Here is a 47,572-nt window from a genome sequence, read left to right on the forward strand (position 1 = left end):
GTTCGGTTTATAAATATTGTATAAATATCTTATAGTCAATAATTTAAGAACTAAAAAAAGCTCCGCAGGATTTAAATGTCGCGAGAAAATCGTACATTTTTAATGTTTTGAGTTCCGTAGGAACGGCTAATTTAGTTACATTGGTCGTTCCTACGTAACTGTTTTATCTCAAAATTTGGGATGACTCATAATGATATGAGATTTTAACATATATTTCTATAAATATTAAGGCTCTCTGAGGCAAATTTGACTCATTTTAATACAGAAATCACCTTAAAAATAGGAAAATGCTTTAAAATATTTTTTCTTGTGGTTTAAAATTTCTATAAACAGACTTTCGACTTATGCAGAAAGTTGGGCTATATTTGTAAAAACAAAACTCAACCAACCTTGAAAAAAATAACTATTTCCATCCTTTTTTTTGCATGCGTTGCCTTTCGTAACGACGACTTTAAACCCTACACCGAGCACATTCCGGGTCTTGAACATGGCTTAGATATGGTACCAATCCCAGCAGGAGAATTTATGATGGGCAGTCCAGAAAGCGAAAAAGACCGCAAACCAGATGAAGGTCCACAACACAAAGTAAAAATTGATGCTTTTTGGATGGCTAAATTCGAAACCTCATGGGAAATGTACGAAACATTTTTCAATAAAGAATTGGAGGTGAAAGATGAGAAAAATACCAACGAAGTAGCTAGTCGTGTAAGTACAGTGGCTCGCCCAACGCAGCCTTACGTAGAGATGTCGTTTGGACAAGGTAAAGAGCATGGTTTTCCAGTGTGTAATGTTACTCAGTTTGCTGCTCGTGCTTTTTGTAAGTGGTTATATGCAAAAACAGGGAATTTTTATCGACTCCCAACCGAAGCAGAGTGGGAGTATGCTGCTCGTGCAGGTTCGAAAACAACTTTCTATTTTGGTGATGATGCCTCTAAATTGAAAGAATATGCATGGTATTTTGAGAACTCAGATGGTGCTTACAAGAAATCAGGACAATTGAAACCGAATGCTTGGGGATTATATGATATGTACGGAAATGTGGCCGAATGGACTTCGGATTTATATGTTGCAGATTTTTATAGTAAACCCGAGGCCGCCAATAATCCTTATGTAAAACCTTCGAATCATTACCCACACGTAATTCGTGGTGGTCACTGGGACGATGACGCCGACCGCCTTCGCAGTGCTTCACGCCGTACTTCAACGCCAGAATTAAAACAACGTGACCCTCAAATCCCTAAATCTGATTGGTGGCTTACTGATGCACCATTTTTAGGTTTTAGAGTAGTTAGGCCAGTAAAACAACCTTCAAAAGAAGAAATTGAAGCTTATTTCGCTCGCCCCCCAAAAGATATTCCTTGATAGAAAATATTTGTCTTTAATTTTAAAGAAATTTCAATCATTGCCGTCAGTTTTAACTGACGGATACCTTTGAATTAGCAGATTTGACTTTAGTCTAAATAGATAGTTTGACTAAAGTCAAATCTGTTTTGTTTTATACTTGATTCTTTATTCTGTCAGTTAAAACAGACGGCAATGAATTAAAACTGATGAGGTCAAGTAAATACTGTCAATAAATTATCCGAAATGGTGCTTAGAAAAATCGGGATGACTCATTTGTATTATTTTGAACGACTAATGAAGTTTTTGAGTAAAGGTAAATCATCAGTTCCGAGTACATCTACACCCAAAGATTGTAGTGTTTCATAGCCTAAAATCGTATTTGGCGTTCCCCAAAGTCTAACCTTTTTGTTTTTGGAGTGCATGTCTTTGACAAATACACTTATTTTATCTGCAACGTCTTGTGGGATAGCTGTTTGCCCCGGCCAATATTTTCCGAAATCTAAAAAGCTGGCACTAACAATATAGAGCCTATTCAGCTCAGAATCTGAATAATTTAAATTCTTTCTACCATCAAAGAAAAACATTGTATCGTAATGCTTGAATTCTGAGGGTGGGGGCATATCTCCACTGATAGAGATAATCACATGAGTAAGTTGTTTTTTATGAGGTTTGAGCGAAGTTTCAAGAGCCTCCATAATAGCTCGACCGTTCTTTTTTAAATCAAGTAGCAGGTGCAAAGATTTTTTATTAGCATAAGGATAACCACCATTTTGTTTGATTTTTGCCAAAAGAGGTTCAATGTAAAGCTTTTCAAGCGTGCGTTCAGTCGATACATCTTTTTCATCATGAGCCACACAGAGCTGTCCATCTTTGAGGTATAAATCTGCTTCAATCGAATCGAAACCTAAATTATATGCAGCAAAAAAAGGTTCTTTTTGTTCATAATCGTTGTGAGAATGAATAAGTTGGGCAAAAACATTGACTTGGAGAATGAGAAATATGCCAAGCATTAAAACATTTTTTTTCATAATCTTAAAGGGTTGAAATAGATGAATCATAAATCCAACAAATGGTTATTTATATTTTTTTAGCCACTCAAATAATCTTTGAGCATCGGCTTGTTTGAATAATTGTGTACCTTCGTTCATGGTTGCTGCCGAACCACATGCAACTCCCCAACGAAGCATTTCGTGCAGACTTTTTCCCGTAGATAAAGCCCAAACCATTCCTCCAACCATACTATCGCCAGCTCCTACCGTACTTTTTTTCTGAACTGATGGAGCTGGAATATGTTCACAAATATCTTTAGTTACTAAAACTGCTCCTTGTGGGCCAAGTGAAACTACTACAATTTCGCAGCCTCCTTTGGCGATGATTTCTCGGGCGGCTTCATCAACTTGGTCGGTTTCGAGGCTTTCCTCTTCAACTAATTTTGCTAATTCACCCACATTGGGTTTTAGCAGAAAAACACCTTCATCAATGGCGTTTTTGAGCGGTTCACCTGAAGTATCAATGACAAGCTTTGAGCCAATTTTTCTAGAAACGGCCGCTACTTTTTCGTAAAAACCATCTCCTAAGCCCACTGATAAACTACCACTTGCAACTAAAAACTCTGGTTTTAATGCTTCTATTTTTTGCAAGATGGCATTGGCTTCTTCTGGTAGGATTTCTGCCCCAGGCATACCGAAACGATATTGGGCATTGGTAAGTACATCTACCGCAATAAAGTTTTCACGAGTCCAATTTTGGGTTTGAATTGTTAGAAAATCAATATTTTCTTTAGTTAATAAATCCTGTAATAAGTTGCCAGTGGGGCCACCAGCGGTAAAAACTGCCGTTGATTTTCCACCTAAACGAGCAATGGCTTTGGATACATTTATTCCGCCGCCACCTGCATCGAAGTGTGGGTTTTCGCAGCGAATTTTCTGTTCGGCAACTAAGCCTGAAAACTTAGTGCTCTTATCGACTGCTGGATTGACTGTTAGTGTGACTATTTTCATAATTCTTGATTTTGATAAACAGAACAAATTATCGTTTGTTCATTGCATATTTGTATTCTCTTGGATGAAAACTTCTCATAGTTTCAGATAAAAATACTCGGTCGAGGTGGGTATAAACCTCCGTAGTGGTTATTGATTCGTGACCAAGCATTTCTTGTACGGCACGAAGGTCTGCTCCGCCCTCAATGAGATGCGTGGCAAAAGAATGCCGAAAAGTATGGGGTGAAATTTTTTTTTGAATACCCGCTTGCTCTGCTAAATTCTTGATAATCAGAAAAATCATTACCCTTGTAAGCTTTTTCCCACGTCGATTAAGAAATACAATATCTTCTGATTCGGGGTCAATATCTTGATGGTTTCTAATATTTTCTAAGTAAATATTCGTGTACTTTACTGCGTCTCTACCAATTGGAATTAACCTAACTTTTCGTCCTTTACCAAATACCCGCACGAAACCAATATCGAAGTAACAATTAGTGATTTTTAATTCAATTAGTTCAGAAACCCGCATTCCACAACTATATAAAACCTCTAAAATAGCACGATTTCGAGGCCCTTCAGGTGATGAAAGGTCAATAACATCAAGCATTCGTTCGATTTCAGGGAATGATAGTGTGTCTGGAAGTTTTCTGCCGATTTTAGGCGACTCGATGAGTTGGGTCGGGTCGTTTTGAATCAAATTTTCGATGGCTAAATATTTATAAAAAGCTTTAATACCCGAAAGCATTCTTGCTTGAGAAGTAGCTGTCAGCCCTATTTCATTGAGGTACTCTAAGAAATCCATCACATCACGTTCGTTGATGTTTTCGGGTGATGGTTGGTGGGCTAAAAGTTCAGAAAATTGGCTTAGTTTTTCAACGTCTCTGATATAGGCTTCGATAGAGTTTTCTGATAAAGCTCGTTCTAAGCGAAGAAAATCTTTGAAATGTTGTATGTAAATCGACCAATTTTGCACAGTTGATGCCTATTTTTTATTAGAATGACACGATATTTAGAAATAATAAAATCCTTAGAGAGAATCTATTATTTTTACAGCAAATTAAGGCGTTTTATCTTATACTTGTTCAATATGTCGAAAAATATCATCATCATTAATGGGCCAAACCTTAATCTTTTAGGGAAGCGTGAGCCGCATATCTATGGAAGCCTTACGTTTGAGGCTTATTTTGAGGAATTACAGGCAATGTTTCTGGAGCATACACTTCATTATTTTCAGTCGAACCACGAAGGTGCTATCATTGATAAAATCCATGAAGTAGGTTATGGTGAAACCGAATACGCAGGAATCGTGATAAATGCAGGTGCATATACGCATACTTCGGTGGCTATTGCCGATGCTCTTTCAGCAGTAAAAACCCCAGCAGTAGAGGTACATATTTCAAATATTCACACCCGTGAGGCTTTTCGTCATCATTCATATCTCACCCGTGTTTGCAAAGGCATGATTACGGGTTTAGGTATGAAAGGGTATGAATTTGGGGTGAGGTATTTTTTATAAATGAACATTATTTTTTTACTAGAAATAGATTAGGCTTCCTTATTCTAAAAATCTATTAGTTAGAGGTTTAATGTATTTACTCATCATGTATAGAAGATGAAAGGAGATATTATAAAGTTCTCTAACTAAAAGGTAAAATAAATCCTTATTGACTTAAACAGTCGTTAAAAACACCCTTTATGTCGATTATTTAATAGGAATAATACAATTTTTTTTATAATCGTAACTGTTAAACATATTTTTGTGTTTATTAACAATTTGTATCCTCTAAAACTATATTTCAAGAACTTATTCTTTAATCAATAATTTAATATGCGTACGATTCTGACTATTGTTGCTGTTGTTGCAGTCTTAGTACTTGGTAAAATATTCTTTTTTAAAAAACCTGAAGAAAAAGGCATGGGAGGTGGTCCTGGTGGAGCTCCTTCGGCTGGAAAAGGTGGCGAAAAAGGGAAAGATGGAAAAGACGGAAAACCCGCAGGCCCACCGGTTTCTGTAAATGTATTTGTAGTAAATTCTGAAACCCTCGATAATGTTGTTACTGCCTCAGGTACAATCTATCCAAACGAAGAAGTTGAACTAAGAGCCGAAGCATCTGGTCGAATCACAGCTTTGAGCATTAAAGAAGGTAGTCGAGTGGCTGCTGGGCAAATCATTGCCAAAATTAAAGATACTGACTTACAAGCTCAGTTAAAAAAACTTAACTATGAAATTGAATTGGCGAAACAAACAGAAGCTCGCCAAAAGAAATTGTTGGATATCAATGCTATCAGCAAAGAAGAGTACGAAATTACGGCCAATAAGATTAATACTTTAAATGCCGATAAAGAACTCATCGAAGCAAACCTTGAGAAAACAGTTCTGAAAGCTCCTTTTGCAGGAAAAATAGGTTTGAAAAACGTGAGTCAAGGTGCTTATGTAACGCCTACTACAAGCCTTGCTACATTGGTACAGACTAATCCTGTGAAAATCGACTTCTCGATTCCAGAAAAATATTCAACACAAATGCGTGTGGGTAGAGGTGTAAAATTTGAAGTAGAAGGACAATCAGAAACCTACACGGCTAATGTAGTGGCGATTGACCCTAAAATCGACCCAAATCTTCGTACGCTTAAATTACGAGCTATTGCTAAAAACCCTGCTGATAGATTATTGCCGGGTATGTTCGTACGTGTCTCGGTTGACCTTGATATTACTCAAGCAATCATGATTCCTACTGAAGCGGTTGTGCCTGTTTTGAAAGGGAAAAAAGTTTATGTAGTTCGTGATGGCAAAGCAAACGAAGTAATGATTGAAACGGGCCTACGCACAGATAAAAAAATACAAGTTACCAGTGGCCTTTCGGCTGGCGATTCACTTATCGTGACAGGTATCATGGCATTGAAAAAAGATTCACCTGTTAAGATTAAGAGTCCACAGAAGTAAAAAGTATCTTTTATTTACTAAGCCCATTGGCACTGAATATATATATTTTATTAGCTGAAATTAGATTTTTTGTAAAAACACAAGCCGTGGAGTAAATTTAAGCTCTTGCTCATCGACTATTGACCATCGACAAGTATGTCTATCTCAACCATTTCAATCAAACGTCCGGTATTAGCCATTGTGATGAACTTGCTCATCATTTTGTTCGGTGCAATTGGCTATACTTTCTTGGGTGTACGCGAGTATCCATCCATAGACCCGCCTGTGGTAACGGTTCGCACCAATTATGTTGGTGCCAATGCCGATATTATTGAGTCGCAGATTACTGAGCCACTCGAAAAATCATTGAATGCCATCGAAGGTATCAAGTCAATCAACTCTTCATCAAACAATGGTTCGAGCCAAATTACAATTGAGTTTGAGATTGGTGTTGATATGGAAACGGCTGCCAACGACGTTCGTGATAAAGTATCGAGCTCTGTTCGTCAGCTCCCACAAGATATTGATGGCCCTCCAACGGTGTTTAAAGCTGATGCCAACTCAGACCCTATCATGAGTATGATGTTGCAATCGGATATCAGAAACCACATGGAGATTAGCGATTATGCAGAGAACGTAATAGCACAACGCCTACAGACCATTCAGGGAATCAGTCAAGTGATGATTTGGGGGCAAAAAAGATTCTCGATGAGGCTTTGGATGGACCCAAATAAATTAGCTTCACAGAATGTTACTACACAAGATGTAAAACAAGCACTTGACCGTGAGAACGTAGAACTTCCAAGTGGTAAGTTGGCTGGAGATAATACAGAACTTACTGTGAAAACAGTGGGTAGATTTAAGAACGAAGAGGATTTTAATAACTTGATTATCAAGACGGTAGGAGAGAAAATTATTCGTTTTAAAGATATTGGTGAGGCAGTTTTAGGTTCGGAAAACGAAGAAACTGTTATGCGTATCAATGGTGCTCCTTCTATTGGTTTAGCCATTGTACCTCAGCCGGGTGCTAATTACTTAGAAATTTCGGCACAAGTAAGAAAACGTTTGGCTGAAATTAAGAAGGAATTACCGAAAGACTATCGTATGGAGTTGATGTCAGATACGACAACATTTATCCAACGCTCGGTAGAAGAAGTAGGGGAAACACTTTTGATTGCTATTGGATTGGTTGTAATCATTATTTTCTTGTTCTTCCGCGATTGGATTATTGCGGTTCGTCCGTTGATTGATATTCCAGTATCTTTGGTTGGTACATTCTTCTTAATGTATTTGTTTGGTTTCTCCGTAAACGTATTAACACTTTTGGCTATCGTTTTAGCTACGGGTCTCGTAGTTGATGATGGTATTGTTGTTACTGAAAATATTTACAAGAAAATAGAGGAGGGCATGAGCCCAATTGAAGCAGCCATTAAAGGTTCAAACGAAATTATGTTTGCCGTACTTTCTACTTCAATTACTCTATCATCAGTATTTTTACCAGTAATTTTCATGGAAGGTTTTGTTGGTCGATTATTCCGTGAATTCGGTATTGTATTAGCCTCTGCCGTTTTAATTTCTGCATTCGTTTCATTGACTTTAACACCAATGTTGAATGCTTACTTAGTACGTAAAAACCAGAAGCATAGTCGTTTCTACGAAATGACCGAGCCATTCTTCGAAAGAGTTATTGGTGGATATAAGGAGCGTTTAACCAGCTTTATGAATATTAGATGGGTAGCAATTCCATTGATTTTATTTACGTTTGCCATGACTTGGTATTTCGGAAAAGATCTTCAACAAGAATTAGCTCCGCTTGATGACCGTAGTGCGATGCGTTTACAGATTACAGCTCCAGAAGGTGCTTCATTCGAATTTACCGACAATTATATCCAAAAATTAGGTAGAACAGTCAGAGATTCTGTTCCAGAGGCTACTTCAATCGTAACCATGACAGCTCCAGGCTTCACAGGTTCTGGTGCAGCAAATACAGGTTTTACTCGTTTGGTATTAACTGACCCTAAAGACAGAAAACGCACACAGATGCAAATAGCAGATCAGATTGGTAGAATTACCAAGAGAATGCCAGATGCAAGAGCCTTTGTATTACAGCAAGAAACTATTTCATTAGATAAAAGAGGTGGTTTACCTGTACAATATGTAATTCAGGCCCCAGATTTCGAAAAACTTCGTCAGTATGTGCCTAAATTCATGGAAGAAGTTGCAAAAGAGCCAACTTTCATGGTTTCTGACCTTAACTTGAAATTTAATAAACCAGAGCTTGAAGTTAGTATCGACCGCGAAAAAGCTAAAAGTATGGGTGTTTCGGTGGCCGATGTTGCTCAATCAATGCAGTTGGCATTTGCTGGTCAACGTTTTGGCTATTTCACAATGAATGGTCGTCAATACCAAGTAATTGGTCAGTTCGACCGTGCTAATCGTGATGAACCACTCGATTTGAAAAATACTTACGTTAAAAATAATCGTGGAGAAATTATTCAGCTTGATAATATTGTGAAGATTAACGAAGAGAGTAGCCCACCGCAATTATATCACTTTAATCGTTACATGAGTGCTACTGTTTCGGCAGGTTTAGCTCCTGGTAAGACGATTGGTGATGGTATCAAGGCGATGGATAAAATCAGAGATAAGTTGAATGATGATGTAATTCGTACGGCCTTGGCAGGTTCTTCAAGAGATTTTGCCGAAAGTTCATCGAATACTCTTTACATGTTCCTTTTAGCTTTAGTTTTGGTTTACTTGATTTTAGCTGCCCAATTCGAAAGTTTCGTTGACCCATTCATTATCATGCTTACGGTACCATTGGCGGTTGCAGGTGCGGTATTCTCATTGTGGTATTTCAACCAAACACTCAATATCTTTAGTCAGATTGGAATGATTATGTTGATTGGTTTGGTTACTAAGAATGGTATCTTGATTGTGGAATTTGCCAACCAGCTACGTGAAAAAGGTATGGAAATCAGAGAAGCTGCAATTGAGGCGGCATCTATGCGTTTCCGTCCGATTTTGATGACCAGTTTGGCTACTGTTCTAGGAGCTGCTCCGATTGCCTTTGCTTTGGGTTCGGCAGGTAAAAGCCGTATGGCAATGGGTATCGTAATTATGGGTGGTCTATTGTTCTCATTGGTACTTACGCTCTATGTAATTCCTGCGATTTATACCTTCTTGTCACGCAACAAGAATTTCGAGCGAATGAAACAAATTGAAGATATTGCCCACGAAGCTGAATTAGCGTAAAGAAATGTAGGGGCGTATCGCATACGCCTGCAAGCATAAATACTTGTTTTGTTGTAGAGACGTATGCGATATGTCTCTACTTATAGATTGAAAATCTGAATCATGAAAAAAATCTTTTTCCTTATATTTTTATTGCCTGCTGTTTTACATGCTCAAGAAATACTTACGCTTGAAAATGCCGTTGGTGCTGCCCTTGAAAAAAGCTATGATATAAAAGTGGCTCAAATGCAACAAGAAGTGGCTAATCTTCAAGTATTTAAAGGAAATGCAGGGATGTTGCCAAGAGTAGATTTGAATGGCAATATTGGTACTGCCTTCAATGAAGTAAACCAGAAACTATCAAACGGAAGTGAAATTAACCGTTTTGGTAGAAGCCTTGCCCCAACCACCAATGTTGCCATGACTTGGACTTTGTATGATGGAAAAAGAATGTATGCCACTTTCGACCGACTGAAAGGTCAAGGACAATTGAGCCAGATACAAACTCGCCAAATGATGGAAAATACAGTAGTAAGTGTAATGCAAGCTTATTACGAAGTGATGCGTCAGAAACAGACAGTGTCGTTCTTACAAACAATCATTAAATATTACGAAGAGCGTTTGGCAATTACTCAGCAACGTTGGGAATTTGGTAAAGGCTCAAAATTAGATTATCTCCAGTCAAAAACTGAACTTAATAATCAAGTCACACAGTTAGTTCAAGCTAAAAACTCCTTGAGAAATGCAAAGGTTGCCCTCAATAATTTGATGGTAAGATCTGCTGACCAAGATTTTGATGTGCAAGAAGTTGTAGGAATTATGTTTGACCCAACAACAGAGCAATTGAAAAATCAAGCCCGTGCAGCCAATAAAAGCTTGCAAGCGATTCGTAAAACGACAGATATTAGCTTGATTACGCAGAAAGAAGTAGCTGCTAATAAACTTCCACGTGTGAGCCTCAACTCATCGTTTGGTTATTCTCTAAGTAAAACTAATGCGGGTTTATTTTTATACAACCAAAACGTTGGTTTGAACGTTGGTTTGGTAGCAAGCTGGAATATCTTCAATGGAGAAATTACTCGTCGCCAAATCCAAACTTCTAAGATAAATACCGAAATATTGCGTAAGCAAGAAGAAGATACTTGGGTACAATTAGAGGGCGATTTAATGCGTGCCTATAATCAATACCAGACAGATAAAGAACTCTTAAAATTAGAAGAAGAAAACAATGAAGTAGCAGAGGAAAACTTGAAGATTTCGTTGGAGAAATTCAAATTAGGAGGTTCGACAATCCTAGAGTTAAATGAAGCACAACGTAGTTTAAATACTTCGTTAAACCGCCTCACCAATGCTCGTTACAATATCAAAATCTCTGAACTCCAAGTAATGCGTCTAAGCGGGGAGTTGGTGAAATAATGAATAATGTAAAATTAAAAATGGATAATGTGGAATGAGTGATTCATTTTACATTATCCATTTTTAATTAATAATTATACTGCTCTCGTCTTACCTGGCATTGGAATTTGGTAATACCCATCTTTATCTGGTAAAGTTTTAGGTAGTGTATCCCAAGTGTAAGTATCAGGCATTATGTTGATATCAGAATTGAGAGCTTCTTCCCACTTCACACGCTTACCCGAATACGTAGCCATACGACCCATAATTGCAGTGAGTGTACTCTTCGCACCATTTTCTGCATCGTTGATTGGCTTGTTATTTACAATACAATCAAATAATACATCGTGTTCTACTTGATATGGGTTGCCATCTCCTTCTCCCTTATGACGCCAAATATTATTTCCTTTTAAATCAAAGATTTTACCTTCAGTTGCACGGCCTTTTGTACCAATCAAATGCTCTGATACATCCGAAACTGTACCTGGTTGATGGCGGCATGAACTCGATAAAATCATACCATCAGCATACTTAAATTCTACGTAGTGGTGGTCAAAGATTTCACCGTATTTTTTGTCAGTTCTTACTTGTCTTCCGCCCATACCAACAGCTTCAACAGGATAACCTTTTTTAAACCAGTTGATTACGTCAATATTATGAATGTGTTGTTCGTTGATGTGGTCGCCACAAAGCCAAACAAAATAGTACCAGTTACGCATTTGGTATTCCATTTCAGTTTGGTTTGGCTGACGCTCATTTACCCAAACACCATCATTATTCCAGTAACAACGAGCCGCAACGATATCACCGATTGCACCTTCGTCAATTACTCTTTTATAGGTCTCTAAATATGATTTTTGGTAGTGACGTTGTAAGCCTACGACTACTTTTAAATTTTTCTTTTTCGATTCTTCAGCAGCAGCCAAAACTCTTCTGATACCCGGAGCATCAGTTGCCACTGGTTTTTCCATGAAAACGTGCTTGCCTTGGCGAACAGCTTCCTCAAAATGAATCGGACGGAAACCCGGAGGAGTTGTCAATAAAACTACATCTGCTAAAGCGATGGCTTGTTTGTATCCATCAAAACCTACAAATTTGTTTTGTTCTGGCACATCTACACGGCTTTTTACGCCTTTGCCATCACCTTTGTCATTGGTTAGGTTTTTGTAGCAAGAGTCGATTCTATCGCGGAATGCGTCAGCCATTGCTACTAATTTAACATTTTGTTTTACCGAAAGAGCTTGCATCGCTGCTCCAGTTCCACGTCCACCGCAGCCAATCAAGGCAACTTTTATGGTATCGTCAACTGAAGAATTGGCAAATGTTTCGATGGGTAATGAAGCCACTGAAAGGCCGCCCACTGCGGCTGCCGAGGTCTTTACGAAATCTCGGCGAGAAAAGTTTGTGTCCATTATTTATTGATTATAGAGTTGAATAATTTCAAAAACAAATTTATTATAATTATTCGGACGATTACTAAGATTTGTTAAAAAAGTATGATAAAAATGCTTCAGCTTTATGTAAATTTGGTTAGATTTAACTGATACTATCTTTTCTCTATTCAACCTTACAAAAATGAAAGCTTTATTTAGTTTTTTCTTGGCCTTTCTATTCTTTTTTGGGCAAGCTCAAACAAAATTTGTGGCTAAACCACAAGCAGTACCCCACCATGAGACTCCAACTTTAGCCATTGGAGCAAAAGCTCCTGATTTTCGTCTTCCAAATTATGACGGAAAGTTTTATTCGCTCAAAGATTTTGCTGCGGCAAAAGTGCTGGTTATCATTTTTACTTGCGTGCACTGCCCGACTGCTCAAGCCTACGAAGACCGCATCAAGAAAATTGTAGTTGATTATAAGAATAAAGGAGTGGCGGTAGTTGCTATTTCACCGAATAGCCCTAATGGATTACTACTTGAAGAATTGGGCTATACTGATCTCAATGACGATTTTGATAATATGAAAATTCGGGCAAAAGATAAGCAATTTAATTTTCCGTTTTTGTACGATGGTGATACAGAATCGGTTTCGATTAAATATGGACCAGTTGCTACACCTCATGCCTTTGTATTTGATAGTCAGCGAGTATTAAAATATAACGGTCGCCTTGATGCAGTAGAAAAACCAAGTAAAGGAGCCAATGCTGAAGATTTAAGAAAAGCAATTGATGAAGTTTTAGCAGGAAAAGAACTAACTACGCCAACTACAAAAACCTTTGGCTGCTCGGTAAAATGGGCATGGAAGACTGAATATAATGAAAAAAACGAGAAAAATTGGCGTTCTCGACCTGTCACACTCGAAGAAATTGATGCTGAAGGCGTAAAGTCATTGGTTAAAAATAATGATTCTGATAAACTCAGATTAATCAATGTTTGGGCTACATGGTGTGGGCCTTGCATAATGGAATATCCTGATTTTATTGACATTCACCGCATGTATGGTGCCCGAGACTTTGAGTTTGTTTCGATTTCGGCCGATAAACTTGAGAAAAAAGATAAAGCCTTGAAGTTTTTGAAAGAAAAATACTCAGGTGTAAAAAATTATATCTTTAAAGAAGACGACATCTATAAACTTATAGAGGCCATCGACCCTAAATGGAATGGTGCTTTACCTTATACGCTGTTGGTCGAGCCTGGTGGAAAAGTAGTTTATGGTGTGCAGGGAAGTATTGATAACCTAAAACTGAAAAAAATGATCGTTGATCACCCAAAAATTGGCCGTTATTTTTAAAATGACAAAAAGTATTTAGTTATTAGAATATGCTTTTAAATTTTCTAAGTAAACACCGAGATACAATTCTCTATGGAGTTTCGCTGGCTTTATTGTTGTTTTTCTTAAAATGGATTGAGCTTCGCTTCATTATTATCAATCATGCCTTAGAAATTTACATTGGTCTGATAGCCTTATTGTTTACGGCTTTAGGAATTTGGTTGGCTATGAAATTAGTGAGGCCTAAAGTGGAGACAAAAATCATTGAAAAATCTATTGTTTTAAATGATTTTCAATTCAATGAGGCGGCTATGATCGAACTTGGTTTGAGCAAACGTGAATTGGAAGTTTTACAATTGATGGCTACTGGACTAAGCAATCAGGAAATTGCCGAAAAACTATTTGTTTCGCTCAATACGATTAAAACTCATTCTTCGAAAGTATTTGAGAAAATGGATGTCAAACGCCGCACGCAGGCCGTAGAAAAAGCAAAAAGATTGAGTTTGATTGAATAAATTATCTCATACTTTGGTGTGAAATTGGGTAATTTGTTGAAAATCACTCAAAAGTATGAGTCTGAATTCCGCTAAAAACCTCAGATTTGTGGCATAAACAAAACAATTCTTATGAAAAAGCTTATTCTAACCAATGGCCTCATTGCAGGCGTTCTGATTTCAGTTTTTACAGTATGTTCTATCGCCTATTGCTATGCTTCGGGCAATTTCGAAGGAAACATGGTGCTGGGTTATGCCGCCATGATTTTATCCTTTTCGTTTGTGTTTGTAGGTGTAAAAAAGTTTCGAGATGAGCAAAACGATGGAACGCTCACTTTCGGTAAAGGTTTCATAACGGGCCTTTATATTTCACTGATTGCTTCTTCAATATATGTGCTTACATGGTTGATTGATTATTATTTTTTCATTCCAGATTTTCTTGAAAAATTTAGTCAACAATCGCTTACGAAGATGAAAGGTAGCGGAGCCAGTACAAGTGAAATTTCGGCCGCCATCGAACAAATGGAAGGTTATAAAAAAATGTATGCCTCGCCTTTGGGAGTTATTTTCTTGACTTACATGGAAATCCTACCCGTAGGTTTGGTAGTTTCACTCATCAGTGCATTGATTTTGAAGCGGAAGTGAGTCTTTATCGAGTTTTCTAACCACAGAGGCACGGATTACAAAGATTTTCATAGATTATTCTCCATGAAACTTTGTGTAATCCGTACCTCCGTGGTAAAAGATAACTTAATACCCCCTAACCAACTCAATTGCACCAAAGACACCTGCACTATCGCCGAGTTTTGGTTTTAGGAAAAGTGTTTCAACTTTGCGACTATTGAAAATCCAATTTTTTAATTCTTCTGGGAAGGCCTCATAAATCATATCAATGTTGCCCACACCACCACCAATCACAATGGCATCGGGGTCAATTACATTCACGATAGAAGAAATGGCTCGACCGAAAGATTTAATCAAACGATTGAGCGTAGCTGTTGCGTGCGGGTCGGTTCCTGCCTGATGAAGTTCGTAGATTTCCTTCATAGTTAGGTCATTTCCGCTCAATTTCTTGTAGTATTGTTGCAAGGCAGGGCCCGAAAACACATTTTCATTACAACCTGTTTTCCCACAATAGCACATCACACCATCTTCCTCAAAGAAATTATGTCCCCATTCTCCACCAATGCCGTGGCGGCCGGGTAAAATTTGACCATTAATTACTACTCCACCACCTACGCCCGTGCCGAGAATAACTCCGAAAACTACTTTAGCATTTGGTAATACATCCTTCACAATACCCATGGTAGCCTCAGCTAATGCAAAACAGTTGGCATCATTGGCCAATTCCACTGGCACACCGAGTGCTTTCCCGAGGTCAGCTTTCATGGGTTTCCCATTCATTGACGTCGTATTGCAGTTTTTCATGGTTTGTGAAGTAGGGTCGGTCGTACCGGGTGTACTAAACCCAATAGCTTTGGGCTCAATCTTGATTTCTTCTTTAATAGAATCAATCAATTTTACTACTTGACTAATGATATGCTCATAGCCTTTGCTGGCTTCGGTCGGAATTCTTTTTCTTACTAAGATTTCATTGGTTTCGGCGTTCATTACCACGCCTTCAATCTTTGTGCCGCCTAAATCTACACCCCAAAGTGCCTTCATTTGAATGAATAATGTTTAATGAAATATTGATAATTATTTTCTTTTAAAGCATTCTCTTTGCCTCTCTGTCTCTTTGCTCCTTTATGCCTATTGGCCGTTAACGACTCATTAACAAATCAGCAAGCAACTTCTTACAAACTTATAGCATCTTGCCATTAAAGACAACAATTTTTAGAAAAAGCTAAACATAATCACAGAACTATGAAACGTTCATTCTTTTTATTATTGACAGCCCTTGTGGGAGTATTTGGTCTGTCATCGTGCGAAACCTATATCATTGAAGGCAATGGAATTGTTCAAACAGAATATCGCCGAATGGCCTATTTTAATAGAATTGAGCTTTATTTTCCAGCAGGAGTCATCTTGCGTCAAGGCCCTACTAAAGATATTGAGATAACTGCCGAGAGTAATCTCATCAACTACGTAAGGAGTAGAGTAAGTGGAAACTCATTAGTTTTGGAAGATAATGGCCGTTTACGAAGTTCAAACAATGTAAAGATATTTATACAAGTACCCGATATAAATGCCGTTTATGTTTCGGGAAGTGGCAGAGTAATTAGCGATAATAAAATCTTCACAAACAACATGAAATTACGTCTTTCGGGCAGTGGTTTGATTGATATGGCTTTAGATGTAAAGAATGATTTGGTAACCGAATTGAGTGGTTCGGGACTCATCTACATGGAAGGTGATACTTACAATGGTATTTATGATGTATCGGGCAGTGGAAAAATCGAATCATTTGAAATGTATGCCGATAATTCTGATATTTTGCTCAGCGGTTCAGGACGCTGCGAAACAACAGCTCTAAAAAATCTTGATGTAAAAATTTCAGGTAGTGGTAGTGTTTGGTTTAAAGGAAATCCACGAATAAGTAGATCAATTTCTGGCTCAGGAAAGATTTACGATGCTAACTAAGCAATAAAATGATGCGAACCACATCAATCAGAGGATAACTTAGAAAGGTTTATCTCACTTAAACAAAAACCTGTGAGGACTTAAAAGAACTTACAGGTTTTTTTATGCCCTAAAATTCCGTATTTTTGCATTATTATTAACAAATAACCGTCGTCCGTCGTCTATAGACAGTTGACTCCAAGAATAATGGCAGAAATCAGCAAAACTTACAATCCGAAAGAAATAGAAGACAAATGGTACAAGTATTGGATTGAAAATCAGTACTTTAAGTCGAAGCCAAATCCCGATAAAGAGCCTTATACAATCGTGATTCCTCCGCCAAACGTCACGGGGGTGTTGCACATGGGGCACATGCTTAATAATACGATTCAAGATGTTTTGACTCGTAAAGCACGTATGGAAGGAAAAGAAGCTTGCTGGGTGCCGGGTACTGACCATGCTTCTATTGCGACCGAAGCTAAAGTTGTGGCGATGCTGAAAGAACAGGGAATCAATAAAGCTGACCTTACTCGCGACGAATTCTTGAAATATTGCTGGGAATGGACTGAAAAATACGGCGGAATTATCTTACAACAATTACGTAAGTTAGGTGCTTCGTGCGATTGGGATAGAACTCGCTTTACGATGGAACCAAGTCTTTATGATGCCGTAATTGAGGTTTTTGTTGATTTATATAATAAAAAAAGGAGATATTTATCGTGGACACCGCATGGTAAACTGGGACCCGCAAGCCAAAACTACGGTTTCGGATGAAGAGGTAATCATGAAAGATGTTCAGCAGAAGTTGTATTACATTCGTTATGATGGAGATGAGGGCAGTATCACGATTGCTACTGTTCGCCCCGAAACCATTATGGCCGATGCAGCTATATGCGTACACCCTGAAGATGAGCGTTTTAAGCATTTAATTGGTAAAAAAGTCCGTATTCCACTCATCAATCGTGAGATTACTATTATTGCTGATGATTACGTAGAAATGGAGTTTGGAACAGGATGTTTGAAAGTAACACCTGCACACGACCAAAACGACTATGCCCTCGGACAAAAACATGGTTTAGAAATCATTGATATTCTAACCGATGAAGGTAAGCTAAACGAAAAAGCTCAAATTTTAGTAGGTGAAGACCGATTTGTTGCTCGTAAGAAAATTGCTAAGTTGTTAGTTGAATCTGGTAATTTGGTGAAAGAAGAAGAATACAAATCGACAGTAGGTACATCGGAGCGTACAGGAGCGATAATCGAGCCAAAATTATCATTACAATGGTTCTTGAAAATGAAACGTGTTTCAGAACCTGCTCTCGAAAACGTAATGAATGATACGATTCAGTTGATTCCACCAAAATTCAAGAACACTTATAGTTATTGGATGGAAAACGTAAGAGATTGGTGTATCAGTCGCCAACTTTGGTGGGGCCACCGTATTCCTGCGTTTTACATGCCAGATGGTACTTGTATCGTTGCAAAAGATAAGAAAGAGGCATTGAAAATTGCCCGTGATAAATACCAGTTATTTGCTTTGAGCGAAACCGACCTTACGCAAGACGAAGATGTTTTGGATACTTGGTTTAGCTCGTGGTTATGGCCAATATCGGTGTTTGATGGTTTTAAAAATCCTGATAATGAAGATATTAACTATTATTATCCAACCAATGATTTAGTAACTGCTCCAGAGATTTTGTTCTTCTGGGTAGCACGTATGATTATCGCTGGGTATGAGTATAAGGGTACCTATCCTTTCAAAAATGTTTATTTAACGGGTATCGTAAGAGATAAACAAGGCCGTAAAATGTCGAAATCTTTGGGTAACTCACCAGACCCAATCGAATTGATTGAAAAATACGGTGCTGATGGTGTGCGTACAGGGATGTTGTTTAGTTCTCCAGCAGGAAATGACTTGCCATTCGATGAAAAACTTTGTGAACAAGGACGTAATTTTAGCAATAAAATTTGGAATGCCTTCCGCTTGATTAAAGGTTGGGAAACGAGTTCAGAAGCGGCTCCAGCGAGTAATAAACTAGCTGTTTCTTGGTTCCGTTCGAAGATGAATAAATCGGTGGCCGAAATTCTTGACCATTACAATAAATTCAGAATGTCAGATGCCTTGATGAGTACGTATAACCTCATTTGGGATGACTTCTGTTCATTATATTTAGAAATGATTAAGCCAGCCTACATTGATGGCAAAGGCTTACCAATTGACCAAGAAACATTCGATGCTACACTCGAAATTTTTGATGAATTGATGCGTTTAATTCATCCTTGGATGCCATTTATTTCAGAAGAATTATGGCAATCAATTAAGGATAGAAAGGAAAATGATTCAATTTGTTTAGCTACATTCCCGAAAGGAGGCGAAGTAAATGAAAGCCTTTTAGCTGATTTTGAATTGCTTCTTGAAATCGTTTCAACGGTTCGTAATACACGTAATTCTAAGCAAATTTCACCCAAAGAAGCATTGCCATTGGCTGTAAAAACCGATAACCAAGCTCGCTATGAAGCTTTAGCTGGTTTGATTAAAAAAATGGCGAATGTCTCTGATATTCAATATATTTCTGAAAAAACAGATGGGGTAAGTTTTGTCATTAAAGGTGATGAACTTACGATAAACCTAGGTAGTAATATTAATGTTGATGAAGAACGTGCTGCTCTTCAAAAAGAACTTGATTATACTTTAGGCTTTAAGAAATCGACTGAGGCAAAATTATCAAATGAGCGTTTTGTACAAAATGCAAAACCAGAAATTATTGAGAAGGAACGCCAAAAATTAGCGGATGCTGATGCAAAAATTAAGGCGTTAGAAGAAGCAATGGCGAAATTGGGCTAAGGTACTTAGAATAATTTTGTAAGGCAGTTTTGAAATTTCAAAACTGCCTTTTTTTGTTTGTGCTAAAGCCTATTTGTTGAATTGTTCAGTTGTCCGTCAGTTGAAACTGACGGCAAAGAATAGTAAAAGAAAATCTATTCATTGCTGTCTGTGCGACCCAGTCTGCTTTTGCTGACGAATAAAAAAAACTTCTCACTTTTTGACTTTAGTCAAACAATACTACATTTACAAAAACAACAATGCTGTAAACATGTCTTATGTAAAAATTTGGGTTCATGTAGTTTTTTCTACTAAGAATCGTTATCCATTCTTGACTAAAGATATTCGATATGAAGTTTTTAATCATATTATCGAAAACTGTCGAGAAAAAGATATTTACCTGCAATCAATTAATGGTTTTACAGACCATATTCAATTGTTTAATTTCTTTAGGTAAAGACCAATCAATTTCTCAAGTGGCTAAACTTCTCAAAGGAGAATCTTCATTTTGGATAAACAAACAAGCATTAACAAAAGAGAAATTTGCTTGGAAAGATGATTATTTTGCTATTTCGGTGAGTGAATCAAAGGTTGATGCCGTGATTAATTATATCAGAAATCAAGAAGCTCACCATTCTAAAAAATCTTTTGATGAAGAAGTTAGAGATTTTACGGAAAAGTATGGATGGTAAATGGTTAAGCATAGATTATAAAAATGGCAAATCTGATTTCAGATTTGCCATTTTTATAAATACCTTTATTATCATTTCTTATCTAAAATCATCTTCGTCATCATCACCAAAATTCATTTTATTAGGGTCGAACATACTATCCAATAAATCTTTGAATTGTAAGCCAGTATCTAAATTTTGTTTGCTGATGAGCGAGTATTCTGCTAAGCCATGCAAAGCAAATTCCATCATAAAAAGCTTGTCATTTTCAGATAAATGTTGGTGATAACCTTCTACTAATTCTTCTAAACCCTCAATAGTTTTTAGTCTTGCACGATACTCTCTATCTGTAAGGTCATTGTCAAAATCTATGATATTTCCTTCACCGAACCAATTTGACACCTGCTGGAATGGGTTTTTACCCGATTTCTTTTTCTTTACAGCTTCGGGATTTGGGAAATATTTTAAAAATTCGGTTCGAATAGCCTTCCCGATTAAACTTTGAGCTACATAAACTGGGCCTTCAACTTCACCCTCATAGACTAATTCTATTTTACCATTAATGGCAGCGATGGCACCGTAAATATCAGCCAAACGTGCATTGATATTTTTTTCTCCGTTGATTAATGCTCTTCTTTCAGCCGAACTTAATAGATTTTCATAAGCAGAGATGGTCATACGAGCAGAAACGCCACTTTTGGCATCAACATACTCGCTTTGGCGTGCTTCAACTGCAATTTGTTCAACCAAATCTTTTAGAATATCATTAACCACGATTTTCTTTTGACCATCTTTAATGATAGCTTCTTGCTCGGTAATTTTTCGTCCGATTTCAATAGATTTCGGATAGTGAGTCACAATCTGGCTATCAATACGGTCTTTGAGCGGTGTTACGATACTTCCACGATTCGTATAATCTTCAGGGTTTGCCGTAAAAACAAATTGAATATCGAGAGGCATACGAAGTTTAAATCCACGAATCTGAATATCGCCTTCTTGTAGAATATTAAACAACGAAACTTGAATACGAGCTTGTAAATCTGGCAATTCGTTAATTACAAAAATACAGCGGTGGGAGCGTGGAATCATACCGAAATGAATCACACGTTCATCGGAATAGGGTAGGCGTAGAGTGGCAGCCTTGATAGGGTCAACATCACCAATTAAATCGGCAATTGAAACATCGGGGGTTGCCAATTTTTCATTATAACGCTCCGCACGAGGTAGCCACGTAATTGGTGTATCATCGCCTTTTTCGGTAATTAAATCTTTTGCAAAACGTGATAATGGCTCAAGTGGGTCATCGTTTAGTTCAGAACCTTCCACAATTGGCACATATTCATCTAAAAGATTAACCATTAATCGAGCAATACGAGTTTTTGCCTGTCCACGTAAACCTAAAAGGTTGATGTGGTGCATCGATAAAATGGCTTTTTCTACTTCTGGTATAACTGTATCTTCATAACCCCAGATACCCGGAAATACAGTTTCTTTATTTTTAAGTTTTTCAACTAAATTATCTCGAAGTTCTTGTTTGATAGATTTTGGTTTATAACCACTAGCTTTTAGTTCGCCGAGTGTTTTTATCTTTAAAATATTCTTATCGAAAGCCATTTATTTAATAGATAATGTAGAATGAAAAATGAATAATATACATATTCTGAATAACGGTTTTTCGTAAGAAATGGTTTGAGTGCTTCTACGACAATTTTTTAAATTGTCAGTTGGTGCGGAACAATTTAGAAAATTGTTCTACAAAAATAATGGTTCAAAACTTTTTAAAGTTTCGTCAAAAACTACAAACTTGGCAGGAAATCCTTCTTTAATTTGACCGATTTCATTCTCAAGTTTTAATGCTTTAGCTGGTCTGATAGTAGCCATTTTAATCGCTTCTTCGAGTGGAATTCCAACTTTTACTATTGCATTTTTAACACAATCACCCATTGATACGGCAGCTCCAGCGAGATTTCCTTCTGAGTTTCTATATTGGCCATTTTCTAAGTAAGCATCAAATTCTCCCCATTGGAATTGTTTTACCTTTTCGCCAACAAACAGAGCATCAGAAATCAAGAAAAGTTTATCTTGTTTAATTTTATAAGCAATGCGAGCTGCGGCATAATCACAATGAAAGCCATCTAAAATAATTGGAGCATAAACTTGAGGGCTATCAAAAGTTGCTCCCACTACGCCAGGCTCTCGATGCCCCATTTGAGTCATAGCATTATAAAGATGTGTACAAAGTTTAATTCCTTGATTATAGGCCGATTTTGCTTCCTTATATGTGGCATTTGAGTGACCAAGCGAGATATTAATACCACTTTCGAGGAGCATCTCGATTTGTTCGGGAGTAAAATTTTCAGCGGCGATAGTCATAAGTTTTATGACATCCTTACCATATTTGATAATTTCTTCAAGTTCTTGATTACTTGGTTTTCGGATATATTGTGCCAAATGAGCTCCACGTTTAGCAAGGTTTAAAAACGGACCTTCGAGGTGGATACCCAATACGCCAGTATTTGGATTCTTTGAAAGGAAGTTACGTGTAGCATCAATTCCTCTGAGAATATTTTCATGTGGAGAAGTGATTAAAGCTGGCAAAACATGTGTTGTACCAAGTTTTAAACTTGATTCATAAATATCAGCTATGGTTTCTTCATTGGCGTTTTGAGTAAAATGATATTTTTCTCCACCATTGATATGCGTATCAATGAAACCAGCAGAGATATGTTTACCTTTTAAGTCAATTATTTTTGCGTCAGGTTTTTGTTCAGATGCTGAAATCTTACCATTTTCTATAATAATTGCTTGATTTTGAAGTATTTCAGTGCCTGTATGGACAGTGGCATTAATGATAATTGTTTGCATAAAAAAACTTGCTCGGGTTGAGTGAGCAAGTTAAAGAAAAAGTGTGAATTTGGAGTATATGAATATTTGGAATGCACTATGAAATTTATAAAATTGAGCGACTTATCATTTGCCTTTTTACCATGGTCATTCTTCTGCGAGAAACCCTTAGAAGTTTACCCGTTGATAATTTAATCAGGCCTGTTTTCCCTTCTTGGGTGAAATGTGTGATATAATTTGGATTGAGCAAAAAAGATTTATGTACACGAAGAAAATCAGACATGTGTGCGTCTTCAGCATATTTTTTTAAAGTAGATGATGAGACAACTTTTTTGCCATTAGACAAATGAAAAATTGTATAGTTTACATCGGCTTCGAGGTAAGTAATCTCATGTTTTTCTGGAGCGTTAAAGGTTATCATAGCAATTTGTTTTGGTTATATTGATTCGATTCAATTTTACAAAGATCGCACTCAAATCATATGTCATTCAATGTGAGAAACACGGTATTAAAGGGGTGTTTTTACTGTATATTTCAGTAATGGAAATAAAAAGCCCCAGTCTGGGGCTTTTTTAAAATTATAATAGCAGTTTTCAAAGTTTTATTTTAACATCAAAATGCAGTATAAACACTTACTTTTAGATTTGGTATAGCTCTATCAACCGATCCAGTAATACTTTTTGTATCTGAATTATTTATTATAAAACCAACATCAATCATTAATTTTGCAGAGGTTTTTGAAGAAGAAAGTAAAGCTTTGATACCCACATCAAAATATCTAATGATGCTATGTAAACTGCTTTTTTCTGTTCGATAAAACTTATCAAATACTTTGATATTGTCAATTGGCAGAATATAATTTTGATTGGCGTAAATACTTAGTATGTCATTGGCAACAAGGATTCTTTGGAGTCCAATTTTGGTATGAATGACACCCATATTAAATAGGGTTGTGTCGGCTTTATTCTTTGTTGAATCGATGCCATACAGGTTTTTTCCTAAATAATTGAAACTAAAAAATATCCCTGTATTTTTATCTTTTGATGGCAATGTGGTTGTATTAATTGTAAAACCCAAATTGCTGGCTTCTGGGATAAAAAGATTACTAAGACGTAAATTTTGATTAGTCATAGCAGCAGTAAAGAGTTTGACTTCACCATACCAGTCAGAATTTATAAACTGAAACTTTCTATTCCCTAAAACTGTAGTCGAAGGAATCAATGAACGTTGTCCTAAAAGTGAATTGATATTTACAACTGCGGCTAAATCTTTTTCCTCTTTTGTTGTGCTATATTTTTTCTTCATTTCAGTAATCTTTTCGTTTGTATTTTTGATGTTTTCACCAAAACGGATGTAATCGTTCTGGTTTTTTTCTAAACATTTTAGCACTTTTTCGTATTCGGAATTAAGCCTTAATGTGATAATCTCAAGATCAGTTGCGTTCTTAATTAACTTAGGGTTTATCTTAAGTAGATATTCTTCAATATGGTTTTTTAATGTGATTATCTTCATATTTGTATTCACTAAACTATCTTTTTGGGCTAAGTATGTTCTGAAATACCGAAAATAAAGAGAGTCACGATAAGATAAAATTTGAAAATTTTCTTCTGTATTCAACTTGTCAATACTTAAATCTTCAGAAAATTTATTTAATCCACCTGCTATTTTAACCCTTTCATTGTCTAGTTCATTATACTTTTTTAAGAAAGCCTCTGCAACTCGTTCAAGAATATTTTTTGATAGAATAGAGTCTTTTTGGATAATTTCTCTATTCAATTCGACTATATTTTTAAGTAATTTATTGATTTCTGAATTTTTATCATTAATCTCAATATCTTTTTGTTTAATCAGGGAGTTTAGTGTATCGATTTTTGCGAGAAAATCTTTAATCTTTTTTTTATTTTCGGATTGTTTATTCGCTAATCTACGTCGCTCTTCAATTAATCGATCTAATTCTCTATTTGCTTTTGTAGAATCATTCCTTGATCTTTCTAATTGTACATTAAAATTCTTTAGTGCTTGTACAGTATTGGTTTTATTTAGAGATATAGTATCATTCTTAAGTTTTTCAAAATTAATATCAACAGGTTCTCTTTGCTTATTGAACTCCAATTTCTTTAGTGATGGAATAGCCTCTACTTGGTTCAGTCTATCATTATTTTCCGATTCTTTATATTTAATTTTTGCCTCTTGCAGATTTTGGGCATAAGTTGTAAACTTTATGTATATCAAAACAATAAGGGTAAGTAATTTTTTCATTTGTCTGTAATCTAAATATTGTAAAATAATTTTGTTAGTTGGAATTTTATAATGATTTTTATAGTAAAGTGAGGGAAGAATCTACAACTGCAAATCTCTATTTATAATTATCAATTCAAAAGGTGGGGAATACGGTATTCAGTTTGTGATTTTTACGGTTTTAAAAGGAGATAAATACGGGTATTTAACCTCAGTATTGGGTGTAATCTGTTGATAGACAATTGTTTGTGAATTATTTTGAAATTTAGACTTGTAGATGAATATATGAAGTTGTAGTTTTCTGAAAAGTTATTGATTTACCTTAATACTTCATATTACGATGAAAAATTTTGAATTAAAAGAAACCACAATTGCACATGCACATGTTTTGAAACATAAACATAAAAATCCAACCAAACCAACAGATTTATTTTATCAAGCTTATGCGGTTGCTTGTCAGTTTGATAATATAAAAGACCATTTTTCAAATCTAGACATTTCTGAATTGGCCAAACCTGAAAATTCAATTGGTATCAGGGTTTATATTGGCGAAAATGACAATGGAAATAAAGTAAATTATTTAACATTTATTCAATTATCAGAAGATGGTTTTTTCTGGGACGATGTTAGGGGTGGAAGTGTCTATTTGGTAAATAAACCTTTTATGAATTTGAAAAAGCTTAGAAAACCAAAACCTACTCAAAAAAATAGTAATTTACCAACAATTGTTAATAATGATGGACAAGAAGTTATCATTTTAACTTCTCATCAATCATGTGAACCCGATTGTCCTAAATTTTCTTTATTAGTTGAGATTTAGTAATTTTTTTAAAAAATGACATTATTTGATTTAGTTACCTACTCAATTTGGTTAAGTGGTGGAATTGGGATTTTTTATTTTAGAAGAATGAATCCCAGTTCGCTCAATGTATTAGTCATTTTTCAAATTATTGCCATAATATCTGATATTTTTTTGATTTATATTCTACCTAAAGAAAAGGGCAATTTTATTAAGATTTTTTACAGTTCTTTAAAGCCAATTGAGTATGCTGTATTTGTTTATATTTATAATAGGAATATTAGTAAGAAAAGTTTTAAGTTTTACTATTTCGTATTTTCTATTTTATTAATTTTTTCGTTTTCTGTATATACACTTTTGTTTTTACTTTCTAAAAAATCAGCTGCAAATAATGTTATTATTTTAGAAGGAATATTATGCATTATTTTAGTGATGCTATATTTTAGAGATATTTTGAGTAGTAAAGAGATAATTAGTCTGCCCAAAGAACCTCTTTTTTTGATTGCCATAGGAATATTTCTATATTTTTCCGGTAATATAGTTGCCACTGGTTTTTATCATCAACTCAAAATGAAATCACCCGACTTAGCAAAATCTTTATATAAATTAATGAATCATCTGCTTCTTATTTTTCAGTATTTAATGTTTGCTTTTGCATATTATGTAGCTAATAAAATGAAATTAAATGAATGATTTTGAGCTTTTAGCAATAATAACCTCATGCGTTTTCGTAATTTTAGCAATATTTATTATTGTTTTCTTATTTCTATTTCAGAAAAAGCAAGTGCAAAATCGCCAAGAAAAAGCAGCCCTAAAATCCCAATATGACCAAGAGATATTAACTTCACAACTAGAAGTACAGAATACAACTTTACAATATATTGGACAAGAACTACACGATAATATCGGACAGTTACTTTCAGTAGCTAAAATAAACCTCAATGTCTTAGAGGAAACCACCCAAAATACCGAAAATGAAGAATATATTAAGCAAACCAACGAACTTATAGAGCTGTCAATTCACGAATTAAGGGCATTGTCTAAGAGTCTCGATGGTGATTTTGTTCATGATTTCGGTCTTCAAGAAAGTATCGCTCATGAATTACAAAGGATAAAAAAAACAAGAAAATTCGAAACAGAACTGGTTATTCACGGAGAAAAATATACTTTAGGTTACGAACGAGAAATTGTTCTTTTTCGAATCGTGCAAGAGATTTTGAATAATGCCTTGAAACATTCAAATGCTCAAGCCATCGTAATTAGTATTAGTTACACGCCCAATAATTTTGTGCTTACAGTAAATGATGACGGAAAAGGCTTTGATATTGAAACCGCATTAAAAAATGAATTAAGCCAGTCAGGATCAGGTTTAAGAAATATAAAACGCCGGGCAGTTTTAATCAATTTTGATTGTAAGATTGATTCTCAGATTAATCAAGGTACAAAATATGTTTTATCTTCAACAAATCTCTTAAAAAGTAAATAGTTTATGATAAAAGTAGCCATTGCCGATGACCACCAATTAGTGGCAAAAGCTATCTCGGGTTTGATTCAAAAACTCGAAAACTATGAAGTTATTTATGAGGTTGAAAGTGGCAAGGAATTGGTTCGTCATTTTAAGTTAAAAATGATTCCAGATATTGTTTTACTTGATATAAATATGCCAGAAATGGATGGCTACGAAACTGCTCTTTGGCTGAAAAACAATTATCCAGAAGTAAAAGTATTGGCACTTTCTATGTATGATAAAGAGGAAGCTATTATCGGTATGCTACGTAATGGAGCCAGAGGTTATTTATTGAAGGGTTGCCGTCCTTCAGAGTTGAAAACCGCTTTAGACGCTTTGTCGGAAAAAGGATTTTATTATACTGAATTTGTCACTGACAAATTAATTAGAGGCCTAAATCCAGAAAAAATTATTGACCCAATCGAACAATTAGGTTTAAATGAGCGTGAAACTGAATTTATAAAATGGGCTTGTAGTGAACTTACCTATAATGAAATTGCCGATAAAATGTGTGTTAGCCCTCGAACAGTTGATGGCTATCGTGAACAAGTATTTTTAAAACTTAATGCCAAAACTCGTGTTGGACTTGTTATGGAAGCAATAAAATTGGGCTTAGTAAAGGTTTAAATAAGCTTCAATTTTAAATATTTATTTAATTCTTCAAATGCTGTAAGCGTTATTTATATTTTGCTTGCTTTTTCAAATACGTTTATTATCTTTGGTTTTCGTCAATAAAAACCAAAGATAATTATGTTGAGTCGTGTCGCCAATTCCATTTATTGGATTAATCGTTACATTGAGCGTGCCGAAAACTACGCACGTTTTGTAAGTGTAAACCTTAATTTAACTCTCGATGCCCCCGGAATTCTGACTGCTCAGTGGGAGCCACTTCTTATTGCTACGGCTGATAACTATGGTTTTTTTGAACATTACGATTTTGCGGACCGCGATACAGTAATTGATTACATGACTTTTGATAAGCGGAATCCCAATTCGATTTATAGTTGTTTGGCCAATGCCCGTGAAAATGCTCGAACAATTCGTGAAAGCATAACAAAGGAGATGTGGGAACACATTAATACTTTCTATCTAAAGATTTTAGAAACACAATCGACTAAGAACTGGGAGGTTGAGCAACTATTACAGTTTTTTGAAGAAATTAAGGAGGGTTGCCAGTTGTTCTTTGGAATCATTGATTCTACCGTAACCCGTAATGAAGGTTTTCACTTTGGTCGGTTAGGTCGGCTTCTTGAACGTGCCGATAAAACTACTCGCTTTTTAGATGTTCGGTATTTTACTTTATTGCCAGATGACCAACTGATGGGTTCGCCACAAGAATTATTGATTTGGACATCCGTACTGAAATCGGTGAGTGCATTCAATATGTATCGTCAGCAGCACCGTGTTATCAACCCATCACATATTGTAGAATTCTTGATTCTTGATAAAAGTTTTCCTCGTTCGGTTGCTTATTGTATGCGTCAGGCAGAGCTATCATTGTACCAAATTTCGGGTAGAGATATCAATACAGGATATTCAAATTCTGCTGAAAAAGAGCTAACTCGCTTGAGACACGAAATTGAGTTTACAGAGGTAAGAGACATCTTAAAGAAAGGCCTACACCCATACTTAGACGAGTTTCAAATAAAAAACAATACTGCTGCTAACAAAATATTCGATACATATTTTGATTTGAAACCAGTTGAGGTTTGATATGAATCTAAATTTTTGAATCTATCATGTTTTTAGTTGTATTTGGTTTAGTGCAATTTTTTTAGTTTAAATATACTCAAAAATGACATTTTGTCTAGGTGTTAAAGTAGCCAAGGGGATTGTGGCTATTGCCGATACTCGCATCACTTCAGGAAGTGAGGTATCAAGCAATAAAAAGGTTTTTGTACATCAATCACAGCACCATTCACTATTTATCATGACTGCTGGCTTACGTTCAGTACGTGATAAAGCTATTACTTATTTCAAAGAAGTTTTAGAAGAGCAAGATACGAAATTCGATAAACTCTATAAAGCTGTAAACGCTTTTGGAGAAATGGTGAAGCGGGTGGCAAATGAAGATAAAGCTTCTTTACGAGAAGCGGGGCTTTCGTTTAATTTATCAGCAGTTATCGGAGGACAACTCGAAAAAGATGAAGAACATAAATTATATATGCTTTATCCTGAGGGGAATTGGATTGAAGTAACTGAGGGTTCTCCATTTATTATTATCGGACAACCAAACTACGGTAAACCTATTTTATATAGAAATTTGAAATATGATACTCCTCTTCAAGATGTTTTGAAATTAGGTTTTTTAGCTTTTGATTCAACCCGTGTCAGTGCCAATGATGTTGATTTTCCGATTGACGTAATTTTATGCGAAAAAGATAGCTTTAAGATTACGGAGCAACGCTATGAAAAATCAGATTTAGAGCAAATATCGTATCAATGGAATGCCCTATTAAATGCTTCTGTACAAAAACTACCAACCGATTGGATGGAACCAATTTTCGCTAAATCGCTTGAAGATTAATATGGATTCGATTCTACTGATGGCACGATTTTTAAAAATCGTGCCATCAGTATTTAAAGCAAAATATAATAAATCAAATAACCATGATTCTAAGGGTTGAACATACACTTCATTATAGCTATACAGCAGCGGTATTGCTTACTCCACACCTTGTTTATATGAGTCCGCGAATCTCAATAAATCAACAGTTATTAGCTTATTCGCTTGAAATTTTGCCAACACCGAGTCTTTATTTTCATAATTTTGATGCAGAAGGTAATACCCAATCAATGGCCTTTTTTAATCAAAATACCGAAAGTTTGAGCTTTAAATTAAATTTTCAGATTAACTCCGAACCATATAATCCATTTCAATTCATCTATTTTCCATTCGAAGCAGAAAAAATTCCATTTAAATATTCAGCGACAGAACTAAACTTGCTACAAGCATATTTTAAGCAAGAAGGTGTAACAACCCTAATTCATCAATTTTCTCGACAGATAGCTTCAGAAGCATATTGGGAAACTACTAGTTTTCTGATGATGCTTGCTAGATATATTCAAGAAAACTTTAATTATGAAATAAGAGAACAAGGAGAGGCCAACCCACCAGAAAAGACACTTATTTCTCGGAAAGGCTCTTGTAGAGATTACGCCGTTTTGATGATAGCTACTTGTAGAGCTATTGGGCTAGCTGCACGTTTTGTAAGTGGTTATTGCTTTGGCAATGAATTACAAGCACACGAACTTCATGCCTGGGTAGAAGTATATTTACCAGGGGCAGGATGGAGAGGATTCGACCCAACCGAGGGGAAAATGGTTGATGGATATTATATTGCATTGGCCGCTTCAGCAGATGCCGAGTTAATAAATCCAGTAAAAGGTAGTTTTAGAGGTAATGCACTTTCAAAACTTAATACCTACGTGAACATTTATGAGGAATTTACTTGATTTAAAAATGTGATTTGAAGTGGGCAATTCTAATACAAGCGTAGATTTTTAGAAAAAAATGCTTACTTTCGCAGCGTTTGTGCGATTTATTTATATCAAAAGAGTTTTTCTTTTACCAGTAAAATATCTTGAAAGGCTCTAATAGATAGTATCATCGTAAACATAACTAATAAAATATAACCTAAACTTACATTTCATTTACTAAAAACCTTAATCTTCTGGTTATGAGCATTAAAAATAGGCTGATTGTTATGAATTTTCTCCAATTTTTTATTTGGGCTTGCTGGCTCATTACAATTGGAGCTTATTGGTTTCAAAATAAAGGTTGGTCAGGAGCTGAGTTTGGTGCAATTTTTTCAACAATGGGAATTGCTTCGTTGTTCATGCCTACGCTTGCGGGAATTGTTGCCGATAAATATATCAATGCTGAAAAGCTTTATGCAATTTTACATTTGCTAGGGGCTTTAGTCTTGATTTATATTCCCCAAGTAAATAATCCTAATGAGTTCTTTTGGGCAATTTTACTTTGCGTGATTTTCTACATGCCCACATTGGCACTTTCGAATTCGATTGCGTATACAATTCTGAAGAATAATAACACTACTGACCTAGTAAATGATTTTCCTCCAATTCGCGTATGGGGTACGGTAGGTTTTGTGGTGGCACTTTGGGTGATTAGCCTTACCCATAATGAAACTTCGGCAAATCAATTTTACATAGCGGCAGCTTCGGCGATTGTGTTGGCAATTTATTCATTTACATTACCAAAGTGCCCTCCATTGGCTGCCACTACTGATAATAAAACCTTTGCTGAATTATTAGGTTTAGATGCATTCAAACTTTTCAAAGACTCAAAAATCGCTATTTTCTTCATTTTTGCGATGTTTTTGGGAGCTTCTTTGCAGTTGACAAATGCTTATGGCGATACTTTTCTACACGACTTTGCTGGATTAGATGCCTACAAAGATTCAATTGCGGTGAAGTACCCTGCAATTATTATGTCGATTTCTCAGATTTCTGAAACTTTATTTATCTTGGCTATTCCGTTTTTCTTGAAGCGTTTTGGAATCAAGCAAGTAATGCTTATCAGTATGATAGCTTGGGTATTGCGTTTTGGATTATTTGCTTATGGAAATCCTAGTGATGGACTTTGGATGATTATTCTTTCGTGCATTGTTTACGGAATGGCTTTCGACTTCTTTAATATTTCTGGTTCTTTGTTTATTGAAACATATACTGACCCTAAAATTAGAGCTTCGGCACAAGGTTTATTTATGATGATGGTAAACGGATTTGGTGCTGTTTTTGGAAGTTTGATTAGTGGGTATATTATTCAGCAATACTTCACTTTGCCTGACGGCACTAAAACTTGGAATGGCATTTGGCTAACGTTTGCTATTTATTCATTGGTGGTAGCTATTCTTTTTGCCATTTTATTTAAGCACAAGCATGAAGAAGGTGTAGAAGTGAAAGGACATTAAAATGATTGATGATTTACGAATGACGAATACAATTTTCACGTCATTCGTAAATCAAATCATAGAAGTATTAGTTTTCTGCTCGGTAGTACATTGTTGAGCAGTTTTCTTTTTGTAAAATCTTTTTAGCCATTGTTTGTAAACTTTCTGGACTAACTTGGGCTATTTTCTGGGCATCATCATTGCACCATTCAGGGTTACCAGCGTTAGCGGCAAATGCAAGATTCATCGCACGATTTAATAATTCTACTTCTGCAAATGCCAACGTTGATTCCGCTTGGTTCTTAACTTTTTGCAATTCATTTTCTGGTAAAATTTCATCTCTAAGCTCAGCTACTATTTCTTCAATTGCGGCATCTGCTTCTTCTAAACTTACACCTTCATTCAAATTACCATGAATCATAAATAAGCCAGGGTCGAGCGAAGCGGTCACATAGCTTGAAATATTATTGAAAAGCTGTTTATCTTTCACCAATTTGGTGTATAATCTTGATGATTTCCCACGTCCAAGAATATCGCTGATGAGGTCAGTATCGTAGAAGCCTTCATCAAAGCGTCCTTGCATATTATATGCTTTATAAATAGCATTTAGTGGTACTTTTGCCGAAGTTTCTAAAAACTTTGGAGCAATTTGAGGGGCTTCTTGTGGAAGATTACGAACATATTTTTCTCCTGCAGGTATTGGCTCAAACCACTTTTGGCAAAGAGCTTTTACTTGCTGTAAAGTTACATCGCCTGCTACTACTAAAACCGCATTATTGGGTAGATAATATTTATAGAAGAAGTGTTTTACGTCTTCCATAGTGGCCTCTTCGATGTGGCTAATTTCTTTACCAATCGTAGCCCAACGATAAGGGTGTTTTTCGTAAACTAGTGGGCGTAATTTCAGCCAAACATCACCATAAGGTTGATTGAGATAGCGTTGCTTAAACTCTTCTATCACAACTTTTCGTTGAACTTCTAATACTTTTGGGTCGAACGAAAGACTCAACATACGGTCTGATTCAAGCCAAAAAGCAGTTTCAATATTCTGGGCAGGAAGGGTAATGTAATAATTGGTAATATCGGGAGAAGTAAAGGCGTTATTTTCACCGCCAACTCTCTGAAGAGGCTCGTCGTAAGATGGAATATTTTTCGAACCACCAAACATTAAATGCTCAAATAAGTGAGCAAACCCTGTTTTTTTTTCGTCCTCATCACGTGACCCAACATTATATAAAATATTAAATGCCGCCATTGGCGTTGTATGGTCTTCGTGAACATATACTTCTAATCCGTTCGCTAAGTTAAAATGCTCGTAATTTATCATTTCTAATTCACTGTTTTCTAAGCTGTTCTTCCTCAAATTAAGGAGAATCATCAATTTATAACAAGAATTACAAATGTAAGGTTTCTGAATAATTTACTTTAGAAAAAAACGAATTATTCTTTGACGAAGGCTCCATGCAAGAATCACAAGAATTGCTCCAATACTTAGTATAAGATAAAGATTTAGATTTGATGGTAAATCAATTGGGTTTGATTGACCAATGAGTATAAAGTTTGACCAATAGAAAGGGTGGTCTGAGTAAGTACGAATCAGGTCTATTTTTGAATATCTGATTGCTTCATCTGTGGCAAGGCCTTTTTGAAGATAATAATAAAAATGCTGAGAGAGCAAAGACATACTTTCATCGTGTGCATTCCAAATAGTTGTAATAACAGATGGGCAGCCTGCAAATTGAAAAGCTCTTGCTAAACTAATAATTCCTTCACCTTTTCGAATTTTTCCCTTACCTGTTTCACAAGCACTTAATACTACCAATTGAGTTTTATGTAAAGAAAGATTATAAAGTTCTGGTGTATAGAGACGAAAATCTTTGCCATCAGGAAAAAGGGCAATAAATGATTTGGATGGGTCTTGGTCATCTACTTGAGCATGCGTAGCGAAATGGATGATACCTTTATCTTGATAACTTTCTTGAAAATTTATTTTAGTTGCTTGCTTATCCTGTAGAATCTGACCGTTTATGCCCGTAATCTCATTGGCTGAAGCAGGTAATGCTTTAAAGCCTTGGTCACGGAAACGTCCTGCTTCTGCTCCATTACTGAAAGGAGCATAGGCAATGATTTCTGCATTTTGCTTTGAAAGAAATGAATCAAAGTGAAGTGAAGCAGAATTGGCATAGGAAAAAGTATATTTATAGACTAAATAATCGGCTTTTGCTTTCGGCTCTAATACCTCAAACGGTAAGTAGCCAATTATCTCATGACGAGAGACAATTATTTTATGGACGTCTTTTAGCGTTTTTTCAATAGGTTTTATCAAATATTGGTGAGCCCTTTGAGCCATGAAATGGCCTTTGTAAGCATCAATACCGGGTGGAGTATTAATATTCTGATAGGTTAGTGCGAGCGTTTTTTTGATGTTTTGAACATTGTTTGCTTTAATCAACTGAAAGCTTTTATTATTTAAGGCAATATAATAAAGTGCATGGTCGCCAAGGAAATAACTGATAAACGCTGTATTATTCCCTAGTTTTTTTTGAACGTCCTGAACACTTATTTTTTTGTTTTCATACTTAAGTTGGTAGTATTCTTTTGAAGAGGATTCAATTTTATTAATCAAATGATTGAGTTTGATTTTAGCATCTGATAAATCCGCTAAAGTTTTTTCATTACCAGAATCAAGAAGTTTTACTTGTAGTTTGACTATTTTTTGTCTTAATCTTGCTTCCTCTGCTAGTAGATTTGTATCAAGGTTTTTAGGACGGATAGAATTCTCTTTCACAACATCACCTAAGGTAGCCGCTTTACTTGCTTCAATGACATCAAAAAAAGCATTTGACCACCTCGTATCTTGTGTTTTTATCCAAAGTTGATAAATATTTTCAAGGGCTTTTTCGTAAACAGGGTATACCTTTTCGCTATAAAATAGCTTTGATTCGGGCATATCAAAAGTCTGACGGAGTCTTGAAATAAAAGAAATGGTTTGTAAATAAGTTTCAGCCGAAAGTTTCGGTGAGGTGGTGGCAAGTAAATCCGCTTTTTGCGTGAGAGCTACAAAATATTCTTGCGGAGCAATGATTCGCTCGAAAGAAAAAGTTGATTTTTGGTGAGTAGTATCTGCGGCTTTGAGGGCTTTTTCGCAGTGGATGAGTGCTTCTCCAGTAAGACCTTTTTGCTTATAGACTTCACTCAAACCATTTTCAATTCGTGCGACTTGAACACCTTTTTGGTGTTTGAAATTCTTAATAAATATCTCTAGGGCTTGTTGATATTTTTTTTCGGCCGATTCAACATTATTCATTGAGAGCAATGCTTCTGCTCTTTGGGTTAGAATATTTACCCATTGTCGTGGTTGAGTTTCCTTTGATTTTCGATAATATACTTCTGAATCATTAAGGGCTTTAAGAGCATCACTGGGTTTTTTCATTTGTTGATAACACCGAGCTATGGCTAAATAAATGGCCGATGTCTTATCGTCACTTTCAGTTAGTGGAAGGGCTTCTTGTAGTAGCTTTAGAGCATTTGCGTAATCTTTCTTTTCACGATAATATTTAGCCATATTACTCAACACCGCATACATATTAAGTGTAATGTGCTTTTGTTGGCCAATTTGTTTAGCTTGTTGAAAGTAGTTAAATGCTTGCTCGGAGTCTCCTAAGTCATCGACTAATCGACCATAGTTACTCAGAAATGTGATAACAAAAGCGGGCATTTGGTTTTCTATCCATTTCTTTTTTAGAAGGAAATCATAACCAATTTTGAAATGTTTTTCGGCTAAATTGAGCTTGTTGGGTATTCTTCTGTAGTATTCTGCCAACTCGGCATTAAGTTGAAAAAATAAAGTGTCGCGACTAACCCCTGAAATATATTTCAGGTTACTCATCCCTTCTAATACGCTTTTAGCCGCATTTTCATAATCATCTTTTGTAACATAAAAATCTACCGCTTCAAACAAAAAACATTGAATATAATACGGATATTTTTTATCGTTAAAAAGTCTTTTTTCTTGATTTTTATAAATCAAACGAGCTTTATCTAATGAAATCTGTTGGTTTTGTAGTTTGGTATAGACATCATCTCGCATACTATTGATTCGAGCAATAATGGGCTCATCCTGTGCAGAAGCGTTTAGCCCAATTATCACAGTCAATAGTAAAACGAGTAAGGGTTTGTTTATCATGGTTAAATCAAAAAGGACTGTAAATCAGTGTTACTCTTCTGTTCCAGCAGTTGGTGGTGGGACACGTATTTCTGCAATTGAACGTAGTTTAGTGCCAGTTGGTAAATACAATATGAAAGGTGTGTTGGTGGTTAAAACATCACCATAATAGTTATTCAAATAGTTTGATTTATTTTTTATCATTCCATTGGCATCGAAAAAGGTATTTATTGTACTCGTACTCGGCCGATGTGTGAAAACACGTAATCTATATGAAGGTAAATTGACTGATTTCGGGAGGAAATAAATAATACCATAATTATTTGCTGGTTTATCAGTCGCTTTTGAGAATGATAGCATACCATTATTTATAATGAACGCCTCTGATGTGCTAATGATATTATACTCTTCAAGGTTACCAATACCCAAACCTACCCGTAAATTTACTGATGTATTATTTTTGATGACCCTATCGAAAATAATACTAAATGGATTGTATTTTTCAATGAAAATTTTATTAGTAAATCTATAAGCTTTCATACCCATGATACTACCTTCTTTGCGTTCAAAACTTCCGGCTTCTCTGACATAATATATCAAATTGGCATCATCCGACCTTACAGCAACATCTATTGGTTGATTATAAACATAAGAACTTGTCCACTGTGACTGTGTAATTAGGTTTAATAAATCTTGTGAAGATAAGTTTTGCATTGTTTGTGGAAGTGGTTGCTCAAAGGCAATTACTTCTTGGCTATCCAATACGATAGCATTTGGTGTGAGTCCAGTTAAAGAAGTAGTCACGTCACCGATGGCATTATCAGAAGCCTTGAAATCTCTTATTGCGTTGGCCGTATATGTATTGTTAGCTTCACTTTTGAGCGTGAATGATTTTAAATTGGCTATCTTCACATCATTAAAAGCGAAAGCCTGATTTGTACAGGTAAGACAAATCCAAGAACTTCCATTATAAACTCTTACTACACCGTAGGTTTTGTCAAAAACCATCATGCCAACTTGTGGATTTGAGAAATTCCTAATCTGTCCATTTGTCAAAACAGATAGCTTAAGATTTCCTGCCTCGCCAGGGAATAGTGTAATAGCTTGGCCATACACTTGGCAAGTTAAGACTAACAGCAGTATTATGGCCGATAAAATCTTTCTCATTTTAATTTTTGCTTTGGTAGAATGACTGAATTTGAACTTTTTTTTCCTTTGAAATTATTTTGGACGAATTTAGTCATAATTTTGTCAAAAGCATCGTATTATTTATTCAAATGATTTAAAACAAGACACAAAATTAAAAAAGTTTTTTTGTGACACTAAGTTTTATTAAACTATGAATGATTAAGTTTTAATTGATACTTAACATACAGCAAATATTTTACAATAAATTTAACATTAGATACGCAAATACTGTAAAGACAAAGCCATCAACTGAAATGATTTTATTTCAGTTGATGAACAATTGTTTATTTTTATTTAATGTTTAGTTGTGCTTATTAGACTGAGGATTAGCCTAAAATGAATTTATTTAGGCCAATCGTTAATGTTTTGCTTGAGTCTTCAAGTATCCTGCAGAAAGATTTTTCTGAAGGAACTCTTCTAGGTTTCAGAGAACCTATTTGAATAAGGTGAAGTTGTGTGGAGTCTAGTATAACAAAAGTTGTTGTTCTGTTATGGTTAATTCAATAAGGTGTGAAAATTTGTTTTTCACAATTCAATAGACCTAAAGCAATAAATTAATGAACTTATACTCCAAGTATTTTAGGATGAAGTTTTCATGGCTTTAAAGTTTTAATCAGCATCCTATACTCTTTTATAGATTTTTAGGAAATTTTATTATAATTAGTTTTCATACTCATTAATATCAGTCATATACTTGGATGTAACCTTCGTAATTGATTTTTTTTAATATTTTTTTGAAAATTGTTCAAACTTTCTTTAAGTGTCTGACTATCAATGACTGAGTATTGTTGAAAAATATACCGTCTAATAAAAAATAAAAAGTTTTTGCGTAGGAAAATTGTTTATGAAGTTCTACGGCTCGACTTTTGTTAATGCATTTTTTAGGTTAAAAATGTTAAAAAATGAGTAGCTTTGTAAATTGAGTAATAAAATAGTTATTTGAATGATATTCAAATGATAAATTCACACTTTCCGGGCAAGTTTTAGATTAAACCTTTTAAAAAAAATATCTAAGTGAGGTTACATTTAACAGACTCGTTGATATTAAATAAAAGAAGATGAATTTTAGTTTTTCAAAACAATGGAGTGACCAAGCAATTGTGGAGGGTATCCTTGCAGGAGGACGCCAAGAACATGATGCATTAATTGCCCTGTATAAAAAATTCCATATTTCATTAGAACGCTTTATTACTCATCGTAGCTCTGGCCGAGATTATGCCAAACAACCAGAAGATATTATATGGGAGGCAATCGAAGCTTTTGTAATCAATGTAAAAAAAGAATCCTACAATATAAAAGACGCTTCATTAGAAACATATTTAAAAAGTATTTGTAAAAACCTATGGTTTCGATATATTTCATCAGAAGCTTCACGCGATGAACGTCAAACTAAATATATGTTGGATTGGGATGAACTTGACGAAGATGTAAGCGAAACACTGATTGAAAAAGAAAATTGGTCGTATTACATAGATTTAGTTAATAAAGCGGGTAAAAATTGTAGATTAATATTAGATATGCGTTTGGTTGATGGTTTATCTATGCAAGAAATTTCACAAAAATTAATAAATGAAGGTATTTTTGAAAATGACCAAACAGTTCGAAATACCAAGAGCAAATGCTTAAAGAAAATAATGGAAATGATAAATTTGAACTTCTAATCTAAAATAAATTCATGACTGACCTTTTACAAGAGCAAATAGAGGATTACGTGATAGGTGTGATGTCGGAAATCGATAAAGTTAGCTTTGAGGAAAAGATAAAATCTGATTCACAGCTTCAAAGACAGGTATCCGAAACTCAACTTTTGCGTGAAATCTTAATTCGAAGCCGAATCCGCTCGAATATAAATGCTGTTCGTAAAGAGATTAAGGCCCCTTCAAAGGGTAGAGGAATAATGCTGACACTCGGTAGCTTTGCTGCTGCAGCGAGTATTTTATTATTCATGTTATCTTCGCCTTTGGTACTTACCTCACATGAATTTAGCTATCGTGGCGAATCTACTTCTGTTAGCCCAATAACTCAATCGCGAGCAAATGATTTTGAGCATGCACAAGCACTAATTAATAAAGGAACAAATCCTAAAGAGGCTATCAAACTTTTAGAACCATTGGCGTATAATTCGGAAGTTAGCTCGAATTATCAGCGTAATTCTAAGTGGATGTTGGTCATAGCTTATCTTCAAACGGATGAACCTGATAAAGCCGAAAAGGTTTTTGGAGAAATAAAGTGTGAAGGAGATGAATGTCCGTATTCGTTTTGGGAAAAGACCAAAGTAAAATGGCAGATATTTTGGGCTAAGCATTGAAAAAATGCCTACTTTTGCCAAAAATGAATTTAAAATTTTATGAATATTAGAATAGGACAAGGCTATGACGTACACCAATTGGCAGAAGGTTATGATTTATGCATTGGTGGCGTGAAAATTCCTCATACAGTTGGTTCAGTTGGTCATTCGGATGCCGATGTTTTGCTCCACGCAATGTGCGATGCACTTTTAGGGGCAGCAGCAATGGGCGATATTGGTAAACATTTCAAAAATACTGACCCTCGTTGGAAAGGTATAGATAGCAAGGTTTTATTGAAAATTGTAGTTGAAATGTTGGCAAAAGAAGGTTATAAAATCGGGAATATAGATTCTACCGTTTGTTTACAAGAACCTAAAATCGGAAAGTATATTCCAGAAATGATTAAGGCGATTTCAGAAGTAACAGGTTTGCCAGAAAACTGTATTTCAATAAAAGCCACAACTACTGAAGAGATGGGATTTGTAGGCCATAAAGAAGGTCTAGATGCCCATGCTATTGCTTTGATATATAAATGATAATACAGGTTTGATATTTTTATGTTGTTTTTAAGGAAGGCTTCGCTTTAAGCGAAGCCTTCCTTTTTTATGATTACATCGCCAATTTTAAGCAGATTGTCGAAAACCTCAAGGCTACTATATGATTTTAGCTGTTTTTCTTTAAATTGCATAAAACATTTCTAGACACATCAAAGACTTAGTTAGGGGCAAAAGTTTATCCATAACTATGACTGGACATTTTAAAACCACCATTATTTAATGAAAAAACTTGCTTTTACTTTTGGCTTGTTACTGACTATCAGCTATTTACAAGCTCAGCAAATCAAAATTGGTGATAATGCTGGAACGGTTACTTTTGAAGAATACGAACCGAAATCTACACTTGTTGTACCAGGAAAGCCTATTACTAGAGCTAAATTTCCTTTTATTGATGTCCATAATCATCAGTGGGAAATGAGTAGTAAAGAGAATCTCCAAAAGCTTATTGTGGAGATGGATAAAATGAATATGGGCTTAATGGTAAACTTGAGTGGAAGAGGTTTTAATCAAGATGAAACTAAAAGTACAGCGGGTTTAGTTGAAATGATAAATGCCGTTAAGACCAATTATCCTACGCGTTTTGCTGTGTTTACAAATATTGATTTCTCAAAAATTAATGAACCTGATTGGACAGCCAAAGCGGTAAAAACACTCGAAGAAGATGTGAAACTTCGTGGAGCAAAAGGCCTAAAAATTTATAAAAGCCTTGGTTTTAGCGTGAAAGATAATGGTAAATTAGTACCAGTTGATGACCCTCGTATTGACCCTATTTGGGCAAAAGCTGGTGAATTAGGAATACCTGTATTGATTCACACCGCCGACCCAGCCTCTTTTTGGGACCCACTCAATGCTCAAAACGAGCGTTGGTTAGAATTAAAAACTCACCCAGGACGCAAGCGTGATGCGAGTCAAGGAAAGGATTTTTCATGGGAGCAGTTGATTGAGCAGCAGCACAATGTTTTCAGAAAGCACCCAAAAACTACCTTTATTAATGCACACATGGGTTGGTATCCAAATAATTTAGCTAAACTTGATAGCCTGATGGATGCATTCCCGAATATGTATGCAGAAATCGGTGCGGTTATTGCCGAATTGGGTCGCCAACCAAGAATGGCCAAGAAATTCTTTGAAAAACGCCAAGATAGAATTCTTTTCGGAAAAGATTCTTGGGTTCCTGATGAATACCAAACCTACTTTAGAGTTTTAGAAAGTGAAGATGAGTATTTTCCTTATCATAAAAAATACCATGCATACTGGAGAATGTATGGCATGGGGCTTTCAGATGAGGTTTTAAAGAAAGTTTATTATAAAAATGCCCTAAAAATTATTCCGGGCTTAGATAAATCTCAATTTCCTAAGTAAAACCTTTAAAGGAAGACTTCGCTCGAAGCGAAATCTTCCTTATTTTTTTATTATTACCTAAACTAAAATTAACATGAAAAAAACTTACCTCTTCATCATTGTGGGGCTATTGGCAAGTAGTATGAGTTTCGCTCAGAAAAAGAAAGCAGCCACTGCTCCGACCGACAAACTTGAACTTTTAAAACAGGAGGTCATTAAGAAAATTGACGACCGACAAAAGTTTACGCAAGAAGTAAACGATATGATTTTTAGTTTCGGTGAATTGGGCTTTCAAGAATACGAAACATCAAAGTATCTAACTAATTTACTCGAAAAAAATGGTTTTACGGTTGAAAGAGGTGTAGCCGGAATGCCAACCGCTTGGATTGCTAAATGGGGTTCTGGTAAGCCTGTAATCGCCATTGGTAGTGATATAGACTGTATACCGAAGGCTTCACAGAAACCTGGAGTTGCTTACAAAGACCCAATCGTAGAAGGTGCTCCCGGCCATGGTGAAGGGCATAATTCGGGTCAAGCTCTCAATATTACTGCTGCATTAGCATTGAAAGAATTAATGGAGCGTGAAAAGATTTCGGGTACATTAATGCTATGGCCAGGAGTAGCCGAAGAGCAAGTAGGTGCAAAGGCTATCTTTGTTCGTGAAGGTTATTTCAAAGATGTAGATGCTTGTATTTTTACCCACGTGGGTGATAATCTAGGTGTTTCATGGGGTGATGCAGGAAATAATGGACTCGTTTCGGTAAAATTTCATTTTGAAGGTGAAGCTGCCCACGCAGCGGGTGCTCCTTGGCGTGGAAGAAGTGCCTTAGATGCCGTTGAATTAATGGATATTGGTTGGAATTTCAAGCGTGAACACTTGGAAACAACACAACGTTCGCATTATGTAATTTCTGATGGTGGCGACCAACCAAACGTTGTTCCATCGAAAGCTACTGTTTGGTATTATTTCCGTGACCGCACTTACCCAAGAATCAAAAAATTATTTGATAGTGGTATAAAGATAGCTGAAGGTGCAGCTATGATGACCGATACAAAGTTTACTTATGAAATTTTAGGTAGTGCTTGGCCAGGCCACTTCAATAAGCCTATTGCCGAAACAATGTATCAAAACATAAAGCGAGTTGGTTTACCACAATGGTCGGAGGATGACCAAAAGTTGGCAAAAGCTGCCCAAAAAGAATTGAAAGCTCCCAAAATTGAAGGATTAGCAACTAAACTTGATACGATGAGTGAGCCCGTATATTCACCAAATATTGTACGTCAAGGTGGTTCTGATGATATTGCGGATATTTCTTGGTCTTTGCCTACTGTGGTTTTACGTTATCCATCAAATATGCCAGGAATGCCGGGCCACCATTGGGCAAATGCCATCACAATGGCTACTCCAATTGCACATAAAGGTTGTACTGCAGGAGCAAAGGCTGAAGCGTTGACAATCTTAGATATGCTATTTAAGCCAGAAATTATCAAAAACGCTTGGGATTACTACAATAAAGAGCAGACAAAAGAGATTAAATATACGCCATTAATCTCGAAAGATGATAAGCCAGCTATTAAGCTCAACAAAGAAATTATGGAGAAGTTTCGCCCTGAAATGAGCAAGTATTATTATGACCCAACTAAATACAAAACGTATTTAGAACAATTAGGCATTAAATATCCTACGGTAAAAGAGTAAATATGATTTGATTCAAATTGCAGTCTTCATTGGATAGAAGACTGCAATTTGTTTAATATTAATCTTCTGGAAAAGGAACAAAAACAAATCCCGCAAATTCTGCTTCAATTACAAATAGGCAGCAATATTCATCGGCATTTTTGTAGTTTTCTTTGAATAACTCAATTGATTCTTCTCCAATTAGTTTTCGTTGCACAAATTCATCTAAAAATGATGCTTTGTAATCGAATTGAGTATCGAAATCAAGTCGTGTGAATAGCATTTGTCCAACCTCAACCATCGTACGGTTCACGACAAAAATAGGATAATCTGAAAAACCACGCTTACGAATTTGATAAGAAGCTTCTTTTAGATGGTCGGCAACTTTAATAAAATCCGATGCAATTTCACCCATAATCTTCCTATCGAGTTCGGGAGAGTTTACATCATCTAATATGGTATTTTCGTTTGAATGAGAAGTCATATTTCTAAGAAAATTTAATTTTTGTACAAAATTAATGAAACTATGCGTATTGAAAAACAAACCAATTTTTGACTGAATAAATTCAATATCGAACTTCACACAAAAAATTTAAAAAGTAATTTTTAGGCTAAGCTATTCGTTATAATTATTCATAGCTTCTTTTTTTTAGCACTATTTATTACACAAACTACCATGAATCTATGACAACTACAATCATTATCACCCTTTGTATTCTATTACTTTTAGCTTATATTTTTGATATTACATCGGCCAAAACAAAAGTTCCTTCTGTCATTCTTTTGTTAATATTAGGTTGGTTGGTGCGTCAGAGTACCGATTTTTTTGAGCTAAAAGTACCTAATCTCAACGTTATTTTACCTGTTTTAGGTACTGTTGGCTTGATTTTAATCGTATTAGAAGGTTCATTAGAGTTAGAATTGAATCGTTCGAAATTTCCAATGATAGGTAAGTCTTCGGTGATTGCCTTAGTACCAATGCTTATTTTTAGTTTTGCATTGGCAGCTTGTTTTCAATATTTTGGAGAAAGTTCTTTTAAAATTGCTTTAGCAAATGCAATTCCACTAGGTATCATCAGTAGTGCGATTGCGATTCCGAGTGCGAGAAATTTATCGGTTGAAAAACGTGAGTTTATCACTTATGAAAGTAGTCTTTCGGATATTTATGGTGTAATTTTCTTTAATTTTATTACTTTAAACGATAATATTGGCTCTGAATCAGTAGGCCATTTTTTATTGGAATTATTGCTGATTATTGTTATCTCGTTTGTTGCTACTTTAGGTTTAGCCTATTTGCTGGGGCGAATTAAACATCACGTAAAATACGTACCTATCATCTTACTGGTGGTTTTGATTTACAGTATTTCGAAGGTATATCACTTGCCTGCTTTGATTTTTATTTTACTTTTTGGTTTATTTTTGGGTAATCTCGATGAGTTGAAAAGTTTTAAACTCATTGAAAGACTAAAACCTGATATTTTAGATAAAGAAGTACATAAGTTTGGAGAATTAACCACCGAAATCGCATTTTTGATTAGAGCATTATTCTTTCTATTATTTGGTTTTTTGATTGAAACTTTAGAAATTTTAAATACGGATACCATCATTTGGGCCATCGGAATAGTATTGGGTATTTATTTCCTTAGAGGATTACAACTCTATGCGATGAAAATTCCTTTAAAGCCTATTATCTTTATTGCACCTAGAGGTTTGATAACTATTCTACTGTTTTTATCAATTCCACTGGGGCAAAATATTAGTTTAGCCAATAAATCATTGATTATTCAAGTAATTATTCTAACTGCATTGGTTATGATGTTTGGGCTGATGCAGGTTAAAAATGAAGATTCAGAAACTGTAGACATCAATCGTTCTGAATTTTGAAAGTAACTTCACCTATGGTTGTCGTTTAGGCAAAAACGCCATTTTTATTGAAGATTACTTTGTATTTAGAGAAGTTTGACTTTAGTCTAAATATATTATTTGACTAAAGTCAAACTTGTTTTGTTTTTGCTTGATTCCGTCAGTTAAAACTTACGTCAAAGTGCCAAATCCTGTTGATAAATTTTAATAATTCGAGATGTCTCATTTTACATTCTTGCGGCAATCAAAAGGCTAAGGTCTTTGTATCTTAAATTAAATCTTTGGGCAAGTGGAAGATTAGTAAGGCTACCATTGAAGCAATATACTCCCTTGGTAAACCATTGCTTGGCAAAAATCATTTCTTCAATTCCTCCAACATTTCCTGCTTTTAACAAAAAAGGCGTAAAGACATTACTCAAAGCAATACTAGCAGTATGAGCTACTCTTGAAGCAATATTGGGTACACAATAATGGGTGATACCATATTTTTGGAAAGTAGGTTGGCCATGGGTGGTCATTTCTGAAGTTTCAAAACACCCACCTTGGTCAATCGACACATCAATGATGATAGAATTAGGTTTCATCCTTGATACCATTTCTTCGGTTACAATCATTGGTGCTACACCATCATCAGACCTCATTGCACCAATCACTACATCAGCTCTAATGAGGGCATCGGTTAAGGTATCAGAATCAATGATGGCTGTATAGATATGCTGCCCAACTGAATATTTTAAACGTTGAAGTCGATAAATATGCTGGTCGAAAACTTTAATCTCAGCCCCAAGTCCAAGGGCGGCACGAGCGGCATATTCGCCCACAGTTCCCGCACCAATAATGACAATTTTAGTTGGAGGTACTCCCGTAATTCCTCCTAAAATCATTCCTCTTCCATCATGGGCACTGCTTAAATATTCGGCGGCAATGAGCATTACAGTACTTCCTGCAATTTCACTCATAGTTCTGATAATAGGGAAGTTGCCGACTTTATCTTGGATAAGTTCGAAGCCAATACCTGTGATACGTTTTTCATTGAGGCGTTCAAAGTAATTTCGGCTAAGATTTGGTACTTTTAATGTAGAAATAATGGTCTGTCCGGGCTTTAGATAATCCATTTCAGAATCCATTAAAGGTTCTATTTTTACAATCAAATTGGCTTCATAAACTTCTTCTGGGCTGTAAACAATACGAGCACCAGCTTCGCTGTATTCAGTATCTGAAAATTTTGCTCCTTCACCAGCTCCTTTTTCAACCAATATTTCATGACCATTGCGAACTAAAAGTGCAACGGCATCAGGTGTGAGAGCAATACGGTTTTCTTGGAGTGAAATTTCTTTCGGTAAACCAATAAAAAGGTTTTTATCACTTTGTTTGACAATAGCCGGTGACTCTTGTGGATAGAGTGTAGATTGCCGTGCTAATTCCGAAATAGATTGTCCTGTCATGCTGTTTATTTAAAATTTACGCCCAAAATTTGTCAGTCTTTTGTAAAATAATTATACAACTAAGTGGTGGAAAACTCAAGATTTCTAGCCGATGAATCGGTTAGGGTAATTTTTATATTGAAACATTTTTCTGGAAGTAGTGATTCTACTTTTTCTGCCCATTCGAGTAAGCAAATATTGCCAGAATCGAAGTATTCTTCCACACCAAAATCAAGTGCCTCGGTTTCGTTTTTGAGTCTGTAAAAATCGAAATGAAAAATGGTTTCACTATCATTGGTTTGATACTCATTTACGATTGAAAAAGTAGGGCTTTGAATATGACCTTCTACACCAAGAGCTTTACAAACTTCTCTGATTAGAGTGGTTTTTCCTGCTCCCATTTCGCCTTCAAAAATCCAAATTCTATAATCTTTAGCGGCAGCAATTACTTGTGCTGCTATCGACGATAAATCTTCAATTTTATAAATCATTTTGCCCGCTTTGTTTGAATTATCTTGCAAAAATCGTATAAATACTTAAAATTATTTCAATCTGATTTTAGAAAATTCGTTTTTATAGAAAAATCAAATTTTCTTAGGCAATATATGTAGAAATCTGTTGATTTTTCGAGA

Annotated in this window: 40 protein-coding genes and 1 pseudogene; 26 read left to right on the top strand and 15 right to left on the bottom strand. The window is 35.6% G+C overall.

What is annotated here, in order from left to right:
- Positions 1 to 390: 390 nt before the first annotated feature.
- Positions 391 to 1,362, top strand: a complete 972-nt coding sequence (locus A6M55_RS02200; RefSeq protein WP_064196323.1) for an SUMF1/EgtB/PvdO family nonheme iron enzyme — start codon at positions 391 to 393, stop codon at positions 1,360 to 1,362.
- 260 nt (positions 1,363 to 1,622) lie between these two features.
- Here A6M55_RS02200 and A6M55_RS02205 read toward each other — a convergent pair whose 3' ends face one another.
- From A6M55_RS02205 to xerD, 3 genes are all read right to left on the bottom strand, one after another.
- The gene (locus tag A6M55_RS02205; RefSeq protein ID WP_197491646.1) at positions 1,623 to 2,354 is read right to left on the bottom strand and encodes an alkaline phosphatase; all 732 of its coding nucleotides are present in this window, start codon (positions 2,352 to 2,354) and stop codon (positions 1,623 to 1,625) included.
- 63 nt (positions 2,355 to 2,417) lie between these two features.
- Entirely contained in the window at positions 2,418 to 3,344 is a 927-nt protein-coding gene (locus A6M55_RS02210; RefSeq protein WP_064196306.1) for a 1-phosphofructokinase family hexose kinase, read from the bottom strand.
- A gap of 28 nt (positions 3,345 to 3,372) precedes the next feature.
- Positions 3,373 to 4,299 (bottom strand): site-specific tyrosine recombinase XerD, encoded by a 927-nt coding sequence (xerD, locus tag A6M55_RS02215; RefSeq protein WP_064196307.1) that lies wholly within the window; start codon positions 4,297 to 4,299, stop codon positions 3,373 to 3,375.
- A gap of 114 nt (positions 4,300 to 4,413) precedes the next feature.
- On the opposite strand from xerD, the gene aroQ reads away from it, so the two are divergent.
- The 4 genes from aroQ to A6M55_RS02235 all read left to right on the top strand — a co-directional run bounded on the left by aroQ (position 4,414) and on the right by A6M55_RS02235 (position 10,896).
- Complete coding sequence (aroQ, locus tag A6M55_RS02220; protein ID WP_064196308.1) at positions 4,414 to 4,842, top strand: type II 3-dehydroquinate dehydratase; 429 nt, start codon at positions 4,414 to 4,416, stop codon at positions 4,840 to 4,842.
- A gap of 312 nt (positions 4,843 to 5,154) precedes the next feature.
- Entirely contained in the window at positions 5,155 to 6,267 is a 1,113-nt protein-coding gene (locus A6M55_RS02225) for an efflux RND transporter periplasmic adaptor subunit (RefSeq protein ID WP_015029678.1), read from the top strand.
- A gap of 135 nt (positions 6,268 to 6,402) precedes the next feature.
- Positions 6,403 to 9,501, top strand: coding sequence for an efflux RND transporter permease subunit (locus A6M55_RS02230; protein WP_015029679.1), 3,099 nt, complete (start codon positions 6,403 to 6,405; stop codon positions 9,499 to 9,501).
- A gap of 102 nt (positions 9,502 to 9,603) precedes the next feature.
- Positions 9,604 to 10,896 carry a TolC family protein gene (locus A6M55_RS02235; RefSeq protein WP_064196309.1) on the top strand — a complete coding sequence of 431 codons (1,293 nt, stop codon included), beginning with the start codon at positions 9,604 to 9,606 and terminating at the stop codon, positions 10,894 to 10,896.
- Positions 10,897 to 10,970: 74 nt separating this feature from the next.
- Here the strand turns inward: A6M55_RS02235 and A6M55_RS02240 are convergent, their stop codons facing one another.
- Complete coding sequence (locus A6M55_RS02240) at positions 10,971 to 12,287, bottom strand: Gfo/Idh/MocA family oxidoreductase (protein WP_015029681.1); 1,317 nt, start codon at positions 12,285 to 12,287, stop codon at positions 10,971 to 10,973.
- A 163-nt stretch (positions 12,288 to 12,450) separates the two neighbouring features.
- On the opposite strand from A6M55_RS02240, the gene A6M55_RS02245 reads away from it, so the two are divergent.
- The 3 genes from A6M55_RS02245 to A6M55_RS02255 all read left to right on the top strand — a co-directional run bounded on the left by A6M55_RS02245 (position 12,451) and on the right by A6M55_RS02255 (position 14,720).
- Positions 12,451 to 13,602, top strand: a complete 1,152-nt coding sequence (locus A6M55_RS02245) for a redoxin domain-containing protein (RefSeq protein ID WP_015029682.1) — start codon at positions 12,451 to 12,453, stop codon at positions 13,600 to 13,602.
- A 29-nt stretch (positions 13,603 to 13,631) separates the two neighbouring features.
- Positions 13,632 to 14,096 (top strand): response regulator transcription factor, encoded by a 465-nt coding sequence (locus tag A6M55_RS02250; RefSeq protein WP_015029683.1) that lies wholly within the window; start codon positions 13,632 to 13,634, stop codon positions 14,094 to 14,096.
- 111 nt (positions 14,097 to 14,207) lie between these two features.
- A complete protein-coding gene (locus A6M55_RS02255; protein ID WP_015029684.1) occupies positions 14,208 to 14,720 on the top strand; it encodes a DUF4199 domain-containing protein in 513 nt (170 codons plus the stop codon).
- A gap of 105 nt (positions 14,721 to 14,825) precedes the next feature.
- Here the strand turns inward: A6M55_RS02255 and A6M55_RS02260 are convergent, their stop codons facing one another.
- Positions 14,826 to 15,740, bottom strand: a complete 915-nt coding sequence (locus A6M55_RS02260; protein WP_064196310.1) for an ROK family protein — start codon at positions 15,738 to 15,740, stop codon at positions 14,826 to 14,828.
- Between the two features lie 201 nt (positions 15,741 to 15,941).
- Here A6M55_RS02260 and A6M55_RS02265 point away from each other — a divergent pair, with 201 nt between their 5' ends.
- The 4 genes and pseudogenes from A6M55_RS02265 (at position 15,942) to A6M55_RS02275 (ending at position 20,153) form a co-directional block, all read left to right on the top strand.
- Positions 15,942 to 16,658: a head GIN domain-containing protein gene (locus tag A6M55_RS02265; RefSeq protein ID WP_064196311.1), complete on the top strand. Its 717-nt coding sequence runs from the start codon at positions 15,942 to 15,944 to the stop codon at positions 16,656 to 16,658.
- A gap of 186 nt (positions 16,659 to 16,844) precedes the next feature.
- Positions 16,845 to 19,482: pseudogene (locus tag A6M55_RS02270) on the top strand (valine--tRNA ligase).
- 250 nt (positions 19,483 to 19,732) lie between these two features.
- Positions 19,733 to 19,918 (top strand): transposase, encoded by a 186-nt coding sequence (locus tag A6M55_RS17670; RefSeq protein ID WP_255364402.1) that lies wholly within the window; start codon positions 19,733 to 19,735, stop codon positions 19,916 to 19,918.
- Positions 19,875 to 20,153, top strand: a complete 279-nt coding sequence (locus A6M55_RS02275; RefSeq protein ID WP_255364403.1) for a transposase — start codon at positions 19,875 to 19,877, stop codon at positions 20,151 to 20,153. The genes A6M55_RS17670 and A6M55_RS02275 overlap by 44 nt, the downstream gene beginning before the upstream one ends.
- 78 nt (positions 20,154 to 20,231) lie before the next feature.
- On the opposite strand, the gene A6M55_RS02280 is transcribed toward A6M55_RS02275, so the two are convergent.
- The 4 genes from A6M55_RS02280 to A6M55_RS02295 all read right to left on the bottom strand — a co-directional run bounded on the left by A6M55_RS02280 (position 20,232) and on the right by A6M55_RS02295 (position 25,235).
- The gene (locus A6M55_RS02280) at positions 20,232 to 21,746 is read right to left on the bottom strand and encodes a hypothetical protein (RefSeq protein WP_064196312.1); all 1,515 of its coding nucleotides are present in this window, start codon (positions 21,744 to 21,746) and stop codon (positions 20,232 to 20,234) included.
- A gap of 138 nt (positions 21,747 to 21,884) precedes the next feature.
- Positions 21,885 to 22,997 (bottom strand): N-acetylglucosamine-6-phosphate deacetylase, encoded by a 1,113-nt coding sequence (nagA, locus tag A6M55_RS02285; protein WP_064196313.1) that lies wholly within the window; start codon positions 22,995 to 22,997, stop codon positions 21,885 to 21,887.
- 85 nt (positions 22,998 to 23,082) lie between these two features.
- Positions 23,083 to 23,397 carry a LytTR family DNA-binding domain-containing protein gene (locus tag A6M55_RS02290; RefSeq protein ID WP_015029690.1) on the bottom strand — a complete coding sequence of 105 codons (315 nt, stop codon included), beginning with the start codon at positions 23,395 to 23,397 and terminating at the stop codon, positions 23,083 to 23,085.
- Positions 23,398 to 23,588: 191 nt separating this feature from the next.
- Positions 23,589 to 25,235, bottom strand: coding sequence for a hypothetical protein (locus A6M55_RS02295; protein WP_064196314.1), 1,647 nt, complete (start codon positions 25,233 to 25,235; stop codon positions 23,589 to 23,591).
- 319 nt (positions 25,236 to 25,554) lie between these two features.
- Here A6M55_RS02295 and A6M55_RS02300 point away from each other — a divergent pair, with 319 nt between their 5' ends.
- The 8 genes from A6M55_RS02300 (at position 25,555) to A6M55_RS02335 (ending at position 32,457) form a co-directional block, all read left to right on the top strand.
- Complete coding sequence (locus tag A6M55_RS02300) at positions 25,555 to 26,034, top strand: hypothetical protein (RefSeq protein ID WP_015029692.1); 480 nt, start codon at positions 25,555 to 25,557, stop codon at positions 26,032 to 26,034.
- 15 nt (positions 26,035 to 26,049) lie between these two features.
- The gene (locus tag A6M55_RS02305) at positions 26,050 to 26,706 is read left to right on the top strand and encodes a hypothetical protein (protein WP_015029693.1); all 657 of its coding nucleotides are present in this window, start codon (positions 26,050 to 26,052) and stop codon (positions 26,704 to 26,706) included.
- 91 nt (positions 26,707 to 26,797) lie between these two features.
- Positions 26,798 to 27,499 (top strand): sensor histidine kinase, encoded by a 702-nt coding sequence (locus A6M55_RS02310; RefSeq protein WP_229235464.1) that lies wholly within the window; start codon positions 26,798 to 26,800, stop codon positions 27,497 to 27,499.
- A 3-nt stretch (positions 27,500 to 27,502) separates the two neighbouring features.
- The gene (locus tag A6M55_RS02315) at positions 27,503 to 28,147 is read left to right on the top strand and encodes a response regulator transcription factor (protein ID WP_015029695.1); all 645 of its coding nucleotides are present in this window, start codon (positions 27,503 to 27,505) and stop codon (positions 28,145 to 28,147) included.
- Positions 28,148 to 28,270: 123 nt separating this feature from the next.
- On the top strand, positions 28,271 to 29,233 hold the full coding sequence (locus A6M55_RS02320; RefSeq protein ID WP_015029696.1) for an alpha-E domain-containing protein: 963 nt from the start codon (positions 28,271 to 28,273) through the stop codon (positions 29,231 to 29,233).
- An 82-nt stretch (positions 29,234 to 29,315) separates the two neighbouring features.
- On the top strand, positions 29,316 to 30,047 hold the full coding sequence (locus A6M55_RS02325) for a peptidase (RefSeq protein ID WP_015029697.1): 732 nt from the start codon (positions 29,316 to 29,318) through the stop codon (positions 30,045 to 30,047).
- A gap of 83 nt (positions 30,048 to 30,130) precedes the next feature.
- Positions 30,131 to 30,976 carry a transglutaminase family protein gene (locus A6M55_RS02330; protein WP_064196316.1) on the top strand — a complete coding sequence of 282 codons (846 nt, stop codon included), beginning with the start codon at positions 30,131 to 30,133 and terminating at the stop codon, positions 30,974 to 30,976.
- 224 nt (positions 30,977 to 31,200) lie between these two features.
- The gene (locus A6M55_RS02335; protein WP_064196317.1) at positions 31,201 to 32,457 is read left to right on the top strand and encodes a nucleoside permease; all 1,257 of its coding nucleotides are present in this window, start codon (positions 31,201 to 31,203) and stop codon (positions 32,455 to 32,457) included.
- A 67-nt stretch (positions 32,458 to 32,524) separates the two neighbouring features.
- Here the strand turns inward: A6M55_RS02335 and A6M55_RS02340 are convergent, their stop codons facing one another.
- The 3 genes from A6M55_RS02340 to A6M55_RS02350 form a co-directional block, all read right to left on the bottom strand.
- Positions 32,525 to 33,763: a pitrilysin family protein gene (locus A6M55_RS02340; protein WP_064196318.1), complete on the bottom strand. Its 1,239-nt coding sequence runs from the start codon at positions 33,761 to 33,763 to the stop codon at positions 32,525 to 32,527.
- Positions 33,764 to 33,856: 93 nt separating this feature from the next.
- Positions 33,857 to 36,622, bottom strand: coding sequence for a CHAT domain-containing protein (locus tag A6M55_RS02345; protein WP_015029701.1), 2,766 nt, complete (start codon positions 36,620 to 36,622; stop codon positions 33,857 to 33,859).
- Positions 36,623 to 36,652: 30 nt separating this feature from the next.
- On the bottom strand, positions 36,653 to 37,768 hold the full coding sequence (locus A6M55_RS02350) for a hypothetical protein (protein ID WP_015029702.1): 1,116 nt from the start codon (positions 37,766 to 37,768) through the stop codon (positions 36,653 to 36,655).
- A gap of 1,079 nt (positions 37,769 to 38,847) precedes the next feature.
- Here A6M55_RS02350 and A6M55_RS02360 point away from each other — a divergent pair.
- From A6M55_RS02360 to A6M55_RS02380, 5 genes are all read left to right on the top strand, one after another.
- Positions 38,848 to 39,450, top strand: a complete 603-nt coding sequence (locus A6M55_RS02360) for an RNA polymerase sigma factor (RefSeq protein WP_015029703.1) — start codon at positions 38,848 to 38,850, stop codon at positions 39,448 to 39,450.
- A gap of 14 nt (positions 39,451 to 39,464) precedes the next feature.
- Positions 39,465 to 40,097, top strand: a complete 633-nt coding sequence (locus A6M55_RS02365; RefSeq protein ID WP_015029704.1) for a hypothetical protein — start codon at positions 39,465 to 39,467, stop codon at positions 40,095 to 40,097.
- A 39-nt stretch (positions 40,098 to 40,136) separates the two neighbouring features.
- Positions 40,137 to 40,613: a 2-C-methyl-D-erythritol 2,4-cyclodiphosphate synthase gene (gene ispF / locus A6M55_RS02370; protein ID WP_064196319.1), complete on the top strand. Its 477-nt coding sequence runs from the start codon at positions 40,137 to 40,139 to the stop codon at positions 40,611 to 40,613.
- 240 nt (positions 40,614 to 40,853) lie between these two features.
- Positions 40,854 to 41,996, top strand: coding sequence for an amidohydrolase family protein (locus A6M55_RS02375; RefSeq protein WP_064196320.1), 1,143 nt, complete (start codon positions 40,854 to 40,856; stop codon positions 41,994 to 41,996).
- A gap of 73 nt (positions 41,997 to 42,069) precedes the next feature.
- A complete protein-coding gene (locus A6M55_RS02380) occupies positions 42,070 to 43,674 on the top strand; it encodes an amidohydrolase (protein WP_064196321.1) in 1,605 nt (534 codons plus the stop codon).
- Positions 43,675 to 43,732: 58 nt separating this feature from the next.
- On the opposite strand, the gene A6M55_RS02385 is transcribed toward A6M55_RS02380, so the two are convergent.
- Entirely contained in the window at positions 43,733 to 44,137 is a 405-nt protein-coding gene (locus A6M55_RS02385; RefSeq protein WP_015029708.1) for a hypothetical protein, read from the bottom strand.
- A gap of 200 nt (positions 44,138 to 44,337) precedes the next feature.
- Between A6M55_RS02385 and A6M55_RS02390 the strand changes: the two genes are divergently transcribed.
- On the top strand, positions 44,338 to 45,537 hold the full coding sequence (locus A6M55_RS02390) for a hypothetical protein (protein WP_064196322.1): 1,200 nt from the start codon (positions 44,338 to 44,340) through the stop codon (positions 45,535 to 45,537).
- 206 nt (positions 45,538 to 45,743) lie between these two features.
- Here A6M55_RS02390 and A6M55_RS02395 read toward each other — a convergent pair whose 3' ends face one another.
- Together A6M55_RS02395 and tsaE are read right to left on the bottom strand one after the other, a co-directional pair.
- On the bottom strand, positions 45,744 to 46,961 hold the full coding sequence (locus tag A6M55_RS02395) for an alanine dehydrogenase (protein WP_015029710.1): 1,218 nt from the start codon (positions 46,959 to 46,961) through the stop codon (positions 45,744 to 45,746).
- 59 nt (positions 46,962 to 47,020) lie between these two features.
- Positions 47,021 to 47,431 carry a tRNA (adenosine(37)-N6)-threonylcarbamoyltransferase complex ATPase subunit type 1 TsaE gene (tsaE, locus tag A6M55_RS02400; RefSeq protein ID WP_015029711.1) on the bottom strand — a complete coding sequence of 137 codons (411 nt, stop codon included), beginning with the start codon at positions 47,429 to 47,431 and terminating at the stop codon, positions 47,021 to 47,023.
- Between the last annotated feature and the right edge of the window lie 141 nt (positions 47,432 to 47,572).

It is taken from the genome of Emticicia sp. MM, from assembly GCF_001649495.1.

Excerpts from the sequence above, each read along its gene's own strand:
- A6M55_RS02315 (WP_015029695.1), top strand. The coding sequence starts at position 27,503 with ATGATAAAAGTAGCCATTGCCGATGACCACCAATTAGTGGCAAAAGCT.
- A6M55_RS02265 (WP_064196311.1), top strand. The coding sequence starts at position 15,942 with ATGAAACGTTCATTCTTTTTATTATTGACAGCCCTTGTGGGAGTATTT.
- A6M55_RS17670 (WP_255364402.1), top strand. The coding sequence starts at position 19,733 with ATGTCTTATGTAAAAATTTGGGTTCATGTAGTTTTTTCTACTAAGAAT.
- A6M55_RS02390 (WP_064196322.1), top strand. The coding sequence starts at position 44,338 with ATGACAACTACAATCATTATCACCCTTTGTATTCTATTACTTTTAGCT.
- A6M55_RS02240 (WP_015029681.1), bottom strand. The coding sequence starts at position 12,287 with ATGGACACAAACTTTTCTCGCCGAGATTTCGTAAAGACCTCGGCAGCC.
- A6M55_RS02320 (WP_015029696.1), top strand. The coding sequence starts at position 28,271 with ATGTTGAGTCGTGTCGCCAATTCCATTTATTGGATTAATCGTTACATT.
- aroQ (WP_064196308.1), top strand. The coding sequence starts at position 4,414 with ATGTCGAAAAATATCATCATCATTAATGGGCCAAACCTTAATCTTTTA.
- A6M55_RS02340 (WP_064196318.1), bottom strand. The coding sequence starts at position 33,763 with ATGATAAATTACGAGCATTTTAACTTAGCGAACGGATTAGAAGTATAT.
- A6M55_RS02305 (WP_015029693.1), top strand. The coding sequence starts at position 26,050 with ATGACATTATTTGATTTAGTTACCTACTCAATTTGGTTAAGTGGTGGA.
- ispF (WP_064196319.1), top strand. The coding sequence starts at position 40,137 with ATGAATATTAGAATAGGACAAGGCTATGACGTACACCAATTGGCAGAA.
- A6M55_RS02275 (WP_255364403.1), top strand. The coding sequence starts at position 19,875 with ATGGTTTTACAGACCATATTCAATTGTTTAATTTCTTTAGGTAAAGAC.
- nagA (WP_064196313.1), bottom strand. The coding sequence starts at position 22,997 with ATGCAAACAATTATCATTAATGCCACTGTCCATACAGGCACTGAAATA.
- A6M55_RS02260 (WP_064196310.1), bottom strand. The coding sequence starts at position 15,740 with ATGAAGGCACTTTGGGGTGTAGATTTAGGCGGCACAAAGATTGAAGGC.
- A6M55_RS02235 (WP_064196309.1), top strand. The coding sequence starts at position 9,604 with ATGAAAAAAATCTTTTTCCTTATATTTTTATTGCCTGCTGTTTTACAT.
- A6M55_RS02300 (WP_015029692.1), top strand. The coding sequence starts at position 25,555 with ATGAAAAATTTTGAATTAAAAGAAACCACAATTGCACATGCACATGTT.
- A6M55_RS02375 (WP_064196320.1), top strand. The coding sequence starts at position 40,854 with ATGAAAAAACTTGCTTTTACTTTTGGCTTGTTACTGACTATCAGCTAT.
- A6M55_RS02280 (WP_064196312.1), bottom strand. The coding sequence starts at position 21,746 with ATGGCTTTCGATAAGAATATTTTAAAGATAAAAACACTCGGCGAACTA.
- A6M55_RS02335 (WP_064196317.1), top strand. The coding sequence starts at position 31,201 with ATGAGCATTAAAAATAGGCTGATTGTTATGAATTTTCTCCAATTTTTT.
- A6M55_RS02325 (WP_015029697.1), top strand. The coding sequence starts at position 29,316 with ATGACATTTTGTCTAGGTGTTAAAGTAGCCAAGGGGATTGTGGCTATT.
- A6M55_RS02230 (WP_015029679.1), top strand. The coding sequence starts at position 6,403 with ATGTCTATCTCAACCATTTCAATCAAACGTCCGGTATTAGCCATTGTG.
- A6M55_RS02290 (WP_015029690.1), bottom strand. The coding sequence starts at position 23,397 with ATGATAACCTTTAACGCTCCAGAAAAACATGAGATTACTTACCTCGAA.
- A6M55_RS02395 (WP_015029710.1), bottom strand. The coding sequence starts at position 46,961 with ATGACAGGACAATCTATTTCGGAATTAGCACGGCAATCTACACTCTAT.
- A6M55_RS02350 (WP_015029702.1), bottom strand. The coding sequence starts at position 37,768 with ATGAGAAAGATTTTATCGGCCATAATACTGCTGTTAGTCTTAACTTGC.
- A6M55_RS02225 (WP_015029678.1), top strand. The coding sequence starts at position 5,155 with ATGCGTACGATTCTGACTATTGTTGCTGTTGTTGCAGTCTTAGTACTT.
- A6M55_RS02210 (WP_064196306.1), bottom strand. The coding sequence starts at position 3,344 with ATGAAAATAGTCACACTAACAGTCAATCCAGCAGTCGATAAGAGCACT.
- A6M55_RS02245 (WP_015029682.1), top strand. The coding sequence starts at position 12,451 with ATGAAAGCTTTATTTAGTTTTTTCTTGGCCTTTCTATTCTTTTTTGGG.
- A6M55_RS02385 (WP_015029708.1), bottom strand. The coding sequence starts at position 44,137 with ATGACTTCTCATTCAAACGAAAATACCATATTAGATGATGTAAACTCT.
- A6M55_RS02345 (WP_015029701.1), bottom strand. The coding sequence starts at position 36,622 with ATGATAAACAAACCCTTACTCGTTTTACTATTGACTGTGATAATTGGG.
- A6M55_RS02255 (WP_015029684.1), top strand. The coding sequence starts at position 14,208 with ATGAAAAAGCTTATTCTAACCAATGGCCTCATTGCAGGCGTTCTGATT.
- A6M55_RS02295 (WP_064196314.1), bottom strand. The coding sequence starts at position 25,235 with ATGAAAAAATTACTTACCCTTATTGTTTTGATATACATAAAGTTTACA.
- A6M55_RS02250 (WP_015029683.1), top strand. The coding sequence starts at position 13,632 with ATGCTTTTAAATTTTCTAAGTAAACACCGAGATACAATTCTCTATGGA.
- A6M55_RS02365 (WP_015029704.1), top strand. The coding sequence starts at position 39,465 with ATGACTGACCTTTTACAAGAGCAAATAGAGGATTACGTGATAGGTGTG.
- A6M55_RS02380 (WP_064196321.1), top strand. The coding sequence starts at position 42,070 with ATGAAAAAAACTTACCTCTTCATCATTGTGGGGCTATTGGCAAGTAGT.
- A6M55_RS02330 (WP_064196316.1), top strand. The coding sequence starts at position 30,131 with ATGATTCTAAGGGTTGAACATACACTTCATTATAGCTATACAGCAGCG.
- A6M55_RS02360 (WP_015029703.1), top strand. The coding sequence starts at position 38,848 with ATGAATTTTAGTTTTTCAAAACAATGGAGTGACCAAGCAATTGTGGAG.
- tsaE (WP_015029711.1), bottom strand. The coding sequence starts at position 47,431 with ATGATTTATAAAATTGAAGATTTATCGTCGATAGCAGCACAAGTAATT.
- A6M55_RS02205 (WP_197491646.1), bottom strand. The coding sequence starts at position 2,354 with ATGCTTGGCATATTTCTCATTCTCCAAGTCAATGTTTTTGCCCAACTT.